This window comes from Streptomyces sp. NPDC101178 (assembly GCF_044767965.1).
GTDB lineage: Bacteria > Actinomycetota > Actinomycetes > Streptomycetales > Streptomycetaceae > Streptomyces.
In genome coordinates, this window is sequence record NZ_JBIWOZ010000008.1 from 279010 (window position 1) to 334965 (window position 55956).

Genomic DNA, 55956 nt, shown 5'->3' on the forward strand with positions numbered 1-55956 from the left:
TTGGGGGGGGGGGTGTCTGGGCGCCCCCCCCGGGGCGGGGGGCGGGGGGGCGCGCCGGGGGTGGGGGGGGGGGGTGCGGCCCCCCGCGGGGGGGGGCCCCGACACCCCGTCTCCCCCGGTTCGTCACGGTCGCCCGGGACCTACCGGGCGTTCACACTCGTGAACTACTGTCCACCCTTTTGAACGAATGACCTCACGAAGTCCTCGGCGTTCTCTTCGAGGACGTCGTCGATCTCGTCCAGCACCGAGTCGACATCGTCGCTCAGCTTCTCCTGGCGCTCCGCGAGGTCCTCGGACGCCTGCGCGTCCTGCGCCTGCTCCTCGGTCTCCTCGGTGGAACGCGTCGCCTTCTGCTGTCCGCCGCCGGTGTCCTTGGTCGCCATGTAGCTCACCCCGCTCGGTTCGAAGCAATCGAAGCTCTTGATCAGACCCTACCCACGAGGTCCGACATTTGGCCTGGTAGTTGTGCAACGTCCGGGCCTCGGGTGATTGATTCCCAGCCCGGACACCTTTCAGCCGCCCGAGAGCGTGCGGACCAGCTCGTCCGCCGTACGGCAGCGGTCGAGGAGGTCCTTGACGTGCTCCTTGGTGCCCCGCAGCGGCTCCAGCGTGGGCACCCGCTGGAGCGAGTCGCGGTCCGGCAGGTCGAAGATGACCGAGTCCCAGGAGGCGGCCGCCACGTCGTCGGCGTACTGCTCCAGGCAGCGGCCCCGGAAATAGGCCCGGGTGTCCTCCGGAGGCTTCGTACGGGCCCTGGTGACGTCGTCCTCGTCCAGCAGCCGCTTCATCCGCCCACGGGCCGCCAGACGGTTGTAGAGCCCCTTGTCGGGCCGTACGTCGGCGTACTGGAGGTCCACCAGGTGGAGCCGGGGGGCGTCCCAGTCCAGCGAGTCGCGGCGGCGGTAGCCCTCCATGAGCTCCCGCTTGGCGATCCAGTCCAGCTCACCGGCCAGACTCATCGGATCGGTCTCCAGCCGGTTGAGCGTGTCCTCCCAGCGGGTCAGGACGTCCTCGGTCTGCTCGTCGGCGTCGGTGCCGTACCGCTCGTCCACATATTTGCGGGCCAGCTCGAAGTACTCCATCTGGAGCTGGACCGCGGTGAGTGTCCGGCCGCTGCGGAGCGTGATCAGCTGCCGCAGCTCCGGATCGTGCGAGACCTGGTGCAGGGTGCGGACGGGCTGGTCGACGGCGAGGTCGACGGTGATGAACCCGTCCTCGATCATGGACAGCACCAGGGCGGTGGTGCCGAGCTTCAGATAGGTCGAGATCTCCGAGAGGTTGGCGTCGCCGATGATCACATGGAGCCGGCGGTACTTCTCCGCGTCGGAGTGGGGCTCGTCGCGGGTGTTGATGATGGGGCGCTTGAGCGTGGTCTCCAGGCCGACCTCGACCTCGAAGTAGTCGGCGCGCTGGCTGATCTGGAAGCCGTGCTCCTGGCCGTCCTGGCCGATACCGACGCGCCCCGCGCCGGTGACGACCTGGCGGGAGACGAAGAACGGCGTCAGATGGCGCACGATGTCCGAGAACGGGGTCTCCCGCTGCATCAGATAGTTCTCGTGCGTCCCGTAGGAGGCGCCCTTGTTGTCGGTGTTGTTCTTGTAGAGGTGGATCGGCTGGGCGCCGGGGATGGCGGCCGCACGCTCGGCGGCCTCGGCCATGATCCGTTCGCCGGCCTTGTCCCAGAGCACCGCGTCCAGTGGGTTGGTGATCTCCGGTGAGCTGTATTCGGGGTGCGCGTGGTCGACGTAGAGCCGGGCACCGTTGGTGAGGATCACATTGGCCAGGCCGATGTCCTCGTCGGTGAGCTGGCTGGAGTCGGCGGTCTCACGGGCGAGGTCGAAGCCTCGCGCGTCGCGCAGCGGATTCTCCTCCTCGAAGTCCCAGCGGGCGCGGCGCGCCCGGTGCATCGCTGCCGCGTAGGCATTGACGATCTGGGACGAGGTGAGCATGGCATTGGCGTTGGGGTGGCCGGGGACGGAGATCCCGTACTCCGTCTCGATGCCCATTACTCGCCGTACGGTCATGCGGCCCTCCTTGCCCGGCGTCGGTCCCGTCCGGGAGCGACGCTCAAGTACCGCTGCTTGTCCGGTGCGTATGCGGTGCCCGTCACCGCACTGCGCGACTCGGCGGTACCGCAGAGCCTAGAGCGCCTCTGTGCCGGTGGGGAGATCAAATACGACATTGCTCCGACGTGGCCGGAACAGGGGAAAACGAGCGGCTGCGGATGCCCCTCCAGGCATCCGCAGCCGGTCGGCGTATTACAGGTACTGGCCGGTATTGGCCACGGTGTCGATGGAGCGGCCGGTGTCCGCGCCCTGCTTTCCGGTGACGAGTGTGCGGATGAAGACGATCCGCTCACCCTTCTTACCGGAAATCCTGGCCCAGTCGTCCGGGTTGGTGGTGTTGGGCAGGTCCTCGTTCTCCTTGAACTCATCCACGCAGGCCTGGAGGAGATGGGAGACGCGCAGACCCTTCTGCTGTTGTTCGAGGAATGCCTTGATGGCCATTTTCTTTGCCCGGTCGACGATGTTCTGAATCATCGCGCCGGAGTTGAAGTCCTTGAAGTACAGGACTTCCTTGTCGCCGTTGGCGTACGTGACCTCGAGGAAGCGGTTCTCCTCGGATTCCGTGTACATCCGCTCCACGACCGACTGGATCATGGCGTGGGCGGCGGCCTCGCGCGAGCCGGTGTGCTCGGAGAGGTCGTCCGCGTGCAGCGGGAGCGACGGGGTCAGGTACTTCGCGAAGATGTCCTTCGCGGCCTCGGCGTCCGGACGCTCGATCTTGATCTTCACATCGAGTCGGCCGGGTCGCAGGATGGCGGGGTCGATCATGTCCTCGCGGTTGGAGGCGCCGATGACGATGACGTTCTCCAGGCCCTCCACACCGTCGATCTCGGCGAGCAGCTGCGGGACGATGGTGTTCTCCACGTCCGAGCTGACGCCGCTGCCGCGGGTGCGGAAGAGGGATTCCATCTCGTCGAAGAAGACGATGACGGGGGTGCCCTCGCTGGCCTTCTCGCGCGCACGCTGGAAGACCAGGCGGATGTGCCGCTCGGTCTCGCCGACGTACTTGTTGAGGAGCTCGGGGCCCTTGATATTGAGGAAGTAGCTCTTCCCCGCGGGCTGCCCGGTCACCTCGGCGACCTTCTTGGCGAGCGAATTGGCGACGGCCTTGGCGATGAGCGTCTTGCCGCAGCCGGGCGGACCGTAGAGCAGGATGCCCTTCGGCGGTCGCAGTTCGTGCTCCTTGAAGAGGTCGGGGTGGAGGTACGGAAGCTCGACCGCGTCGCGGATCAGCTCGATCTGGTCGCCCAGGCCGCCGATCTTGTCGTAGTCGATGTCCGGGACCTCTTCGAGGACGAGCTCCTCGACCTCGCTCTTGGGGACCACCTCGTACACGTAACCGGACCTGGAGTCCAGCAGCAGGGCGTCGCCGGGGCGGATGGTGATGTCCAGCAGCGGCTCGGCGAGCCGCACCACCCTCTCCTCGTCGGTGTGCCCGACCACCAGGGCGCGCTCGCCGTCCTCCAGGATCTCCTTGAGGGTGACGATGTCCCCGGCCCGCTCGAACTCCATGGCCTCGACCACGTTGAGCGCTTCGTTGAGCATGACCTCCTGGCCGCGCCGGAGGTCCTCCAGCTCGACGCTGGGAGACACGTTCACCCGGAGCTTGCGGCCCCCGGTGAAGATGTCGCAGGTGCCGTCCTCGTTGGCCTGAAGGAAGACTCCGAAGCCGGCCGGTGGCTGAGCGAGCCGGTCGACCTCCTCCTTGAGGGCCACGATCTGGTCGCGCGCCTCGCGGAGCGTGTTGGCGAGCCGCTCGTTCTGAGCGGACACGCCTGCCAGATTCGTCTGCAACTCGACGATCCGCTCTTCGAGAATCCTCGTATGACGCGGAGAGTCGGCGAGCTTACGTCGCAGGACGGCGATTTCCTGCTCGAGATAGGCAACCTGGCCGGCTGGGTCCTCGGACCCGCGCGCGGGCCGGGTGCCGCGGTTGATGTCGTCGTCGTGGGCTGCCACGGTCCTCACCTCCTCCATGGGGAGCTGGACGCTTCCTGACCCTACCTGGGCTGGTGGTGATTGAAACCCCTAGATCACAAAGACTGCGGGGTGTGTCCGATCTTCACCCTTGCGCTCTCCCTCACGTCAAGGGAATACCCACCCTTCGGCATCGGAAAGCCGCCGGTTGTATCGTCGAAGCGTTCAACACCCGTCAGGGCTGGCTCCCATGGTTTCGGATACGCAGGAACGGCAGGACACATGACCGTGCAGCAGGACGCGCCGGGCGACGGTGACACGCAGGACCTGGAGGTCTGGATCGACCAGGACCTCTGTACGGGCGACGGCATCTGCGTGCAGTACGCCCCCGATGTCTTCGAGCTGGACATCGACGGTCTGGCATACGTGAAGAGCGGCGACGACGAGCTGTTGCAGGACCCGGGGGCCACCACTCCGGTGCCGCTGCCGCTCCTCCAGGACGTGGTCGACTCGGCGAAGGAGTGTCCCGGGGACTGCATCCACGTGCGGCGCGTGAAGGACAGCGTCGAGGTGTACGGGCCGGACGCGGCCTGACCCGTACGGCCAGCCGACGCGGCCTGACCCGCACGGGCAGTCGCTCAGACGCTGCGCGCGAGGTCCCCGGAGGTGCGGACGAAGGCGCTGCCCTTCCATCGCCAGGAGGCCTGCTCCTCCTGGTCGGGGCAGCAGCGGGGCACCTCCAGGGAGGAGTAGCCGAGCAGGGTCGCCGATATGCGCCCCTCGCGCACGGCGAAGTCCCCGACGGTCTTCTTGTCCGCGGGGTCCACCAGGGTCGCCACGATCCTCGGTGCGGCCCCGCTTCCCTGTGTCAGGACGTAGATGCCGCTCGGCGGTGTCCCGGAGCCCGCGTCGCAGTGGACCACGGCGACGGTCTCCGGCCGCCCGTCGCCGTCGAGGTCTCCGGGCGCCTGCCTGGCCACGGTGGTGCCGGCTCCGCCGCATTCCAGCGGGAAGTCCGCCTTCTCGGCGTCCGGGGCGGCGACGGGCGTGGTGGTCCGCGGCTCGTGGGCCGTGGCGGTGGCGGTGGCGGTGGCCGTACGGGGTTGGAGCAGCCCGGCCAGGGCGACGACGGCTGCCATGGCCGCGGCCGTGGCGAGCCAGTGCACCGGCTTCGTGACGGTGTGCGCGAGGTCCGGGAGCGCGGAGGTCTGCACGCGGGATGTCTCCATGTGGTTCCTGGGAGCCCGGGGCGGGGAGGGGCCCGGCCCTGAGGGGTGGCCAGCATCGTGCCACACCTCACACGCCGGGGGAACGGCGGGGTGTGCGCCGGTTTCACCGCCGCGGCGCGGCCGGCGCGCGCCCGGCGGCAACAGGAAGGCGCCGCCGCGCGGTTCCACGGTCGGTCGGGGAACCGCGCGGCGGCGCCGGTTCGTTGGGCGGATCAGCCGCGGTCGGCGGCGGAGCCTCCACGGCTCTGGCTGCCCGGTCCCTCGTAGTCCTCGCCGTAGGCGCCCTTGGAGGGGCGGCGGCGGCGCAGCGGCGGTTCGACGCCGTCCGCGAGGCGGCGGGCGGTGACCAGGAAGCCGGTGTGGCCGATCATCCGGTGGTCGGGGCGGACGGCCAGGCCCTCGACGTGCCAGTTGCGGATCATCGACTCCCAGGGCTGCGGTTCGGCGAAGCAGCCGATCTCGCGGATGGACTCGACGGTGCGCGAGAGCTGGGTGGTGGTGGCGACGTAGGCGCAGAGGATGCCGCCGGGCACCAGGGCCTTGGAGACGGCCTCCAGGCACTCCCAGGGGGCGAGCATGTCCAGCACGACGCGGTCGACGTCGGTGTCGGAGAGGTTGTCCTGGAGGTCTCCGACGGTCAGCTGCCAGGCGGGGTGCGGCGAGCCGAAGTAGCGCTCGACGTTCTGCTGGGCGATCTCGGCGAAGTCCTCGCGGCGCTCGTAGGAGTGCAGCATGCCCTGCTCGCCGATGGCGCGCAGCAGGAAGGTGGAGAGCGATCCGGAGCCGACCCCGGCCTCCACGACGCGGGCGCCGGGGAAGATGTCGGCGAAGGCCAGGATCTGGCCCGCGTCCTTGGGGTAGACCACGGCGGCGCCGCGGGGCATGGAGAGGACGTAGTCGGGGAGCAGGGGGCGCAGCGCGAGATAGGCGACGTTTCCCGTGGTTCGGACAACACTGCCCTCAGGAGCACCGATCAGCTCGTCGTGCGGGAAAGAACCCTTGTGGGTGTGGAAGTTCTTTCCGGCTTCGAGCGTGAAGGTGTAGTGGCGTCCCTTGGGGTCGGTGAGCTGGACCTGGTCCCCGACCTTGAAGGGCCCACGTCGGCGGGCGGCACCGGTCGGTTCAGACATGTGACCAGCGTACCGGTGTTTCCGGGGCCCTTTTCCGGGGCCTTCAGGACTCGGGGCGGGCCATGGCCTTGACGAAGGCGCGCTCGACATCGGCGGTGGAGAGGACTCCGTAGATCTCGCCGGTCTCCTCGATCACCAGGTACTCGGTGGCCGGGTTGGCCTTGAGCCGGTCCAGGAGGGCTTCTCCGGCCAGCTCGGCGGGGACCTTCATGCCGTCGGTGAGGTCCTGGGCGAGGCCGCTGACGGCGACCCAGGGGCGGCGGTGTTCGGGGACGCCGACGATGGCGGCCTCGCGGACGACGCCCTTGGGGTGGCCCTGTCCGTCGACGACGACCAGGGCGCGGGCGCCAGCCTCGTTGGCCCGGCGCAGCGCCTCGGAGAGCGGGGTGGCGGACTCGACGGGGACGGCGCGGCGGGTGAGGGTGCGGGCCCGCAGGTCGGGCAGGTGCTCGCGGAGCCGGGCCATGCGCAGGCTGTTGCCGGCGCCGGTCCAGATGATGCCGGCGAGGATCGCGGCGAGCAGGGCGTCCATGACGGTCTCCACACCGCCGATCTCCTCGTTGGCGGAGCCGAGCGTCCCGGTGTGGGTGAGCAGTGGAAGCCCGATGAGGACGGTGACGGCGAGGCCCCGGCCGACCCAGGCGGCGGCGATGGTGCCGCTCATGGGCTTGCCGGTGATCTTCCAGACGATGGCGCGGAGCATCCGGCCGCCGTCGAGGGGCAGGCCGGGCAGCAGGTTGAAGGCGGCCACGATGAGGTTGGAGATCATCAGTCCGGCGATCAGGACGCCGGGGACGGTGCCGGGCTCGACGAACCGCATCGCGCCGTAGAAGACGCCGCCGAGGACGAGGGAGAGGAGGGGTCCGACGAAGGCGAGGATGAACTCGCGGCCGGGGGTCTCGGTCTCCTTCTCGATCTCGGAGACACCGCCGAAGAACTGGAGCTGGATGCGGCGGACCGGCAGCTTGTAGCGCAGCGCGGCGACCGTGTGGGCCAGTTCGTGGACGAGTACGGAGGCGTAGAAGGCGATCGCGAAGAAGAGGGCCACGAGGTAGCGGGCGCCGCCGAGTTCGGGCAGGACCCGGTCGAGCTGGCCGCCGAAGACCCAGGTGATCAGTGCGGCGACGACGAACCAGCTGGGCGCGACGTACACCGGCACACCGAAGGGACGGCCCATGAGCAGGCCGCCGCCCGGATCCGCGGGGCGCTTCGGCTTGCCGCTGCCGGGGGCGGCGGAGGGGTCGCTTCCCCCTGCGCCGGGCTGCGGCCGCCCGCTGTCGCCGCTCTCGTCCACGGGGTCCCTTCGGTTCGGTACGTGGCCTGCGCCACGATGATGCTGTCTGCGAGGGTCTGCCGTCGATGGTATGCCGCCGGTTGTCAGTGGCGGGCCGTAGGGTCGGGAGACATGAGCACCGTGCCCCGGCCGCCGCAGCCGCCTTCGTCCCTGTCACCGTCGCGGGCGAGCGATTTCATGCAGTGCCCTCTGCTCTACCGCTTCCGGGTCATCGACAAACTGCCGGAGAAGCCCAGCGAGGCCGCTACTCGCGGCACGTTGGTCCATGCGGTGCTGGAGCGGCTCTTCGACGCCCCGGCGGCGGACCGTACGGCACCGCGGGCGCGGGCACTGGTTCCCGGCCAGTGGGACCGGCTGCTGGAGGCGCGGCCGGAGCTGGGCGAGCTGTTCGCGCAGGATGCCGGGGGCGAGCGGCTGTCGCGGTGGCTCGGTGAGGCGGAGCGGCTGGTGGAGCGGTGGTTCTCGCTGGAGGACCCGACGCGTCTGGAGCCGGCCGAGCGTGAGCTGTTCGTCGAGACGGAGCTGGAGTCGGGGCTGCGGCTGCGCGGGGTGATCGACCGGATCGATGTGGCGCCGACCGGTGATGTGCGGATCGTCGACTACAAGACGGGGAAGGCACCGCGGCCGGAGTATGCCGACGGCCCGCTGTTCCAGATGAAGTTCTACGCGCTGGTGATCTGGCGGCTGAAGGGGATCGTGCCGCGCCGGCTCCAGCTGGTCTATCTCGGCAGCGGCGATGTGCTGACGTACGACCCGGTGGTGGCGGATCTGGAGCGGGTGGAGCGGAAGCTGCTCGCGCTCTGGGAGGCGATCACGCTGGCGACGGAGACCGGTGACTGGCGGCCGCGTCCGACGAAGCTGTGCGGCTGGTGCGACCACCAGGCGGTCTGTCCGGAATTCGGCGGGACTCCCCCGGTGTATCCGCTGTCGGTCCGCCCGGCGGAGTCGGGCGAGGATGATCAGGGCAGAATGGGACCGGTCCGGGCCGAGGCCGGCCGTGCCGTGGCCCTTGAGGGCCCTTAAGGAGTTCCTGTGGCGATCCGCGTCCTTCTGGTCGACGACCAGCCTCTGCTGCGCACCGGCTTCCGGATGATCCTGGAGGCCGAGGGCGATCTGGCGGTGGTCGGTGAGGCCGGTGACGGTCTGCAGGCCATCGACCAGGTGCGGGCCCTCCAGCCCGATGTGGTGCTGATGGACATCCGGATGCCGCGGATGGACGGTGTGGAGGCGACCCGCCAGATCACCGGTCCGGGCAAGGACGGTCCGGCGAAGGTGCTGGTGCTGACCACGTTCGATCTCGACGAGTACGTGGTAGAGGCGCTGCGCGCCGGCGCGAGCGGCTTCCTGCTGAAGGACGCTCCGGCCAATGAGCTGGTCCAGGCCATCCGGGTCGTGGCGGCGGGCGAGGCGATGCTCGCGCCGAGCATCACGCGCCGGCTCCTCGACAAGTACGCGGACCACCTGCCCTCCGGCGAGGACCCGGTGCCGGACGCGCTGCACACGCTGACGGACCGTGAGGTGGAGGTCCTGAAGCTGGTGGCGCGCGGCCTGTCCAACGCGGAGATCGCGGCGGACCTGTTCGTCAGCGAGACGACGGTCAAGACGCACGTGGGCCATGTGCTGACGAAGCTGGGCCTGCGCGACCGGGTGCAGGCCGCGGTGTACGCGTACGAGAGCGGGCTGGTGCGCCCCGGCGCGCAGTAGGCAGCCGACGCACGAAAGCTGACCGACGCACCGAAGCCGTCCGGCCCGCACCTCCTGTTGCCAGGAGGTGCGGGCCGGACGGCTTCGGCGGTGCTCAGGTGGTCTTGTTGAGCTCCCAGAGCTGGAGTTCGGAGGTGGCACTGACGGACCGCTCGACCCCGGCGACCCCGCTGCGCGAGGCCACGTACTGCTTGCCCTGCCAGATCGGCAGGACCGGGACGTCGGTGGCGACGATGTCCTGGAGCTTCTCGTACGTCGTGGCGGCGGCGCTGCGGTCAGCCTCGCGGCGCGACTTCGGGATGAGGACGTTCTGCGCTTCCCGGGACCGGTAGGGCGAGTTGAGGAAGTTGTTCTTGTCCAGGAACGGGGCGGTGTAGTTGTCCGGGTCCGGGAAGTCGGGGAACCAGCCCATGCCGTACGCCGCGTAGTCGCCGCGCTTCTGCTCCGGCCGGTACTTCGACCACTCCTTGCCCTGGACGTCGACGTCGAAGAGGCCGGAGCCGTTCAGCTGCGCCTGGAGCGCCTTGAACTCCTTGGCGGTGGCGGAGCCGTAGTGGTCGTTGGTGTAGTGCAGGGTGAACTTCACCGGCGTCTTGACGCCGGCCTTCTCCAGGGTCTGCGCGGCCCTGGCGGTGCTGGGCTCGCCGTACTTGTTGAAGAACGCGTTGGTGTGGCCGGTGATGCTGGAGGGGATCAGCGAGTAGAGCGGCTCGGCGGTGGTGCCGTAGACCTTGCCCGCGATCTCGCCCCGGTCGATGATCTGCGCGATGGCCTGGCGTACGGACTTGTTGACGACCGGGTCCTTGGTGTTGAAGCCGAGGTAGCTGATGGCGAGGCCGGGCATCTCGGTGAGCTCGATGCCCTCCTTCGGCTTCACCAGCATGTCGCGGGCCTGCTCGGGCGACATGGCCCGGGTCATCATGTGGATCTTCTCCTCCTCCAGCGCCTTGCCCATGGCGTCGGCGTCGGGGAAGAGGTCCATCTCGACCTTGTCGTTGAGGACCTTCAGCTCACCCTGGTACGAGGGGTTCTTGGTGAAGGCGATCCGCGTCACCCGGCCGTCCTCGACCTGCGGCTTCATGGTGTAGGGCCCCGAGCCGTCGACCTGGAAGCCGTCGCGCGCCTCCTTCGCCGGGTACTTCCCCTTGGGGACGATGCCGGCGGCGGGCGTGGCGAGCTTGTACGGGAAGGTCGCGTCCGGCGTGTTCAGGTGGAAGACCACCTGGTTCTCGCCCTTGGTCTCGATGGTGTCGATGTTGGCGAGGAGCCCGACCGGTCCGCTGTCGGCGTTGATGTCGATGACCCGCTGGATGGAGTACTTCACATCCTCGGCGGTGACGGGGGTGCCGTCGGCGAACTTCAGGCCCGCGCGCAGGGTGCAGCGGTAGCTCTCGTTCGCGTTGTCCGTGAAGGTGCAGCTCCGGGCGGCCTCGGGCACCGGCTCGCCGCCGCCGTGGGGGACGGTGGTCAGGGTCTGCACGGTCTGCCGCAGGACGTTCCAGACGCCTGCCTCGTACCCGATGGCCGGGTCGAGAGGAGCGGGGTTCTCCTCGGAGGCCACGAGCTGGTCCGTGGTGCCGACGACGATGGCGCCTTCGCCACCGGCGCCGCTGTCCGTGCTGCCGCAGGCGGCGAGCACGGGGGCGAGCAGGCCGACTATGGCCGGCAGCACCAGGGTCTTGCGGTTCATACGGACGGTCTCCCTCATCACGGTGGGTGAGGAATCCAAGTTAGTAGCCGCCGGTGGCCGCTCCGACCGCGCTCGGAGCGGCTTCGCCCCCTCCGCCGTGCGGGAGGGGCGATATTTGATCACCATTCCGGACAGATCATCCGATCATGGCAGGCGGCTGGAGAGGTTCAGGTGAGGAAGCTCACCCGTCCTACCTCTTCACACAGAGGGGATCTGGCTGATTCACGTCCACGGAAAGTTGCCGGAACGCACACGGTTCCTTCAGTTCGTGGCGGTGACGAGCTTCCGCAGGAAGGCGAGGTCGACCTCTTCGAGGGAGCCGACGACGACCCGGCCGGAGGCGGGTGCGATGGGGGCCACGGACGGGATGGCGACGACCCGGCAGCCGGCCGCCTCGGCCGCCGCCACGCCGGTCGCGGTGTCCTCGATGACCGCGCAGCGCCACGGGTCGGCGCGGAAGCCGGCGGCGGCGGTGAGATAGGGCTCGGGGTGCGGCTTGGTGCGGGTGACCTCGTCACCGGCGACCGTGAGCGCGAAGTGGTGGTGACCGACCGAGTCCAGCACCCGGTCGATGATCCGGCGGTGCGAGGCGGAGACGAGCGCGGTGGGGATCTGCGCCGCGTGCAGCTCGGCGAGCAGCCGTTCGGCGCCCGGCATGAGCGGCACGCCGTGCCGGATGCGCTTCTCGAAGCGGTCGTTCAGCAGCACGGTCAGCTCGTCCAGGGCGATGTCCGCACCGGTGACGTCGATGAGGTAGCCGGCGCTGCGGGTCATGGGTCCGCCGACGACCACATCGCGCCAGGACTCCTCCAGCCGGTGTCCGAGGTCGGCGAAGACCTCCTTCTCGACGTCCCACCAGAAGCCCTCGGTATCGACCAGGGTTCCGTCCATGTCGAGAAGGACCGCCTGCAGGGCGGCGCCTTCGGCCGTGCGGGTCAAGGACGCGGGGACCGTACTGGTCATCCGGCACACCTTCCGTAAGGGACGAGAAGGCCGGCCGCCATTCCCGAGGAGCGGGAGGGCGACCGGCCTGCACTGGACCGACCAGTGTACGACCTGTCCGGCCACGGTGCGCGAACGGCGCGGGACCGTGGTGCGGCGGGGTGGTTACCGTGCGTTGAAGTACTTCGCCTCGGGGTGGTGGATGACGAGGGCGTCGGTGGACTGCTCCGGGTGGAGCTGGAACTCCTCGGAGAGCTCGACGCCGATCCGGCCCGGCTGGAGGAGGTCGGCGATCTTCGCGCGGTCCTCCAGATCGGGGCATGCCCCGTAACCGAGCGAGAACCGGGCGCCCCGGTACTTCAGCGCGAACATGTCCTCGACGTCGGCGGGGTCCTCCCCGGCGAAGCCGAGCTCGCTGCGGACCCGGGCGTGCCAGTACTCGGCGAGGGCCTCGGCGAGCTGGACGGAGAGGCCGTGCAGCTCCAGGTAGTCGCGGTAGGAGTTGGCGGCGAACAGCTCGGCGGTGGCCTCGCCGATCCGGGAGCCGACGGTGACGACCTGGAGGCCGATGACATCCCTCTCGCCGGACTCCTCGGGGCGGAAGAAGTCGGCGAGGCAGAGGCGGCGGCCGCGGCGCTGGCGCGGGAAGGTGAAGCGGGTGCGCTCGGAGCCGTCCTCGTGGAGGAGGATCAGGTCCTCGCCCTTGGAGACGCAGGGGAAGTAGCCGTAGACCACGGCGGCTTCCAGGAGGTTGTTGGACTGGAGGTGGTCGAGCCAGCCGCGCAGGTGCGGGCGTCCCTCGGTCTCCACCAGCTCCTCGTACGTCGGTCCGTCGCCGGTCCTGGCCTGCTTGAGGCCCCACTGGCCCTTGAACAGCGCGCCCTCGTCCAGCCAGGAGGCGTACTCCTTCAGCGGGATGCCCTTGATCACCCGGGTGCCCCAGAACGGCGGCTCGGGGACGGGGTTGGTGGTGGAGACGTCCGAGCGCACCGAACCCTCGGGCTCCTCGACCTCCAGCACCGCCGCGGCCTCCTTCTTGGGGACCCGGCGCTGCTTCAGCTCGGGCAGGACCGCGCCCGGCACGCCGCGCTTGACGCCGATGAGCGCGTCCATCAGGCGCAGGCCCTCGAAGGCGTCGCGGGCGTAGCGGACCTCGCCCTCGTAGATCTCGTGCAGGTCCTGCTCGACGTAGGCCCTGGTCAGCGCGGCGCCGCCGAGGATGACCGGGAAGTCGGCGGCCATCTTGCGCTGGTTCAGCTCCTGGAGGTTCTCCTTCATGATCACGGTGGACTTCACCAGGAGGCCGGACATGCCGATGACGTCGGCCCGGTGCTCCTCGGCGGCTTCCAGGATCGCGGAGACGGGCTGCTTGATGCCGAGGTTGACGACGTTGTAGCCGTTGTTGGAGAGGATGATGTCGACGAGGTTCTTGCCGATGTCGTGGACGTCGCCGCGGACGGTGGCGAGCACGATCGTGCCCTTGCCGTCGTCGTCGGACTTCTCCATGTGCGGCTCCAGGTGGGCCACCGCGCTCTTCATGACCTCGGCGGACTGGAGGACGAACGGCAGCTGCATCTGGCCGGAGCCGAACAGCTCGCCGACCACCTTCATGCCTTCGAGCAGCGTGTTGTTGACGATGTCCAGGGCCGGGGTGTCCTGGAGGGCCTCGTCGAGGTCGGCCTCCAGGCCGTTCTTCTCGCCGTCGATGATGCGGCGCTGGAGCCGCTCGTCCAGCGGGAGGGCCATCAGCTCCTCGGCCTTGCCCGCCTTCATCGACTTCATGTTGACGCCCTCGAAGAGCTCCATGAGCTTCTGGAGGGGGTCGTAGCCCTCGGCGCGGCGGTCGTAGATCAGGTCGAGCGCGACCTTGACCTGCTCCTCCTCCAGCCGGGCGATCGGCAGGATCTTCGAGGCGTGCACGATCGCGGAGTCCAGGCCCGCCTTGACGCACTCGTCCAGGAAGACCGAGTTCAGCACCACGCGCGCGGCCGGGTTGAGGCCGAAGGAGATGTTGGAGAGGCCCAGGGTGGTCTGGACGTCCGGGTGGCGCTTCTTCAGCTCGCGGATGGCCCCGATGGTGGCGATGCCGTCGCCGCGGGACTCCTCCTGGCCGGTGCAGATGGTGAAGGTCAGGGTGTCGATGAGGATGTCGGACTCGCGGATACCCCAGTTGGTGGTGAGGTCCGCGATCAGGCGTTCGGCGATGGCGACCTTGTGCTCGATAGTCCGCGCCTGGCCCTCCTCGTCGATGGTCAGCGCGATCAGGGCGGCGCCGTGCTCGGAGGCCAGCGCGCTGACCTGCGCGAAGCGGGAGTCGGGGCCGTCGCCGTCCTCGTAGTTGACCGAGTTCAGCACGGCCCGGCCGCCGAGCTGCTCCAGGCCGGCGCGCAGGACGGGCAGCTCGGTGGAGTCCAGCACGATCGGGAGGGTGGAGGCGGTGGCGAAGCGGCCGGCCAGCTCGGTCATGTCGGCGACGCCGTCGCGGCCCACGTAGTCGACGCAGAGGTCGAGCATGTGCGCGCCCTCGCGGATCTGGTCGCGGGCCATCTCCACGCAGTCGTCCCAGCGGGCCTCCAGCATGGCCTCGCGGAACTTCTTGGAGCCGTTGGCGTTGGTGCGCTCCCCGATCGCCAGGTAGGCGGTGTCCTGGCGGAAGGGGATGTGCTGGTAGAGCGAGGCGGCGCCGGGCTCGGGGCTGGGGTCGCGCTCGGGCGGCGTGAGCCCGCGGACCCGGTCCACGACGGCCTTCATGTGGGCCGGGGTCGTACCGCAGCAGCCGCCGATGAGGGAGAGGCCGTAGTCCCGGACGAACGTCTCCTGGGAGTCGGCGAGGCCGTCGGGGCCGAGCGGGAAGTGCGCACCGTCCTTGGTGAGGACGGGCAGGCCGGCGTTGGGCATGCACATCAGGGGCGTACGCGAGTGGCGGGCGAGGTAGCGCAGGTGCTCGCTCATCTCGTCCGGGCCGGTGGAGCAGTTCAGACCGATGAAGTCGATGCCCAGCGGCTCCAGGGCGGTGAGGGCGGCGCCGATCTCGGAGCCGAGCAGCATGACGCCGGTCGTCTCGAAGGCGAGGGAGCAGACCAGCGGCACGTCGACGCCCAGGGCCTCCATGGCCCGGCGCGCGCCGATGATGCTGGACTTGGTCTGCAGCAGGTCCTGGGTGGTCTCGACGATCAGCGCGTCGGAGCCGCCCGCGAGGAGTCCCTCGGCGTTCTTCTGGTAGCCGTCGCGCAGGACGTCGTACGTGATGTGGCCGAGCGAGGGCAGCTTGGTGCCGGGGCCGATGGAGCCGAGGACCCAGCGCTGACGGCCGTCCCTGGCGCCGAACTCGTCGGCGACCTCGCGGGCGATCCGGGCGCCGGACTCGGAGAGCTCGAAGATCCGGTCGGCGATCTCGTACTCGTTGGCGGCGGAGTGGTTGGCGCCGAAGGTGTTGGTCTCGACGCAGTCGACGCCGACCGCGAAGTACTCCTCGTGGACGGAGCGCACGATGTCGGGGCGCGTGAGGTTGAGGATCTCGTTGCAGCCTTCGAGGTTCTCGAAGTCCTCAAGGGTCGGGTCCTGTGCCTGGAGCATGGTGCCCATCGCACCGTCGGCCACCACCACCCGGGTGGCGAGCGCCTCGCGCAGGGCTGCTGCGCGGGTCCGGCTGTCGGGGGCGGGTGTCGGCAACGAGGCCACGGATGATCTCCCAGGGATGCGACGGCTGTCGGCTTTGCGTCCTTCTCGGGGAAGGCGCACCCCGTCAGCGTAGCCGGACAGCTCGGCGCGTGGTCGGTCCGTCCAGGAGACGGACTGCATGCTGTGCGGGTGCGGGCGCCGAGTGCCGTCAGGAGGAGACTTTCTCCCGGAGTCCGGCACAGGTCGGCATCGACCGATAGTGTTCAGCATTGTCGAACCGAGGTGGAGGAGTACGGCGCGATGGCCAAGAACATCCAGTCGCTGGAGCGGGCGGCCGCGATGCTGCGCCTGCTGGCGGGCGGCGAGCGGCGGCTCGGGCTGTCCGACATCGCCTCCTCTCTGGGGCTGGCCAAGGGCACCGCCCACGGAATCCTCCGCACCCTCCAGCTGGAGGGGTTCGTCGAGCAGGACGCCGCGTCCGGGCGCTACCAGCTCGGCGCCGAGCTCCTGCGGCTCGGCAACAGCTATCTCGACGTCCACGAGCTGCGGGCCCGCGCCCTGGTCTGGACGGACGACCTGGCCCGCTCCAGCGGGGAGAGCGTCCACCTCGGCGTGCTCCACCAGCACGGCGTCCTCATCGTCCACCACGTCTTCAGGCCCGACGACAGCCGCCAGGTGCTGGAGGTCGGGGCGATGCAGCCGCTGCACTCCACGGCGCTCGGCAAGGTGCTGTCCGCGTACGACCCGGTGGCGCACAGCGAGGTCATGGAGGCGGAGCGCCGCTCCTTCACCGCGCGTACGGTGACGGCCGCCGACGAGTTCGAGGCGATGCTGGACCTGATCCGCGCCCAGGGGTGGGCCGCCGACGCCGAGGAGACGTGGGAGGGCGTGGCCGCCGTGTCCGCCCCGGTCCACGACCGGCGCAGGATGCCGGTGGGCGCGGTGGCGGTGACCGGGGCGGTGGAGCGGGTCGCACCGGGCGGCGTACTGCGGCCCGAGCTGATCGCGGCCGTACGGGACTGTGCCCGGGCGGTCTCGCGGGACCTGGGCGCCGGGCGCTTCTGAGGACCGGGGTTCCCGAGAGCCGGCCCCCGAAGGCCCAAGGCCCCTCAAGGCCGGGCAGCCATCCCCGTAACACCTGGCGCACCCGCACATCCGATGCGCCCGGGTGCGCCAGCGCGCATCCGGGCGCATCGTGGGGTAACGATCGCGTCGCGCACCGAGTCCTCGGCCACAGAACCCTTGACGCTTCCTTCACTCGGGAGAAACACTGCCGTTCAACGGTCGGCATTGTCGAACGCTTAACGGCAATACGCGTTAGGGTGTGACAGTGCCAAGGGCCGGTCAAGCCCTCACAGGTGGGATGCCCACGATTTGTGGATACCCCGCCTGGGGCGTGAAGCACCGAGGGACCGGTGTTCCGCTCCCCCTGGACGAAGGACAAAGGAGTCGCGGGTGTCCAGCTCCGACATTTTCATCGGCGAGACCATAGGTACCGCCATACTCATCCTGCTCGGTGGCGGCGTGGTCGCCGCCGTCACGCTGAAGCGCTCGAAGGCCCGGAACGCGGGCTGGCTGGCCATCACCTTCGGGTGGGGTTTCGCCGTGCTGACCGGTGCCTACCTGGCCGGCGGCGTCTCTGGCGCCCACCTCAACCCCGCCGTCACCCTCGGCCTCGCCATCCAGGGCGGCACGCCGTGGGGCGATGTGCCCCTCTACCTGGGCTCGCAGCTGCTCGGCGCGATGATCGGCGCCGTCCTGGTCTACGCGGTGTACTACGGGCAGTTCCACGCCCACCTGACCGACCCCGAGATCGTCGGCACCAAGTCCGCCGAGGAGGGAATGGTCGACCAGGTCTCCGCCCCCAAGGCCGGACCGGTGCTCGGCATCTTCTCCACCGGCCCGGAGATCCGCAACGGTGTGCAGAACGTCGTCACCGAGGTCATCGCCACCATGGTGCTGGTCCTGGCGATCCTGACCCAGGGCCTGAACAACGAGGGCAACGGCCTCGGCACGCTCGGTGCCCTGATCACCGCCCTGGTCGTCGTCGGCATCGGCCTCTCGCTCGGCGGGCCCACGGGGTACGCCATCAACCCGGTCCGCGACCTCGGACCGCGCATCGTGCACGCGGCGCTGCCGCTGCCGAACAAGGGTGGTTCCGACTGGGGCTACGCGTGGGTACCCATCGTGGGTCCGCTCATCGGCGGCGCCCTCGCCGGTGGGCTCTACAACCTGGCCTTCGCCTGACCCACGCGGGTATCAGCGCCGTAACCCCTTTCACCCACAGACTTCCGGGAGCACACCGTGACCGACGCACACACCACCGGCACCCACGGCACCGGCCCGTTCATCGCGGCCATCGACCAGGGCACCACCTCCAGCCGCTGCATCGTCTTCGACAAGGACGGCCGGATCGTCTCGGTCGACCAGAAGGAGCACGAGCAGATCTTCCCGAAGCCGGGCTGGGTCGAGCACGACGCGACCGAGATCTGGGAGAACGTGCAGGAGGTCGTCGCCGGCGCCATCGTCAAGGCCGGCATCACCTCCGCCGACGTCAAGGCGATCGGCATCACCAACCAGCGCGAGACCACCCTGCTGTGGGACAAGAACACCGGTGAGCCGGTGCACAACGCGCTGGTCTGGCAGGACACCCGTACCGACGCGCTCTGCAAGGAGCTCGGCCGCAACGTGGGCCAGGACCGCTTCCGCCGCGAGACCGGGCTGCCGCTCGCCTCGTACTTCGCCGGGCCCAAGGTCCGCTGGCTGCTCGACAACGTCGAGGGGCTGCGCGAGCGCGCAGAGGCCGGCGACATCCTCTTCGGCACCATGGACTCCTGGGTCATCTGGAACCTGACCGGCGGCACCGACGGCGGTGTGCACGTCACCGACGTCACCAACGCCTCGCGCACCCTCCTGATGAACCTGCACCGCATGGAGTGGGACGAGAAGATCCTCTCCTCCATCGGCATCCCGGCCGCGGTCCTCCCCGAGATCCGCTCCTCCGCCGAGGTGTACGGCCACGCCAAGGGCGGCATCCTCGACGGCGTGCCCGTCGCCTCCGCGCTCGGCGACCAGCAGGCGGCCCTGTTCGGCCAGACCTGTTTCGCCGAGGGCGAGGCCAAGTCCACGTACGGCACCGGCACCTTCATGCTGATGAACACCGGTGGCACGCCGGTGAACTCGTACAACGGGCTGCTCACCACCGTCGGCTACCAGATCGGCGACAAGCCCCCGGTGTACGCCCTGGAGGGCTCCATCGCGGTCACCGGTTCGCTGGTGCAGTGGATGCGCGACCAGATGGGCCTGATCAAGTCGGCCGCCGAGATCGAGACGCTGGCCTCCTCGGTGGAGGACAACGGCGGCGCCTACTTCGTGCCCGCCTTCTCCGGTCTGTTCGCCCCCTACTGGCGTCCCGACGCCCGGGGTGTGATCACCGGTCTCACCCGTTACGTCACCAAGGCGCACATCGCCCGTGCCGTCCTGGAGGCCACCGCCTGGCAGACCCGCGAGATCAGCGACGCCATGACGAAGGACTCCGGCGTCGAGCTGACCGCGCTCAAGGTCGACGGCGGCATGACGTCCAACAACCTGCTGATGCAGACGCTCGCCGACTTCCTGGACGCACCCGTGGTGCGCCCGATGGTCGCCGAGACCACCTGCCTCGGCGCCGCCTACGCCGCCGGCCTGGCCGTCGGCTTCTGGCCGGACACCGACGCGCTGCGCGCCAACTGGCGCCGGGCCGCCGAGTGGACCCCCCGCATGGACGCGGACACCCGTGCCCGCGAGTACAAGAGCTGGCTCAAGGCCGTCGAACGGACCATGGGCTGGGTCGAGGACGAAGAAAGCTGACGAGGAGCATTCGACATGACCACCCTGCAGAGCGTTCCCGCCCTCGGAACGCACCCGGCCTCCGGCTCCCTGCCGAGCCGCGCCGAAACCCGGGAGCAGCTGTCCCGGGCGACGTACGACCTCCTGGTCATCGGCGGCGGCATCCTGGGCATCTCCACCGCCTGGCATGCCGCGCAGTCCGGGCTGCGGGTGGCTCTGGTGGACGCCGGTGACTTCGCCGGCGCCACCTCCTCCGCCTCCTCCAAGCTGCTCCACGGCGGTCTGCGCTACCTCCAGACCGGTGCGGTCAAGCTGGTCGCGGAGAACCACTTCGAGCGCCGCGCGGTCTCCCGCGAGGTGGCCCCGCACCTGGCCAACCCGCTCACCTTCTACCTGCCCGTCTACAAGGGCGGCCCGCACGGCGCGGCCAAGCTCGGCGCGGGCGTCTTCGCCTACTCCGCGCTCTCCGCGTTCGGCGACGGCGTCGGCCACGTCATATCCCCGGCCAAGGCGTCGCGCGACGTGCCGGAACTGCGCACCGACAACCTGAAGGCCGTCGCGGTCTACGGCGACGACCAGATGAACGACGCCCGCATGGCGCTGATGACGGTCCGCGCGGCCGTGGACGCGGGCGCCGTCGTCCTCAACCACGCGGCCGTCACGGGTCTGCGCTTCACCCGGGGCCGGGTCACCGGCGCCGAGCTGAAGGACAGCGTCGACGGTACGGAGTTCGGCGTCACCGCCCGCCTCGTGCTCAACGCGACCGGCCCGTGGGTCGACCACCTGCGGAAGATGGAGGACCCGAACGCGGCCCCCTCCATCCGCCTCTCCAAGGGCGCCCACCTGGTCCTCAAGCGGACCCGGCCGTGGCGCGCCGCGCTGGCCACGCCGATCGACAAGTACCGCATCACGTTCGCGCTGCCGTGGGAGGACATGCTGCTCCTCGGCACGACGGACGAGGAGTACGAAGGTGACCCGGCGGACGTCTCGGTGACCGAGGCCGACACCGCGCAGATCCTCGACGAGGCGGCGTTCTCGATCAAGGACCAGCAGCTCTCGCGCGACCTGATCACGTACTCCTTCGCCGGTCTGCGCGTCCTGCCCGGCGGTCCGGGCGACACCTCCAAGGCCAAGCGCGAGACGGTCGTGACCGAAGGCCGCGGCGGGATGCTGTCGGTGGCCGGCGGCAAGTGGACGACCTTCCGCCACATCGGCCGTACGGTGATGAACAAGCTGGCCGCCCTGCCCGGCCACCCGCTGGCCGAGGACATGGAGCCGATGAACCGGCTGCCGAGGAAGCTGCCGCTGCCCGGGATCGCCAACCCCAACGCGGTCGCGCACCGGCTGCTCGTCGACGGCCCCGCCCCCGGCCCCCGGATGGCGCCGGACACCGCCCGCCACCTGGCCACGCACTACGGCTCGCTCGCCTTCGACATCGCGCGCCTGGCCAACGAGAGCCCGGAACTGGCCGAGCGCGTCCACCCGGACGCCCCGGAGATCTGGGCCCAGGTCGCCTACGCCCGCGACCACGAGTGGGCCGAGACGGCGGACGACGTCCTGCGCCGCCGGACCACGCTGACGATCCGCGGCCTGGCGACGGACGACGTCCGCGACGGCGTCGAGAAGCTGCTGGCCGACCGCGACTGACCCACCGAGGGCGGCCTCCCGCGCGGGGAGGCCGCCCTCTCCATGCGCCACACTCCCGCCATACGCGCGCAATGCGCGGCGAGGAGAGTGGAGGTCATGAGATTTTCGGTGCTTTCCCTGATCGGCCATGACCCGCACCCCCTCACCGGTGAACTCCCCTCCCCCGCCGACCGTTTCGAGGAAGTGATCGCCACCGCGACGGTGGCGGAGAAGCTCGGCTTCGACTCCTACTCGGTCGGCGAGCGGCACGCCGGAGCGTTCCTCTCCTCCAGCCCGGGCGTGGTGCTGGGCGCGATCGCGGCCCGGACGAGCACGATCCGGCTGCTCACCGGCGTGACCGTCGTCGCGATCCTGGACCCGGTCCGGGTCGCGGAGGACTTCGCGACGCTCGACCAGATATCCCGGGGCCGGATCGAACTGGTCGTCGGGAAGGGCGCAGAGGCGGGCCACTTCGACCTCTTCGGGCTCGACGAGGAACGGCAGTGGGACCTCCAGAAGGAGAGGTACGAGCTGCTGCGCCGGCTCTGGACCGAGGAGGGCGTCGACTGGACGGGCGAGTTCCGGCCGCCGCTGAAGAACGTGACGACGGTGCCACGTCCGTACGACGGTCTCCCCCGCATCTGGCACGGCTCGGCCACCAGTCTCAACTCCCCCGAGCTGGCGGCGAAACACGGCGACCCGCTCTTCACCGCCAACGCCATCCAGCCGCGCGAGGCGTACGCGAAGCTCATCGCGCACTACCGGGAGCGGTTCGAGGCGTACGGGCACGATCCGGCGGACGCCAAGGTGGCGGCGGGCTCCGGCGGGCTGCTCATCGCGGACAGCTCGCAGGCGGCCGTGGAGCGGTACAAGGAGCTGTACGAGGCGCGGGTGCGGCAGACGTTCAAGCCGCACCTGGCGGGGAAGGCCGGCTACAACACCCCGTTCCGGACCATCGAGGACGCGATCGCGGGCGGCCCGCAGCTGATCGGCTCCCCGCAGCAGATCATCGACAAGATCCTCGGCTGGCACACGGTCTACCGCCACGACCTCCAGTCGGTCACCGTGGACGGCTTCGGGCTGAGCCGGCCGGAGCAGCTGGAGACGCTCCGGCGGTTCGCGGAGGAGATCGCGCCGGTGGTGCGGCGGGAGGCGCCTTCCACGCTCTGGCAGTGAGCGCGGGGACGGACCGATGCACTGTTCGGCCCGCTGATCCACTCCTGCTGGCAAGGTTCACCCGGCCGTGCAAACGGGCTGCGGCCGAAGGGTCCCGAAGCCGTAAGGTTGCTCCGTACGTATGGAGACATCGGAAGGAGGCCCGGGTGATCGAGCTCGAGTCGGTGCCCGAGCTGGTCGACCCGGTCATGGTGGCCGCGTTCGAAGGCTGGAACGACGCCGGTGACGCCGCCTCCACAGCGGTCGCCCATCTCGACCGGGAGTGGAAGGGTGAGGTGTTCGCGGCGCTGGACGCCGAGGACTACTACGACTTCCAGGTCAACCGGCCCACGGTGTGGCTGGAGAACGGCGTGCGGAAGGTCACCTGGCCGACGACGCGCCTCTCGGTGGTGCGTGTCGGCGGCGAGAAGCCGCGTGACCTCGTCCTGGTGCGCGGGATCGAGCCGTCGATGCGCTGGCGCTCGTTCTGCAACGAGATCCTCGGCTTCGCCCACGAGCTGGGCGTCGAAATGGTCGTCATCCTGGGCGCGTTGCTCGGTGACACCCCGCACACCCGGCCGGTGCCGGTGAGCGGGGTCACCTCCGACGCGGATCTGGCGCGGACGATGGACCTGGAGGAGACCCGGTACGAGGGTCCGACGGGGATCGTCGGCATCCTCCAGGAGGCGTGCACGCATGCCGGGGTGCCGGCGGTGAGCCTGTGGGCCGCCGTGCCGCACTATGTGTCGCAGCCGCCGAACCCGAAGGCCACGCTGGCCCTGCTGAACCGCCTGGAGGACCTGATCGGGCTGCGCATCCCGCTGGGCGAGCTGCCCGAGGACGCGCGGGCCTGGCAGCTCGGCGTGGACCAGCTGGCGGCGGAGGACAGCGAGGTCGCGGAGTACGTCCAGACGCTGGAGGAGGCACGGGACACCGCCGAGCTGCCCGAGGCCTCCGGTGAGGCCATCGCCCGGGAGTTCGAGCGGTATCTGCGGCGCCGGGACGGCGGCCCGGGCCCTGGCGGTCATGCCACGGAGAGCGGGGACTCGGCGGCGTATCTGCGGGACCCGTCGAGCGGCCGCACCCGCCCGCCGAAGCCGCCGAGGCCGGAGGCGGGTCAGGGTCCGGGACAACCGGGTCAGGGTCCCGCGAAGAAGCCCGAGGACAAGGGGCCTGACGAGGCGTCCGGGGAGAGTCCCGAGGAGGAGTGACCGCGAGAGCCGGCCCCGGACTTCACGGAGAAGTCCGGGGCCGGCTCTCGCGGTGCGGTCCGCCGCTCTTCTAGAGCGCGACCCCCAGCAGCGCGTCGACGGTACGGGAGACGAGGCCGGGAGCCCCTTCGTCCGTACCGCCCTCCGCGCTCTGCAGCTCGGCCCACCGGTCCACGGCGGCCAGCGCCGTCGGCGTGTCCAGGTCGTCGGCGAGGGCCTCGCGGACCTCCTCCACCAGCGCGTCGGCCGACCGGCCGTCGGGGCGCGAGACGGCGGCGCGCCAGCGGGCGAGGCGCTCCACGGCGTCGGCGAGGACCTGGTCGGTCCACTCCCAGTCGGCGCGGTAGTGGCGGGAGAGCAGCGCCAGGCGGATGGCCGCCGGGTCGACGCCGTCACGGCGCAGGGTCGAGACGAAGACGAGGTTGCCCTTGGACTTGGACATCTTCTCGCCGTCGAGGCCGACCATGCCGGCATGGACGTACGCCTTGGCGAACGGGTGCTCGCCGGTCAGCGCCTGGGCGTGCGACGCACCCATCTCGTGGTGCGGGAAGACCAGGTCGGAGCCGCCGCCCTGGATGTCGAAGCCCATGCCGAGGTGGTCCAGCGCGATGGCGACGCACTCGATGTGCCAGCCCGGGCGGCCCTCGCCCAGGGTGGCCCCGTCCCAGCTCGGCTCGCCCGGGCGGGCGGCCATCCAGAGCATCGGGTCGAGGGGGTTCTTCTTGCCGGGGCGCTCGGGGTCGCCGCCGCGCTCGGCGGAGAGCAGGCGCATGGCCGCCGCGTCGAGCCCGGAGACCTCGCCGAAGTGCGGGTCGGCGTCGACGGAGAAGTAGATGTCGCCTTCGAGGTCGTAGGCGGCGCCGGCCTCCCGCAGCCGCTCCACGAGCGGCACGATGCCCGGTATGGCCTCGACCGCGCCGATGTAGTGCTGCGGGGGCAGCATCCGCAGGGCGGTCATGTCCTCGCGGAAGAGTGCCGTCTCGCGCTCCGCGAGCTCGGTCCAGTCCTGACCGTCGCGCACGGCCCGCTCCAGGAGCGGGTCGTCCACGTCGGTCACGTTCTGGACGTAGTGAACCTGCCGCTTGGTGTCGAGCCACACGCGCTGAACGAGGTCGAACGCGTTGTAGGTCGCCGCATGACCCAGGTGGGTCGCGTCGTACGGCGTGATGCCGCAGACGTAGATGCGGGCGACGGGACCGGGGTCAAGGGTGATCCGTCCGCCGGTCGCGGTGTCGTGGATCCGAAGGTCGCGGCCCTTGCCAGGCAGGGCGGGGACCTCAGAAGCGGGCCAGGCATGCATGTCATGAGCGTAACCGGACGATGCTTCCGGATACGAACCGGATCCGGATTCCTGTCCGAAGAGACACTCCTGCGGTAAACCTTCGAAAGGCTGTACGGCCAGGACGTTCACCGCGCGCCCGCCGGGGCCCGCTACACGGGCGGCCACGGGATCGGCGGCCACTGCCCGCTCGGCTTCGGGTGTACGCGGCTGTCGAGCAGACTCGCCACCCGAGCCCGCAAGGCCTCCAGTTCGGCCGCCGTGACGAGTTGCGCCATCCGGGTGGCGAGCGGTTCGCCGTCCGCCAGCTCCGCGGCGAGCAGCGCGAGGACCCGCAGCGCCTCCTCGGTGAGCGGCTCACCGGCCCAGCCCCACAGGAGGGTGCGCAGCTTGTCGTCGGCGTTGAAGGTGACCCCGTGGTCGATGCCGTACAGCAGGCCGCCGGGGGCCGGCAGCAGATGGCCGCCCTTGCGGTCACCGTTGTTGATCACCGCGTCCAGCACCGCGAGCCGCCGCAGCCGGGGGTCGTCCGCGTGCACCAGCAGCGCGGTCCTCCCGCCTCCGACATCCGCGTAGCCCACGGCCTTCCAGCCCTCGCCCGGCTCGTCGTCCTCGACCAGGGCCAGCAGCTCGGGCGGGTCCTCGCCAGGCCCGTCGATCCAGAGCTGGCACATGCCCTGCCCGTACGGCCCCTCCCGCAGCACGGTGGGCGGCACGAGGTCCCATCCGGTCGCCCGGGAGATCTCGTACGCAGCCACCTCCCGCTGCGCGAGGGTGCCGTCCGGGAAGTCCCAGAGCGGCTGCTCGCCCGCGACCGGCTTGTAGGCGCAGGTGCGCTCCTCGCCTTCGTACGCGATGGTGCAGTGCAGCACCGCGTTGGACGCCCCGCCGACCTGCCCGAGCACCGTGAGCGTGCCCTCGGTGAGCAGGGTGAGCAGCTCGGTGTCCGTCAGGCTCCGCGACGGTATCCGTTCTGGCGCGGGCATACGTGTCCTTCCGGATCGAGCGGCAGGCTGCACAGCGGGCACGGCGGGCGGCCGGCGTTGACGACGTCCAGGGCGCGCTTGGCGAACGCGCGGGCCTGGGCGCCGCTGAGCCGGACGCGGAGCATCGGCGGACCGTTCTCCTCGTCCTGGAGGAGCTTCTCCTCGGCCTCCGCGAGGTCGTCCTCGGAGTCCGCGTCGAGCTCGACGAGGGCCTGCGCCTCGACGATCATGCGCTGCTCGTCGCCGTCCCAGGCCAGGGCCATGGTGCCGACCCGGAACTCCTCCTCCACGGGCACGTCCAGCGGGGCGGTGTCGGCGACGTCGGTGGGAGCGACGGCGGGCACCGGCGAGTTGCCGCCGGTCCGCCGGACCACCTCGTCGAGCAGTTCGTCGATCCGCTCGGCCAGGGCGGCCACCTGGGTCTTCTCCAGGGCGACGCTGGTGACCCGGCCCTGGGAGGAGGCCTGGAGGAAAAACGTACGGCGGCCAGGCAGCCCGACCGTACCGGCCACGAATCGGTCCGGTGGGTCGTAGAGGAACACCTGACGGGACACGTCCTGTCTCCCTTGAGAATCGATGGGGTGGATAGCGGCGCTACGGCGCGTCCACCCTACTGCCCACGGAGATCACGGCGCGCCCCCGCCGCCCCCGACCGCCGCGTCCGACGTGCCGTCACCCCCGCCGGACGGCACGGCGTCCGCGCCGACGGGCTGTTCGCGGGGTGCCAGCGGGGTGAGGTCGCCGGTGTCGCCGACGCGCAGGAGGAAGGGGCGCAGCCGCGTGTAGCGGATCGCGGTGACCGAGCAGGGGTCGACGTGGATGCGCTGGAAGAGGTCCAGGTGCATGCCGAGCGCGTCGGCGACGAGGGACTTGATGATGTCGCCGTGCGAGCACATCACGTACGTGGCATCCTCGCCGTGCTCCGCCGCGACGCGGTCGTTCCAGTCGCGTACGGCGTCGACGGCGCGGGCCTGCATGGCGCGCATCGACTCGCCGCCGGGGAAGGCGGCGGCGGAGGGGTGCTGCTGGACGACGGACATCAGCGGTTCGTCGGAGAGTTCGGCGAGCTTGCGGCCCGACCAGTCGCCGTAGTCGCACTCGCTGATGCGGTCCTCGGTATGCACGGCCAGCCCGGGACGGGCCTCCAGCAGCGGCTGGAGCGTCTGGCGGCAGCGTTCCAGAGGACTGGTCACGGCGGCGGCGAAGGTGAGCGCGGAGAGCCGTCCGGGCAGGGCGGCGGCCTGTTCGGCGCCGCGCTCGTCGAGGTGGACCCCTGGAGTGCGGCCCGCGAGCACTCCGGCGGTGTTGGCGGTGGAGCGTCCGTGGCGTACGAGGATCAGCGTGGGCATACCGGCCAGGGTAGATGTCCGGCGACGCCGGGTGCGAGGGAGGAGCGACGGGGAAGGAGAGGGCGGTGAACGGCCCCCTGCCCACCTTGTACGTTATGGTCCCTGACCTCCCGAGGATGCCGAAATGATCGTGGACTGTGCCATCTACCAGGACGGCCGCCGGACCGACGGTCCGAGCGACTTCTCCGACGCTCTCGACCGGGCGCGGAAATCCGACGACGCCTTCCTCTGGATCGGGCTGCACGAGCCGACCGAGCAGGAATTCGACCTGGTGCACCACGAGTTCGGACTGCACCCGCTCGCCGTCGAGGACGCGCTGCGCGCGCACCAGCGTCCCAAGCTGGAGGTGTACGACGACTCCCTGTTCGCGGTGGTGAAGCCGGTCGTCTACGAGTCGAACAGCGACACGGTGAGCGCCGATGAGCTGATGATCTTCATCGGTGACTCGTTCGTGGTGACGGTCCGGCACGGCGAGAGCGCTCCGCTGGCGGATGTACGCAGCCGTCTGGAGGCGGACCCGCAGATACTGGCGCACGGGCCGACCGCGGTGCTGTACGCGATCAGCGACGCGGTGGTGGACCACTACATCGACGTGGCCGGTGAGCTCCAGGTGGACCTGGAGGAGCTGGAGACCGAGGTCTTCGCCCCGGCCGCGAGCGGCGACTCCTCGAACACGGCGGCGAGCATCTACACGTTCAAGCGGCAGGTCCTGGAGTTCCGCCGGGCCACCGGCCCGCTGACGGCGCCGATGACCCGGCTCGCCGGCGCCGGGGTGCCGTTCGTCCACCAGGAGGCGCAGCCGTTCTTCCGTGACGTCGCCGACCACCTGACGAGGGTCAACGAGCAGGTGGAGGGGTTGGACCGGCTGCTGTCGGACATCCTCTCGGCCCATCTCGCGCAGATGGGGGTGCGGCAGAACGACGACATGCGCAAGATCTCGGCGTGGGCGGCCATGGCGGCCGTCCCGACGATGGTGGCGGGCATCTACGGCATGAACTTCGACAACATGCCGGAGCTGCACTGGGGGTGGACGTATCCGGCCGTGATCCTGTTCATGACCGTGGCGGTGGTCGGCCTCCACCGCCAGTTCAAGCGGCGTGGATGGCTGTGAGGGTCACGCGCGACCCTTCAGGGTGACGCGTGCGCGGAAGAGGTCACGCGTACTCGGGTTCCGGTACCGGACGGCCGCCGAGGGCGTCGCGGTGCTCGGGCATCTCCAGGCTCACCATGCGCCGCCAGCCGACGAGGCGCTCGTACGCGTACACGGCGTGGATTCCGGCCGCCAGCGCCACGGCCTTGGGGCGCGGCCAGCCCAGCAGCCGGCCCATGTGGTCCATCACCGCGAGGCTGACGTCGCGGTAGACGGCGATCTCCGCCAGGGCGCACTCGCGCATGATCCGCTGGATGGTCCGGCCGTGGCCCTCGCGGGCGAGCCGCAGCAGTTCCTCGTGGCAGTAGGCGAGGTGGTTGTCCTCGTCGTCGGAGATCATCCGCACCGCGCGGCCGATGTCCGGGTGGTCGGCGAAGTACCGCCGCAGCAGCCTCATCTGCTCGGAGGCGCGCTGCTCGGTGATCCTGCTGTGGGCCAGATAGGTGATGATGTCGCGCTCGGTGAGCCGCTCCTCGCCGCGCAGCCGGGAGTGGGCGAGGCCTATGCCCTGCTGCTCCAGGAGCATCGTGTAGTCGGTCTCCGGCGGGATGTCGGCCGGCCGCAGCCCGCGCTTCTTCAGGAGGGCGTTGAAGATCCGGCCGTGCTTGTCCTCGTCGGCGCCGTGCCGGACGATCCTGGGCGCGAGGGAGCGGCGGCTCTCGGGGACCAGTGCGGCGATGCGGGCGTTCTCCCAGCCGCCCTGGGACTCCCCGCTGGCGGCGATGGAGCAGAAGAGCCGGTAGGCCTCGTCGTCGTCCAGGATCTCCTGGAACAGGCTTCGGGCTGAGAGCATGGGGCCACCTCCGTACCGGACCCCGCGGAACGGTCGCCGCGGGGCAGTAGTGCGCAGAGCAGCAGTCAAATGCGCCCGGGAGGAGTCGGCAACCGGAGCAACGGAGGCGGCGGCGAGGGCGCCCCGCGTAACCCTGGGGCGTGCGGCGCGTTGTTCCCTGTGACGGCCGTGGCGGGGAAGACCCCCGAGCCCCCACCACGGCCGTAGTGCTGCTCCCGAAGCCCCTTAAAGGGCGTTACGCGAGTCCGGAGCGCTCCAGGGCGTCCGTACCGGCGCGCAGGGCGGTGATCCGCTCCTCCAGGGTGAAGCCGGCGGGAGCGAGGTTGAGCGTGGTGACCCCGGCGGCGGCGTACGCCTGCATCCGGTCGGCGATCCGCTCGACGGGCCCGAGCAGCGTCGTCTGGTCGATCAGCTGGTGCGGTACGGCGGCGGCCGCGCCGGCCTTGTCGCCGTCCAGGTACTTGTCCTGGATCTCGGCGGCCTCCTTCTCGTACCCCATGCGCTGCGCGAGCTGGTTGTAGAAGTTCTGCTTCCGGCTGCCCATTCCGCCGACGTACAGGGCGGTGTACGGGCGGAACATGTCGGCGAGGCCCTTGACGTCGTCGCCGACGGCGAGCGGCAGCGTCGGGGAGACGTCGAAGCCGTCCATGGTCTCCCCCGCCTTCTCGCGGCCCGCGCGCAGATAGGTGAGCGCGGTCTCCTCCAGGTGCTCGGCGGAGGGGAAGATCAGCAGGGCGCCGTCGGCGATCTCGCCGGTCTGCTCCAGGTTCTTCGGGCCGATCGCGGCGATGTAGAGCGGGATGTGCTCGCGCTCCGGGTGGACGGTGAGCTTGATCGGCTTGCCGGGGCCGCCGGGCAGCGGCAGCGTCCAGTGCTGCCCCTCGTAGGAGAGCCGCTCGCGGGTCATCGCCTTGCGGACGATCTCGACGTACTCACGGGTGCGGGCCAGCGGCTTGTCGAACTTGACGCCGTACCAGCCCTCGGAGACCTGCGGGCCCGAGACGCCGAGGCCGAGCCGGAAGCGGCCGCCGGAGAGCGAGTCGAGGGTGGCGGCGGTCATCGCGGTCATCGCGGGCTGGCGGGCCGGGATCTGCATGATCGCCGAGCCGACGTCGATGGATTCGGTCTGCGCCGCGACCCAGGTCAGCACGGTCGGCGCGTCGGAGCCGTACGCCTCGGCCGCCCAGCAGACGTCGTAGCCGAGGCGATCGGCCTCCTGCGCGACGGCGAGGTTGTCGCCGTCCATGCCCGCGCCCCAGTAGCCGAGATTGATGCCGAGCCGCATAGCCGCTCCCCTTACTGATCAGTAACGTCCCTTCCTCGCGACTCTAGCGCGGGTGGCGGCGATCCGGCAGGCCCGCGCGACCTCACGTTGTCCACAGGCCTGCACCCCGTGGGGCCGTGGCCAGTAATCTCAGCGCCCATGGAGCAGAGGCATCTCGGCCGCACCGGCCTACGCGTGTCCCGGATCGGGCTCGGCACCCTCACCTGGGGCCGGGACACGGACGAGCACGACGCCGCCGACCAGCTCAAGGCCTTCTGGGACGCGGGCGGCACCCTGGTGGACACGGCCGATGTGTACGGGGGCGGCGAGGCCGAATTCCTGCTCGGGCGGCTCGTCGGCAGCCTGGTGCCGCGTGAGGATCTGGTCATCGCCACGAAGGCCGGAAACGTCCCCGACCCCTACCGCCGCTTCAACAGCTCGCGCGGGCACCTGCTGGCCGCGCTGGACGCCTCGCTGGAGCGGCTCGGCACGGATTACGTGGACCTCTGGCAGCTCCACGCCTTCGATTCGGCGACCCCGCTGGAGGAGACGCTCCAGGCGGTGGACCTGGCCGTCTCCTCCGGCCGGGTCCGGTACGCGGGCGTGTCGAACTTCTGCGGCTGGCAGCTGGCCAAGGCCGCCACCTGGCAGCTCGCCGCGCCCGGGGTGCGCACTCGGCTGGCCAGTACGCAGATGGAGTACTCGCTGCTCCAGCGGGGCATCGAGCGCGAGGTGCTGCCCGCAGCGCTGGACCTCGGGATCGGGCTGCTGCCCTCCTCGCCGCTGGGCCGTGGCGTGCTGACCGGCAAGTACCGCCAGGGCACGCCGTCCGACTCCCGGGGCGCCTCCGAGCGGCTCGCCCCGTTCGTCGAGCCGTATCTGGACGACGCGGCGGCCCGGATCACCGACGCGGTGGCGACGGCGGCCGACGGCCTGGCGACGAGCCCGCTGCACGTGGCGCTGGCGTGGGTGCGGGACCGACCCGGGGTCGCCGCGCCGATCGTCGGTGCGCGCAACGCCGGGCAGCTCGCGGAGGCTTTGTCAGTGGAGGCGCTTAGTCTTCCCTACGAGATCTGCCAGGCGCTCGACGATGTGTCGGCGCCCGTGCACCGCTATCCCGACCAGGACTGGAGCACGCTGTGACTGCGCTTCCCGGGGAGACCCCCGGCACGGACACACCGGGGGCCGCCGGGACCCCGGTGGCCACCGACGCCGAGGCCTCCGCGCACGCCGAAGTGCCTGAGGCTGCCGAGGCACCCGACGCTGTTGAGGCTGGGGGGACTGCCGGTGACGGGCCTGCGGAGGCCGGTGGACCCGCTGAGACGGCTGAGACGGCTGAGGAGACCGCTGAGGCCGGTGGGACCGGGCAGACCGACGAAGCGGCGGACGCCGGTGAGGCCGGGCAGGCCGGTGCGGCGGCTGACGCCGGGGCTTCCGGTGGCGGGCAGCAGGCCGGTGAAGCCACGGGTGACGAGGCTGCGGGCGAAGCGCCCGTGGCCGCCGCGCTCTCCGAGGCGCAGGCCGAGCTGGCCGCCCAGCGCGAACTGCGCGAGAAGATCGCGAAGCGCAAGGTGGAGAAGGAAGGCCCCGTCGCCGCGGGCACGAAGCTGAGCGGCACCGCCGCCGACCTGCTCGCGGCCGTACGGGCCGTGGAGAGCGGCGAGAAGGCGGGCGCGGAGTTCTTCGACTCCCCCGCACCGCCACCCGCGCCCCGCCGCGCGACCCCGGCCCCCGCCGGACAGCCGCCCCGCCCCGCGCCCGCCCCGGCCGCACCCGTCGACCGGGCCGCCTCGCCCGAGGCCACGGACGCGGTGCGCGCGGTCCTCGCCGAGGGCGGGGCGCCTGACGCCCTGGTCCGCCCGGCCACCGCGACCCTGGGCGAGCAGGCCGCCGAGCTGCTGCGCGCCGACCCCTGGCAGCTGCTGGCGGTCCCGGGCGTCCGGCCCGAGCAGGCGGACGGCTTCGCCCGTGCCCTGCTGGGCGCCGCGTGCGGCCCGGACGACGGGCGCCGCACGGCGGCCCTGGTCGGCTGGCTGCTGGAGCGCGCCGCCCTCCAGGGCCACACGGCGCTGGACGCCGAGGCGGTTCGGGCGGCGCTCGCCGAGCGTGCGGTGAGCGACCCTGAGGAGGCCGTGCGCGACGCCGTGGAGGAGGGTGTGGCCCTGGTCTTCCAGGAGGGCGCGGACCCCATGGAGTCGGAGGCCGCCGAGGAGCGGGAGCAGGAGGGCGAGGAGGCCGCCGAGGCCCCGGAGCCGGTCCAGGTGCTGCTGGGTCTCGACCGGTACGCGCTGGCCGAGGAGAGCCTCGCCGACGGCCTGGCCCGCCTCATGAACGCCTGCGAGAAGGGCGCCGACTGGACGGAGGCCGCTGCCGCCGCGCCCTCCCCCTCCGCCGCCGAGCTGATCCGTACGGCGGCCACCGCCGGGCTCGTCGCGCACAGCGGCGGCGAGGCGGCCCGGGCCGAGCCCGCCGCCCTGATCGCGGCGGCGCGGGGCATGGGACTGCGGGCCCTGGGCGCCGCCCACAGCGAGGACGGCCGCCGCCGCCTGGCCGAAGCGGTCGGCGCCCCGGACGCGGCGGTCACCCTGGCCGGGCTGCTCTCCGGCGCCGAGGGTTCGGGCCGCGACGAGGACGGGGCGCTCGCGCTCGACCTGCTCGTCGTGCTCGACGCCCCGCAGCTGGACGTGGAGGGCGCGGCCGTCCTCGTCGAGGCGCTGGCGGACGGGACCCGCCTGGTGCTGAGCGGTGACCCCGGTGTGCTGGGTTCGGCGGGTGCCGGGCGGGTCTTCGCGGATGTGCTGGCCGCACGCGCGTGCCCGCAGGTCGTCTCCCGTACGCCGGATCCCGGCCCGATCGGCGAGCTGGTCTCCGGTATCGGCATCGGCGAGCTGAACCAGGTGGAGGCCCCCGGCAAGGAGGTCGTGATCGTCCCGGTCCGCGATGCGGGCGAGGCGGTCCACCGTACGGTGCAGCTCGTCGCGGACTCGGTGCCCCGGGCCTTCTCGATCCCCGCCGCCGACACCCAGGTCATCACCGTGGGCCACGGGGGCGCGGCCGGGACCCGGGTGCTCAACGAGGCTCTGAAGCAGCGGCTCAACCCGGGGCCCGGCCGGTTCGGCGGGTTCGACCCGGGTGACCGCGTGATCCATGTCCCGGCGCCCGGCCGTGCGGTGCCGGGCGTGGTGCGCTCGGCGGACGCGGAAGGGCTGCACCTGGAGTGCGGCGGCGTCCCCGTCGTCGTACCGCAGGAGCGGGTGGAGTCGGCGGTGCGGCACGGCTGGGCGCTCAGTGCCCATCAGGCGGCCGGGATGCGCTGGCCCGCCGCGGTGGTGGTGCTGCCGGGCGACGCGGCGGCGGGGCTGAGCCGGCCGTGGGTCTACACCGCGTTCGGCCGGGGCGAGCGGCATCTGTCCGTGGTGCACGGGGTGGACCAGGCGCTGCCGCACGCGGTGGCGCAGATCCCGGCCCCGGAGCGGACGACCCGGCTCCGCCCGCTGCTGGAGGCCGTTCCGAGACCTGACGCGGCTTCCTGAGGGATGTACGACGGCGGGCCCCGGTGCACTGTGCACCGGGGCCCGCCGTCATGTCATGCGCGGCCGGCCGCCGGCTCGTCGAGCTCCTCGTCCAGCTCTTCCTCGTCGAAGACGGCGCTGACGTCGAAGCGGCACACCACCAGCTCGGGGTCGGCGTCCTCGAAGGGCGTGCCGAGCCACTCCCCCGGCTCCGGGAGGGCCTCCGCGGCCGAGACCCAGAGCGTGGAATCGCCCTCCTCCAGGCCGAACTCCTTGTGCCGGGAGGCGATCTCGTCCGGTTCGTACTCGCCGAAGAGCATGCCGAGCGCGGCATGGACGCTGGTGCCGACCACCGGGGCCGTGGTCCCGTCCGCGCCGGGTCCCGCGTCGATGTCGGCGAGGCGCTGGGCCTGGGCGAGCAGCCGCGGGGGCTCCGCGACCGCGTAGTCGCGCCGGATCAGCACGCTCAGCGCGCTGGGCTCGGCGGGTCCGGCATAGGGCGGCAGGGAGTCGTCCGCGCCGGGGATCTCGAAGGGGGTGACCTCGTCGTAGCGGTCGTAGAGCAGCTCGTCGTAGACCTCGGCCGCAGCGGCCAGTGCGTTGAACGCTTCGTAGACGGCGGGGTCGTCGTCCCCGGTACGGCGTTCGACCGCGTCGAGGTGACGGTCGATCGCGGCTTTGACCGCCTCGGCGGCGGCACGTACCTCGGCAGCGGTGGGCTGCGCAGCATCAGACATAGTGCAGACGCTATCCGTACCGGGCCTCTGCCCGCACAATAGATGCGATGCCGGAATACGAATTTGTCGACGTGTACGTGCCGCGCGGGGTCTCCCGCAAGGAAGCGGCCCGACTCCTGACCGACCACGCCGAGTACGGACACTGGGAGCTGGACCGCCTGACGCTGCGCCGTGACGGCAGCCGCAGGGTGCGGTTGCGCAGACGGATCATCCGTCAGCTCCGAGCCACCTGGTGACAGGGGTGAGCGCCGCCTGAGAACAGGGAACGGGCCCCGCGACCGCGGGGCCCGTCCATGACGCTTCCTGCTGTACTGCTGTACCGGCTGTGCGCGCCAGGGTCAGGCGGCGCTGCGGGAGCGGCGGTAGAGCACCGATCCCAGGCCGGCGAGCAGCAGCCCGGCGCTCGCCGGGATGAGCATCTCCATGCCGCCCGCGCCGGTCTGCGCGAGCTGCTCCTCCGGCTCCAGCTGGGGCTCGGGGACGTTCGGCTCGGGCGGCTGGTTGGCCGGGGGCTCGACCGGCGGGTCGACCGGCGTCTCCGGCGTGACCGGGGGCTTCACCGGCGGCGGCGGGGGCGGCGGCTCGGCGTCGTTGGAGCAGCTGTTGCCGAAGGTCGGGTTCAGCAGCCCGATCACGGAGACGCTGTTGCCGCAGACGTTCACGGGGATGCTGACCGGCGCCTGGATCGCGTTGCCGGAGAGGATGCCGGGCGAGCCCTGGGCGACTCCTTCCGCACTCGCGCCACCGGCCCGGTGACGGCCCGTGCCGGGCTCGCCGTGCCGGTCCGAGGCGGTGGTGTCGCCCGCCTGCGCGGTGTTGCCCGCCTGGGCCGTGTCGCCGGAGCCGCCGCCGATACGGTTCTGCGGTCCGGATCCCTGGCTCGACCCCGCCGACCCGTTCTCGCAGTCGTTGCCGAAGGTCGGGTTGATGAGACCGCCGACGGTGACCGAGTTTCCGCAGACGTTGACCGGGATGTCGATCGGGACCGAGACCGAGTTGCCGGACAGTACGCCCGGCGAGCCGGTGGCCGTGGAGGCCGCTCCGGCGTCGGCGTGGGCATAGCCGCCGCTGAGCGCGAGGACCCCGCCCGCCGCCGCCATGGTGATCAGGCCTTTACGAGTGACCTGTCGCATAGGTTTGTTTCCTGCCTTCTGCCTTCCGAAAAACCCCCGGACATGACCGTGCGGGAGCCGAATGCCGAACGGTCCCGGAGTGCATGGCACGCACTCCGGGACCGACCGAGCTCAAGCCCTTACGGGCTGACGCCCAACGTCACGCGTTGACGCAGGTGTTGCCGAAGGCGGGGTTCAGCAGCCCGATCACGGAGACCGTGTTGCCGCACAGGTTGATCGGCACGTGGACCGGGACCTGGACGACGTTGCCGGAGAGCACGCCGGGGCTGCCGATGGCCGCACCCTGGGCGCCCGCGTCGGCGGAAGCCATGCCCGCACCCGCGAGAACGAGGCCACCGGTGGCAGCCGCAACTGCGACGACCTTCTTGATCATGATTCCTCCTAGTTGGAAAGTGCGGTCCCAGCCGCGGACCGCAAACCTTGTAACGAGGAGGACGGGGCGGGGCTACGCGTGAACGGCGCGTTTCACCCTTTCGGTCACGTACGCACAGGCGGTCGAATTGCGCCCGGACCCGGTCGGCGGTTCGTACGGGCCCGGGTCACCGTCCGTCCGCAACCCGTCGGCGTTGCGTACGGGTACGGTCAGCTGTGGTCGATGAACCGGTCGAGCACCCGCACGCCGAACTGCAGACCGTCCACCGGGACGCGCTCGTCGACGCCGTGGAACATCCCGGCGAAGTCCAGCTCCGGCGGCAGCTTCAGCGGGGCGAAGCCGAAGCCGCGGATACCCAGGTCGTCGAAGGACTTGGCGTCGGTGCCGGCCGAGAGCATGTACGGCACGGCCCGGGCGATCGGGTCCTCGGCGACCAGCGCGGTCTGCATGGCGTCGACCAGCGCGCCGTCGAACGTGGTCTCCAGCGCCTTGTCCGCGTGCACGTCCTCGCGCCGCACGTTGGGGCCGAGGATCCGGTCCAGGTCGGCGAGGAACTCCTCCTCGTAACCCGGCAGGTACCGGCCGTCGACATGGGCGGTGGCCTGGCCCGGGATGACGTTGACCTTGTAGCCGGCGCCGAGCTGGGTCGGATTGGCGGTGTTCTGGAGGGAGGCGCCGATCAGCTTGGCGATGCCGCCGAGCTTGGCGAGCGTCTCGTCCATGTTCTCCGGGTCCAGCTCGGTGCCGAGCGCGTCCGAGAGCTCGTCCAGGAAGTGCCGCAGCGTCTTGGTGACCCGCACCGGGAATTTGTGCCGCCCCAGCCGCCCGACCGCCTCGGACAGCTCCGTGATGGCGTTGTCCTTGTGGATCATCGAGCCGTGCCCGGCGGTGCCGTCCACGGTGAGCTTCATCCAGTGCATGCCCTTCTGGGCCGTCTCCACCAGATACAGCCGCAGGTTCTCGTTGACGGTGAAGGAGAAGCCGCCGACCTCGCTGATCGCCTCGGTGACGCCCTCGAAGAGCCCCGGGTGGTTGTCGACCAGGTAGCGGGCCCCGTACGTACCGCCCGCCTCCTCGTCCGCGAGGAAGGCCAGCACGATGTCGCGCGGGGGCTTGCGGCCGGTACGCATCCGCTCCCGTACGACCGCGAGGGTCATCGCGTCCATGTCCTTCATGTCGACGGCGCCCCGGCCCCAGACGCAGCCGTCCGCGATCTCGCCGGAGAACGGGTCGTGCGTCCAGTCCGCCGCGTTGGCGGGGACCACGTCGGTGTGGCCGTGGATGAGCAGCGCGGGCCGGGAGGGGTCCTCGCCCTCGATCCGGGCGACGGTGGAGGCGCGCCCCTTGTGCGACTCGAAGATCTGCGGCTCCAGACCCACCTCGGCCAGCTTCTCCGCCACGTACTCGGCGGCCAGCCGCTCACCGGGGCCGGAGTGGTCGCCGTAGTTGCTGGTGTCGATCCGGATCAGGTCGCGACAGAGGTCCACGACCTCCTTCTCGGCGTTGCCGCCGCCGACGGCCTTGCCCGTGCTGCTCTCGCTCACGCTGCTTCCTTCCGCTGTCACTCTGGTGCTCCCCTCCCATCCTCCCGCGCCCAGGGCCCACACCCAAGGCCGTGCACCGCCCGTCACGCACCGTTCACAGCCATCGGGGCGTGATCGAGCACCCTCGAATGTTTGCTATGGTTTTCCACGTCGGAACGGGCACGGCCCGCGAGACAGACACCTTGTCCGGGTGGCGGAATGGCAGACGCGCTAGCTTGAGGTGCTAGTGCCCTTTATCGGGCGTGGGGGTTCAAGTCCCCCCTCGGACACCAGCAGGAGCCCCACTTCGGTGGGGCTCTTTTGCGTCACCGGGTCAGAGCGGGAAGGGGCGGGGATGAGGGGCCGCAGGAAGGCGTCGGCCGGGCCTCTCCCCCAGCGGGACGGGATCGATGCCGTACGGGTGCGGCTGCCGGAGGATCCGGACGGGCTCCGGACGAGCATCGGTGCGTATCTGGCGGGACGGTTCGGTGGGGCGATCGGGGCCGCGCGAGTGGCGGAGATGCTCGACGCGGGGCGGTTCGTGGGGGCCGACGGGACCGCCGTACGGAGTGACGAGCCGTACACCGCCGGGCGGAGCCTCTGGTTCCACCGGGACTTCGCGGCCGAGGAGCCGGTGCCCTTTCCCATCGGGGTCGTGTACCGGGACGCGCATCTCGTGGTCGCGGACAAGCCGCACTTCCTCGCCACCACGCCTCGGGGCCGGCACATCACGGAGACCGCGGTGGCGCGGCTGCGGCGGGAGCTGGGGATGCCGGCGCTCCAGCCCGCGCACCGGCTGGACCGGCTGACGGCGGGGCTCGTGCTCTTCGTGGTGCGGCCGGAGGAGCGGGGCGCGTACCAGACGCTGTTCCGGGACCGGCTGGTGGACAAGGAGTACGAGGCGGTGGCCCCGTACGACCCTTCGGTGGCCCTGCCCCGGACCGTACGCAGCCGGATCGTGAAGGAGCGCGGGGTGCTCGCCGCCCGGGAGGAGCCGGGTGAGGCGAACAGTGAGAGCCGGGTGGAGCTGGTGGAGGCGCGCGGTGGACTGGGCCTGTACCGGCTGGTGCCCGCCACCGGGCGGACGCATCAGCTGCGGGTCCACATGAACGCGCTGGGCGTGCCGATCGTCCATGATCCGCTGTATCCGGTGGTGGAGCCGGAGGGGGCCGTGGAGGACTTCTCGAAGCCGTTGCAGTTGCTGGCGCGGCGGCTGGAGTTCACCGATCCGGTCAGCGGGGAGCCGCGCCGCTTCGAGAGCGGACTGCGGCTCTCCGCATGGCCGGACCGGTGACGTACGCGGTCGTCAGTGGCCGCGCTTGATCCAGTCGTCGAGCTGCGGGGCCTCCGCGCCGATGGTGGTGGGGTCGCCGTGGCCGGTGCGGACCTTGGTGTCGCCGGGGAGGGTGAGCAGCCGGTCCCGGATCGAGTCGATGATCGTCGGGAAGTCCGAGAAGGAGCGGCCCGTGGCGCCGGGGCCGCCCTGGAAGAGCGTGTCGCCCGTGAAGACCGTCCCCAGCTCGGGGGCGTAGAGGCAGACGCATCCGGGTGCGTGGCCGGGGGTGTGCAGGACCGTGAGGGTGGTCCCGGCGACGGTGAGTTCCTGGCCGTCGGCCAGGGGGCCGTCCGGGGTCCGTTCCGGGTGGGTCCGGAGCCAGAGCGGGAGGTCGTGCGGGTGCAGCAGGATCGGGGCGCCGGTGGCCTCTGCGAGGGCCGGGGCGGCGTCGATGTGGTCGTTGTGCGCGTGGGTGCAGACGATGGCGCGCAGCGTACGGCCGCCGAGCGCGGCCTCGATGGCGGCGGCGTCGTGGGCGGCGTCGATGACGATCGCCTCGGTGTCGTCGCCGACGATCCAGACGTTGTTGTCGACGTCCCACTCGCCGCCGTCGAGGGCGAAGGTGCCGGAGGTGACCAGGTGGTCGATGCGGGCGGTCATCAGAAGACCACCACCGAGCGGAGGACGTCGCCGTCGTGCATCCGGGCGAAGGCCTGCTCGACGTCGCCGATGCCGATGGTCTCGGTGACGAAGGCGGCGAGGTCCAGGCGGCCCTGCTGGTGGAGGTCGACGAGCATCGGGAAGTCGCGGGAGGGCAGGCAGTCGCCGTACCAGGAGGACCTGAGCGAGCCGCCGCGGCCGAAGACGTCCAGGAGCGGGAGTTCGAGCTTCATGTCCGGGGTGGGGACGCCGACGAGGACGACCGTTCCGGCGAGGTCGCGGGCGTAGAAGGCCTGTTCGTAGGTCTCCGGGCGGCCGACGGCCTCGATGACGACGTCGGCGCCGTTGCCGTCGGTGAGCGCGCGGATGGCCTCGACCGGGTCGGTGGAGCGGGAGTTGACGGTGTGGGTGGCGCCCATCTTCTTCGCCGTCTCCAGCTTGCGGTCGTCGACGTCGACCGCGATGATCTTCGCCGCTCCGGCCAGCCGGGATCCGGCGATCGCCGCGTCGCCGACGCCGCCGCAGCCGATGACGGCGACCGAGTCGCCGCGGCCGACCTGGCCGGTGTTGATGGCGGCGCCGATGCCCGCCATGACGCCGCAGCCGAGGAGTCCGGCGACCTCGGGTGCCACCTCGGGGTCGACCTTGGTGCACTGGCCGGAGGCGACGAGGGTCTTCTCTGCGAAGGCGCCGATGCCCAGGGCCGGTGACAGCTCGGTGCCATCCAGCAGCGTCATCTTCTGCTTCGCGTTGTGGGTGTCGAAGCAGTACCAGGGGCGGCCGCGCAGACAGGCACGGCACTGACCGCACACCGCACGCCAGTTGAGGATGACGAAGTCACCGGGAGCGACGTCGGTGACGCCTTCGCCGACCGAATCCACGACGCCCGCCGCCTCGTGGCCGAGGAGGAAGGGGAACTCGTCGTTGATCCCGCCCTGCTTGTAGTGCAGGTCGGTGTGGCAGACGCCGCACGCCTGGATCTTGACGACGGCCTCTCCAGGGCCGGGGTCGGGGATGACGATCGTCTCGACCCGCACCGGCTCGTTCTTCCCGGGTGCGATGACCGCTTGCACCTGCTGTGGCATAACCCTGCTCTCCCTGCTCCCGCGCTTCGCGAAGATCGCTCGCGGACCACCGTACGCCCCGGAGCACCCTCTACGGAGCGAGCACGTCCAACTCGTGCAGGGCGCCGACCGCGATCTCCTTGGTGATGCGCTCGGCCGCTTCCGGGTCGCCCTCGCGGACCGCTTCGGCGAGGCGTACGTGGAGGGTGACGGCGGCCGGGTCGGGGTCCTCGAACATCACCTGGTGGTGGGTGCGGCCCGCGAGGACCTCGGCGACCACGTCCCCGAGGCGGGCGAACATCTCGTTGCCGGAGGCGTTGAGGACGATGCGGTGGAAGGCGATGTCGTGTTCGAGGTAGCCCTCCAGCTGCTGGCCGCGCGAGGTGGCGACCATGCCGAGTGCGCGTTCGGTGAGCTCGGCGCACTGCTCCGCGGTGGCGTGGCGGGCGGCGAGGGAGGCGGCGACGGGTTCGATCGCGGAGCGCAGGACCGTGAGGGAGCGCAGCTGGCGCGGGCGGTCGGAGCCGGCCAGCCGCCAGCGGATGACCTGGGGGTCGTAGACGTTCCAGGCCTCGGTCGGGCGGACGGTCACGCCGACCCGGCGGCGGGACTCGACCAGGTGCATGGACTCCAGGACCCGGACGACTTCGCGGATCACCGTACGGGAGACGTCGAAGCGCTGGGCCAGCTCGTCGGTGCGTAGGACGCTGCCCGGCGGGCACTGGCCGGAGGAGATCTCCAGACCCAGGGTGTCCAGCACATGTGTATGCAGCCCCTGGCTCTGTGTGGTCATGGGTCAAGCCTACGGGGCGGCCCCCGGGAGTAAAAAGTACGACGTATGTGTCACAGACTCTTGAATAAGTCGTACCTAATGGGTTTCAGTAGCGCGACGGACCGATGTCGAAGAAGACAGCGAGGCACCCCATGAGCACCCCCCACGTCGTCGTGGTGATGGGCGTAGCAGGAACCGGCAAGACCACGATCGGTCCCCTGCTCGCCGCCGAACTCGGCGTTCCGTACGCCGAGGGCGACGACTTCCATCCGCCGGCGAACATCGCGAAGATGTCGGCCGGCACCCCCCTGGACGACGACGACCGGTGGCCCTGGCTCGATGCCATCGGTGAGTGGGCGCACGGGCGGGCGGGGCTCGGCGGGGTGGTCTCCAGCTCGGCGCTCAAGCGGTCCTACCGGGACCGGCTGCGGGCCGGGGCGCCCGACGCGCTGTTTCTGCATCTGACCGGCGACCGGACGCTGATCGAGGAGCGGATGGCGGACCGCAAGGGCCACTTCATGCCCACCGCGCTGCTCGACTCCCAGTTCGCGACGTTGCAGCCGCTCCAGGCCGATGAGGCCGGGGTGGACGTCGACGTGTCCGGCACCCCTACGGAAATCACCCAGCGAGCCGTCGCCGCACTGCGCCGGCTCGACAGTTAAGGACCATCACCGTGACCAGTCTCAGCGTCGAGATGCTGGCAGCGGACGCCGCCGAACCGATCACCTCGGCAGGCAACGCGCAGTTGGGCATCGCCGTCCTGGCGGGCATCGCCGTCATCGTTCTCCTGATCACCAAGCTCAAGATGCACGCGTTCCTGGCGCTGACCATCGGTTCGCTGGCGCTCGGCTCCTTCGCCGGAGCGGCCCCGGCCGACACGATCGCCAGCTTCACCGCGGGCCTCGGCTCCACCGTCGCGAGCGTGGGCGTGCTCATCGCGCTCGGCGCCATCCTGGGCAAGCTGCTCGCCGACTCCGGCGGGGCGGACCAGATCGTCGACACCATCCTGGCGAAGGCGAGCCGGGGGGCCATGCCGTGGGCGATGGTCCTCATCGCCTCCATCATCGGTCTGCCGCTCTTCTTCGAGGTCGGGATCGTGCTGATGATCCCGGTGGTGCTGCTCGTCGCCAAGCGTGGCAACTTCTCCCTGATGCGGATCGGGATCCCGGCGCTGGCCGGGCTCTCCGTGATGCACGGCCTCATCCCGCCGCACCCCGGCCCGCTGGTCGCGATCGACGCGCTGGACGCCAATCTCGGTGTGACGCTGGCGCTCGGTGTGCTGGTCGCCATCCCGACCGTGATCATCGCCGGACCGGTCTTCGCCCGGTACGCCGCGCGCTGGGTGGACATCGAGCCGCCGGAGAAGATGATCCCGCAGCGCCCGTCCGAGGACCTGGACCGCCGCCCCAGCTTCGCCGCCACCCTGGTGACGATCCTGCTGCCGGTGGTGCTGATGCTGCTCAAGGCGCTCGTCGAGATCGTCGTGGACGATCCGGAGAACAGCGTCCAGCGGGTGACGGACGTGATCGGCTCGCCGCTGATCGCGCTGCTCGCCGCCGTCCTGCTCGGGATGTTCACCCTCGGCCGGGCCGCCGGTTTCACCAAGGGCAAGCTCGCCGGGACGGTCGAGAAGTCGCTCGCCCCGATCGCCGGGATCCTGCTGATCGTCGGCGCCGGCGGTGGCTTCAAGCAGACGCTGATCGACGCCGGGGTCGGCCAGATGATCCTGGACTTCTCCGAGAACTGGTCGATCCCCGCGCTGCTGCTCGGCTGGCTGATCGCCGTCGCGATCCGCCTCGCCACCGGCTCGGCCACGGTCGCCACGATCTCCGCCGCCGGTCTGGTCGCCCCGCTCGCGGCCGACATGTCGACCTCGCACGCGGCCCTGCTGGTGCTGGCGATCGGTGCCGGTTCGCTCTTCTTCAGCCATGTGAACGACGCCGGGTTCTGGCTGGTGAAGGAGTACTTCGGGATGGACGTCGGCCAGACCGTGAAGACCTGGTCGGTGATGGAGACGATCATCTCCGTGGTGGCCATCGCCTTCATCCTGCCGCTGTCGCTGCTGCTGTAGCGGCTTCCGTACGGCAAGAGAAGAGCGCCCGCCCCGGTGCCGTCACCGGGGCGGGCGCTCTTACGTAAGTACGAAGAGGTCAGCGGCGGGTGGCCTCGCTCTCGGCCGCCTTCTCCAGCTGGAACGCCTCGTTGCCGAGGCCGATGCGGGCGTGCACCTCGGGCTTGACCTTGCGCAGGACCGCTCCGTAGACGAGGCCGCCGATCAGCGCGAGGACGATCACGCCGGGCAGCAGCCAGTTGAGGACCGAACCGTCGCCGGAGCCGACCAGGACGTCGAAGTCGCGGACGGTGAAGACGGCGATCGACAGCAGCGCGATCCCGGCGAGCCCGGAGGCGACCAGGCGCGGTGCCTGGACCCGGCCCGCGCCGCGTTTGACGAAGAAGGCGATGACGGCGAAGGAGGCGGCGGCCATCAGCAGGATCACGCCGAGCGCGCCGACGTTGCCCATCCAGGTGAACAGGCGCAGGACCGGGACGGTCGGGTCGCCGATGTGGTTGCCGTCGCTGACGGCGAAGGCCAGCACGATGACGACGGAGATGGCGGACTGGAGCAGCGAGCCGATGCCCGGTGCGCCGCTCGCGCGGTTGGTACGGCCGAAGCGGGCGGGCAGCAGGCCCTCACGGCCCATGGCGAACGCGTAGCGGGCGACCACGTTGTGGAAGCTGAGGAGGGCGGCGAACATGCCGGTGACGAAGAGGATGTGCAGCACGTCGGTGAAGGTCGAGCCGAGCCGCTCCTCGGTCAGGCCGAACAGCATGCCCGGCCCCTCCTTCAGCGAGGTGTCGGCGATGAAGCCCGGACCGGCGGCGACGGTGAGGGCCCAGGAGCTGATGGCCAGGAAGAGCGCGGCGTATCCCACCGCCAGGAACATGACACGGGAGACCACGATCTGCGGGCGGCTGGTCTCCTCCGCGTAGACCGGGGCCTGTTCGAAGCCGACGAACGCGGCGATGCAGAAGCAGAGCGCGGTGGAGAGCCCAGCGCCGGTGAGGGTCTCCGGGTTGAACGCCGCGAACGAGAGCCCCTGGGGACCCGGCTCGGAGACGGCGGCGATGTCGAAGATCACGACGAGCAGGCACTCGATGACCAGCAGGACGCCGAGCACCTTGGCGTTGAGGTCGATCTTCAGCCAGCCGAGGATGCCGACCACGACCACCGAGATCAGTGCGGGGATCCACCACTGCACGTCGATGCCGGCGTACGTGGAGAGGATGACGGACACCTCGAAGCCGAGGATCCCGTAGATGCCGACCTGCATCGCGCTGTACGCCACCAGCGCCACCAGCGAGGCGCCGGCACCGGCCGTCGGGCCGAGACCGCGGGCGATGTACGCGTAGAAGGCGCCGGCGTTGTGGACATGCCGGCTCATCTCCGCGTAGCCGACGCTGAACAGCATCAGGACGGCGCCGAGGATCACGTAGAGGAGAGGCTGTCCGACGATGCCCATCACGCCGAAGACCGTGGGCATCACCCCGGCGACCACCATCAGCGGGGCGCTGGCGGCGAGCACGGAGAGAAGCAGGCCGGGGGTGCCGAGGCGGTCGGCGCGCAGAGCGCGCTCCTCACCCTTGTAGGTGTTGATCCCGCCGGTGTCACCGGTCTGCCGGGTGGTGCCGGTCTGCCGGGTCCTGCCTGGAGATGAACTGCCCGTCGACATGGCGGGGGTGGTCCCTTCTTCGGTCTTCGGTTCTCGGTGTCCGTCTTCGGTTCTCGGTGAGGCGCTGGTCAGGGCGTGCCGAGTGCGTGGTCGCGGGCGGCGGTGAACGCGGCGTACGGGTCGCGGCCGGAGTACGACCAGGGCGCGGCCGTGGCGTGCGGGCCGATGCGGTGGAAGAGGGCGGCGGCCTCGGCGATCCGGCCCTCGCAGACCTTGGCATGGGCCAGGAAGTTGAGGTCGACGCGGTGGCGCGGGTGGTCCTCGTGCTCCCACTCCAGCCACCAGTCGAAGGCCGCCTTCATCACCTGCCGGGCCCGCCTGCCCGACCAGTGCCCGGACGCCACCGGGTCGTCCGGTTCGCTGCCCGCCGCCACCAGTACGCGGTAACGCTCGGCGTGCGCGATGACCGGGAGGACGGCGAGCGGCGAGTCGGCCGGGGCCTGTTCGGCGGCCCAGGCGGCGAAGTCGTACACCTCGTGGAGCGGATCCTGGCCGCTGTCGGGTCGGCTCTCGGCCAGTTGCGCGGTCATCACGTGGTGGGCGTGGTGGTGCTCGGGGTGGCGGGAGCGGACCTCCTCGAAGAGCCGGCCGGTCTCGTCGCCGCCGTCCTCGCGGCCCCGGTCCAGGAGGAGCAGGGCCAGCCACGGGGTGGGGTCGTCGGGCGTGATGCGGGCGGCGGCGAGACAGGCCTGCCGGGCGCGGGCGGCGTCGTCGGGCCTGGCCTTGGGCCGCAGGGCCCGTACGACACAGGCGCAGCCGAGGAGGGTGGTGGCGTCGGCGCTCTCGGGTTCGGCGAGCAGCCAGTCGCCGGCCCAGTCCGCGGCGGAGGGGATCTCGGCGAGGGCCAGGAGGCGGTGTCCCCGGCGGTCCCAGTCCTTGCCGGTGGCCACCAGCAGGGCCCGGGCGGCGCCCCAGCGGCCCTGGGTGAACTGGCTGCGCGCGTCGATGAGTTCGCGGTCGTCCAGAGCCGGGTCGAAGGCGTGGTCCGAGCGGCCGCCCCGGCGGCGGGAGCGGCCCAGGGGCGGCGGAGGCGGGGACATGCCGCAGACTTCTTTCGACGCGGTGTGCGAGCAGATGATCGCGCACAGCCAAGCGGTAGGGAATGCTCCGAGTCAAGAGGAGGTCTCTACCAACTCCACTCCGTTTTCGGATAGTTGGCTGGAAGTCATCGGACCGCGAGAGGTGTTTGCGCAGCGTGCGGGTGGGGTGGGCGGGCAGGGAGTGAGGCCTGACACACTGAGGGGATGGAGCCTCGCGAACCTCTCGCCCCCTTCCTTCTCGCCTTTCCCGGCCCGTTGCGCGACCGGCTGGTGGCGGCGGTCCTCTCCGGTGAAAAGGTGTCCACGTCCGGGCTGTTGGCCGAGTACGAGCTGGAGGGCGAGGAGCTTCCGCCGGTGGGCGAACGGTCCGCGCTGATCGACTCGGAGGGGCGGGAGGTGGCGGTGCTGGAGATGACCGAGGTACGGGTGCTGCCGCTCGGGGAGGTCGATCTGCAGCATGCGCTGGATGAGGGCGAGGGATATCGGTCGGTGGCCGAATGGCGTGCGGGGCACGAGGCGTTCTGGCACGGGCAGGAGATGCGGGAGGCGATGGGGGACCCGGCGTTCACGGTGGACGACGGGACGATGATCGTGGCTGAGCGGTTTCGGGTGGTGGAGGTGTTGGACGGGGGCGAGGTCTCCGGCTGAGCGCTTCCGCCGGGTGCGCGGGTGAGCCTCCGGCCGGGCGCCCCGCTCCTCGATCGCCGGAGGGGCTTGAATTGCGGGCCCGGGCCGCTCCGTGAGGGAGCGGCTTGAATTGCGGGCGCGCTCCTCGATCGCCGGAGCGGCCCGTCAGGAGACCGCCTTCGCCGCCGCCCTTCCCGCCGCTCGGCCCGAGAAGATGCAGCCGCCCAGGAACGTGCCCTCCAGCGAGCGGTAGCCGTGGACTCCGCCGCCGCCGAAGCCGGCCGCCTCGCCCGCCGCGTACAGGCCCGGGAGCGAGGTGCCGTCCGCGGTGAGGACCTGGGAGGAGAGGTCGGTCTCCAGGCCGCCGAGGGACTTGCGGGTCAGGATGTTGAGGCGTACGGCGATGAGCGGGCCCGCCGCCGGGTCCAGGATGCGGTGCGGTTTCGCCGTGCGGATGAGGCGGTCGCCGAGGTAGGCGCGGGCGCCGTGGATCGCGGTGACCTGGAGGTCCTTGGTGAAGGGGTTGGCGATCTCGCGGTCGCGGGCGGTGATCTCGCGGCGCAGGTCCTCCGCGTCGATCAGACCGTCGCCGCTCACCGCGTTCATGCCCCGGACCAGCGCGTCGAGGTCCTTCTCCACCACGAAGTCGGCGCCGTGGTCCATGAACGCCTTGACCGGTGCGGGCACGTCCGCGCGGGCCCGGCCGATGACGTCGCGGACCGACTTGCCGGTCAGGTCCGGGTTCTGCTCGGAACCGGAGAGCGCGAACTCCTTGCCGATGATGCGCTGGTTGAGCACGAACCAGGTGTAGCCGTGGCCCGACCTCATGATGTGTTCGAGGGTGCCGAGCGTGTCGAAGCCGGGGAAGAGCGGGACCGGCAGGCGCCGGCCCCGGGCGTCGAGCCAGAGGGAGGAGGGGCCGGGCAGGATGCGGATGGCGTGCTTCGCCCAGATCGGGTTCCAGTTCTCGATGCCCTCGGTGTAGTGCCACATCCGGTCCCGGTTGATGTGGTGCGCGCCCGCCTCCTCCGCGATGCCCAGCATCAGGCCGTCGACGTGGGCGGGGACGCCGGAGAGCAGCTTCTCGGGCGGGGTGCCGAGCCGCTCGGGCCACTGCGAACGGACCAGGTCGTGGTTGCCGCCGATGCCTCCGGAGGTGACGATCACCGCTTGGGCCTTCAGCTCGAAGGTGCCGGTCGCCTCACGGCTGCTGGCGGTGCCTCGCCCGGCCGCGCTCGGCTCCAGGATCTCGCCGGTGACCGTGTCCAGCGCACCGGCCGTGCGCGCGAGGCCGGTGACGCGGTGGCGGAACCTCAGTTGGACGAGCCCCTTGGCGACGCCCGCGCGGACCCGGCGCTCGAAGGGGGCGACGACGCCGGGGCCGGTGCCCCAGGTGATGTGGAAGCGCGGTACCGAGTTGCCGTGGCCGGTCGCGTCGTAGCCGCCGCGCTCCGCCCAGCCGACGACGGGGAAGATCCGCAGCCCCTGCTGGTGCAGCCAGGAGCGCTTCTCGCCGGCCGCGAAGTCGACGTACGCCTCGGCCCACTTCTTCGGCCAGTGGTCCTCCTCGCGGTCGAACCCGGCGGTGCCGTACCAGTCCTGGAGGGCGAGCTCGCGGCTGTCCTTGATGCGCAGCCTGCGCTGCTCGGGCGAGTCGACGAGGAAGAGGCCGCCGAAGGACCAGTGGGCCTGTCCGCCGATGGACTGCTCGGGCTCCTGGTCGAGGAGGATCACGGAACGGCCGGCGTCGACCAGTTCGGCGGTGGCCACGAGTCCGGCGAGCCCTGCCCCGATCACGATCACATCAGCGTCGTACGCCATGGGTTCCATCCTGTCGGGAGGGGCGGGGAAGGGCTGCGGGAAGACAAGTTACCCGTGCGTCAGATCTTGGGTACCGGCCGCTGCCACGTCAACCACCCGGGTGCTGTTGGATGAAACGCATGACGCCATCTGACGAGATCCTGGACATCGTCGACGAGAACGACGAGGTCATCGGCCAGGCGCCGCGCGGTGAGGCGACCGCCCGGGGTCTGCGCCACCGCTGCGTGTTCATCGAGGCGCGGGACGCCGAGGGCCGGGTCTTCGTCCACCGGCGCACGGCCACCAAGCTGGTCTTCCCTTCGTACTACGACATGTTCGTCGGCGGAGTGGTCGGCGCGGGCGAGTCCTACGACGTGGCGGCGCTGCGCGAGGCGGAGGAGGAGCTCGGCGTGTCCGGGCTGCCCGAGCCGGAGCCGCTGTTCCGGTTCCTCTACACCGATGAGAAGCACTCGTGGTGGTCGGCGGTCTACCAGGTGCGGTGCGAGCTTCCGGTCTCGCCGCAGGCCGAGGAGGTCGCCTGGCACACCTTCCTGGACGCCGCGGAGCTGGAAGCGCGGCTCGGCGAGTGGCTGTGGGTGCCGGACGGCGTGGAGGCGTACCGGCGGCTCCAGCGGTTCCGGGCACTCTGACCTCGTAAGGTGCCCTGTGTGAACAAGATCGCGCAGAGCGTACGCCTGTGGTTCGCGCCGCAGCGGATCCGGGACGAGGGGGCCACCCCGGACTACCGGTTCTCGCTGGCCAACGAGCGGACGTTCCTCGCCTGGATCAGGACCGCGCTGGCGCTGATCGGCGGCGGCTTCGCCGTGGACCAGTTCCTGCCGGAGCTGGCCTGGGGCGTGCGGGCGGGGCTCGCGCTCGGGCTGCTCGTCGCGGGTGTGCTGTGCGCGCTGCGGGCGGTCAACCACTGGGTACGGTGCGAGCGGGCGATGCGGCGCGGCGAGGACCTGCCGGCCTCCCGGTTCCCGGCGGTGCTCGGCATCGTGGTCGCCGTCGTGGCCGTGGCGATGGTGGTGGTGGTCCTCTTCGGCTGGGAGGGGCGGTGACGGCGGCTGTACGGGGCGAGGGCGGGGGTCGGGACCGTGATCCGGGGCTCCAGCCGGAGCGAACCCGGCTCGCGTGGCGGCGTACGACACTCTCCGCCACGGTGGTGGCGCTGCTCGCCGGGCGGCAGGCGCTGCACAGCGGTGCGTCCCCGGTCGCGCTGGTGGCGGTGGCGCTGACCGCGGTGGCCTGGCTGGGGCTTCTGGCGGTGGCGCATCTGAGGGTGCGGCGGCTGGATGTGGCGCGGCCGGATCCGCTGGCTCCGCGCGGGGCGCTGACGGCGGCGCTGTGCACGGTGGCGTTCGCGGTGTTCGCGGTGGCGATGCTGTTCTGAGTGCGCCCGGGGTCGTGGCGCCGGTCTGAACCGCGCCTGGGGCCGTGGCGCTGGTCCGAGTACGCCTGGGGCCGTGACGCTGCTCTGATCGCACCTCGGATCGTTCAGCCGTCCCAGTCCACGGTGACGACGATCTTGCCGCGCGTCCGTCCCTCCTGGTTGAGGCGGTACGCCTCGGCCGCCTGCTCCAGCGGGAAGACCCGGTCCACATGGACGGTGACGATGCCCTGTTCGGCCAGCTCCGCGAGTTGCGCCAGGTCGGCGGCGTCGGGCCGGACGAAGGCGTAGCGGCCGCCGTACGAGAAGACCTCGCTGTCCGCGATCGAGGCGAGCCGCCCGCCCTCGGCCAGCGTCTCGGCCGAGACCCGCAGCGCCTCGCCGCCCACCGTGTCGAAGGCGGCGTCGAAGCCGTCGGGGGCCAGTTCCCGCAGCCGGTCGGCGAGGCCGTCGCCGTACTCCACGGGTTCGGCCCCGAGGCTCCGCACATGCTCGTGGTTGCGCTCGCTCGCGGTGCCGACGACCCGGCAGCCCTCGTGGCGGGCGATCTGCACGGCGAGCGAGCCCACCCCGCCGGCCGCCGCGTGAACGAGGACGGTGTCGCCGTCGCGGATCTTCAGTGTGCGGTGCAGCACCTGGTACGCGGTGAGCCCGGCCAGCGGCAGCCCCGCGGCCTCCTCGAAGCTGAGGCTGAGCGGCTTGCGGGCGAGGGTGCGGACGGGTGCGGCGACGTACTCGGCGAACGTACCGCGCGAAAGGAAGTCCTCGCGGACGTAGCCGATCACCTCATCCCCGACCGCGAACTCGTCGACGGCGACGCCCGGTTGCACGACGACCCCGGACACGTCCCAGCCGGGGATCACCGGGAAGACCGCTTCGAGGCCACCCTGGAGGTAACCCTCCCGGGCCTTCCAGTCGACCGGGTTGACGGCGGCGGCCCGCACCTTCACCAGGACCGCGTCGGGGCCGACCTTGGGGTCGGGCCGCTCGCCGTACCGCAGGACGTCCGCCGAGCCGTACGCGTCGTAGCTGATCGCCTTCATCCCTCGACCTTCCGGGCAGAGCAAGGTCACCGCAACTCGGAGCGCACGACTTCCGGTGTCGGATCATGGGCACCCACTGGACGACATACCGACTGGTCGGCATCATGGTCGGCGACCGTGGTCACGGTCGCCGCTCGTCCCATCGCACCGGAGGTAGGCCCCATGAGTCCCGTCCCCCCACCAGGTCTCGACCCCGAGCTGCTGCGCGGACACCTCGACCGCGAGCGCCCCGGGCTGGTGCGCGGGCCTCTTGAGGCGCGGCTGATCGAGGGCGGCCGCTCGAACCTGACGTACACGGTCACCGACGGGGCCGGCCGCTGGGTGGTGCGCAGGCCGCCGCTGGGCCATGTGCTGGCCACCGCGCACGACATGAAGCGCGAGCACCGCGTGATCAGCGCGCTGCACCCGACCGCCGTCCCGGTGCCGGAGCCGGTGCTGTTCTGCGAGGACGAGTCGGTGCTCGGTGCGCCGTTCTACGTCATGGAGCACGTCGAGGGCATCCCGTTCCGGACCGCCGAGCAGCTCGCGCCGCTCGGTCCCGAGCGCACCCGGGCCGCCGTCCTCGCGCTCGTCGACACGCTGGTCGACCTGCACGCGGTGGACCCGGAGACGGTGGGGCTCGGGGACTTCGGGCGGCCGGAGGGGTTCCTGGACCGGCAGCTGCGGCGCTGGGGCAAGCAGCTGGACGGCTCGCGCAACCGTGAGCTGGCCGGCATCGACGAGCTGCACGCCGCCCTCGGCCGCGAGCTGCCCGCCTCGCCCGCGCCCACCGTCGTCCACGGCGACTACCGCCTGGACAACGTGCTGCTCGGCCCCGACGAGCGGATCAACGCCGTCCTGGACTGGGAGATGTCGACGCTCGGCGACCCGCTGACCGACCTCGGGCTGCTCGTCATGTACAGCTCCGATCTCGACCTGCCGCACTCACCCGTCTCCACCACCAGCGGTGCCGCCGGCCACCCCTCCCCCGCCGAGCTGATCGAGCGGTACGCCGCCGGGTCGGGCCGGGACACCTCCGCCATCTCCTGGTACACCGCGTTCGCCTGGTTCAAGCTCGCCGTGATCCTGGAGGGCATCCACTACCGCTACACCCTCGGCCAGACCGTCGGCGCGGGCTTCGATCAGATCGGCGATCTGGTCCCGGTCTTCATCGAGCACGGCCTCACCACCCTCCAGGAAGGCTGATCACCCATGGACTTCGCATTCGACGCCCGTACCGAGGAGCTGCGGTCCCGGCTGCTCGCCTTCATGGACGAGTACGTGTATCCGGCCGAGCCGGTCGCCGAGGAGCAGCGGGCGCGGCTCGCCTCGCCGTGGGACACGCCCGCGATCGTCGGGGAGCTGAAGGCCGAGGCGCGGCGGCAGGGGCTGTGGAACCTCTTCCTGCCGGACGCGGAGTACGGGGCCGGTCTGACGAACCTCCAGTACGCCCCGCTCGCGGAGATCACCGGCCGCTCCCCGCACCTCGCGCCGACCGCGCTGAACTGCGCGGCGCCGGACACCGGGAACATGGAGGTGCTCCTCCAGTTCGCCACCGACGAGCAGAAGAAGCAGTGGCTGGAGCCGCTGCTGGCCGGGGAGATCCGTTCCGCGTTCGCGATGACGGAGCCGGAGGTGGCGTCATCGGACGCGACGAACATCGAGACGCGGATGATCCGGGACGGTGACAACTACGTCATCAACGGGCGCAAGTGGTACATCTCCGGGGCGATGAACCCCGACTGCGCGGTCTTCATCGTGATGGGCAAGACCGACCCGGACGGCGCCGACCTCCGCCGCCAGCAGTCGATGATCCTGGTGCCGCGTGACACACCGGGTGTCGAGGTGCGGCGGGCGATGCAGGTGTACGGGTACGAGGACCACTCCCACGGGGGCCACGCCGAGGTGGTCTTCCACGACGTACGGGTGCCGGCCGCCAACCTGATCGGTGAGGAGGGCGGCGGTTTCGCCATCGCGCAGGCGCGGCTGGGTCCGGGGCGCATCCACCACTGCATGCGGCTGATCGGGATGGCGGAGCGGGCGATCGAGCTGATGTGCCGTCGCGCGGTGTCCCGTACGGCGTTCGGCAAGCCGCTCGCCTCGCAGGGCGTCGTACAGAACTGGATCGCGGACGCCCGGGTGACGGTGGAGCAGCTGCGGCTGCTGGTGCTGAAGACCGCCTGGCTGATGGACACGGTGGGCAACAAGGGCGCGCACACCGAGATCCAGGCCATCAAGATCGCCACTCCGCGCGCGGTGGTGGACATCCTGGACGCGGCGGTGCAGCTGCACGGCGCGGGCGGGGTGAGCCAGGACTTCCCGCTGGCGGAGCTGTGGGCCTCGGCGCGGACCCTGAAGCTGGCGGACGGGCCGGACGAGGTGCATCAGCGGTCGCTGGCCCGCCGGGAGATCAAGCGGTACGTGTGAGAACCGGGTGCGGCCCCCTCCCGTAGAACCGTGGGAGGGGGCCGCACCAGGGTCACGTCACCGTCAGAAGGTGAGCTTCCAGCTGTCGATGTAGCCGGTGTCCTGGCGGGCGACGTCCTGCACCCGGAGCCTCCAGACGCCGTTGGCGGCCTTGGCGGAGGCGTTGACGGTGTACGTCGTGATGACGTTGTCCGCCGAGTCGCCGCTGCTGGAGTTCTTCAGCCGGAAGGCGGCGCCGTCCGGTGCCAGCAGGTCGATGACGAGGTCGCCGCGGTAGGTGTGCTTGATGTCCACGCCGACCTGGAGTGCGGCGGGGGCGTTGCCGGTCCGGCCGGAGACGGTGACCGGGGAGGTCACGGCCGCGCCGGCGTCCGGGATGGCGACATCGGCGTCGTTGGAGAAGACGGTGCCGGTGGGCGGCTCGCCCGTGGAGCCCGCGGAGAGGGTCCAGACGGCGTGGGCGACGGCGTCGCTGTTGCGGTCCAGGGCGGTGTCGTTGATGTTCGCCGTGGTGTCGCAGGAGGTGTGGTAGCAGCGGTCGAAGGCCTGGCCCTGCATCCCTCCCCACTTCTGCACCTGGGCCGCGGTCTTGGTGCGGCTGGCGCCGGTGAAGAGGCCGCCGACGGGGACGCCCGCCGACTTGAACGGGGCGTGGTCGGAGCGGCCGTCGCCCTCGGTCTCGATCTCGGTGGGCACACCGAGGCCCGCGAAGTAGTCCTTGAAGGTCTTCTCGATGACCGGGTCGTCGTCGTAGACGAAGTAGCCGGCGTTCGGCGAACCGATCATGTCGAAGTTGAGGTAGCCGGAGATCTTCGAACGCTCGGCGGCCGGCAGGTTGTTGACGTAGTACTTCGAGCCGATCAGCCCCAGCTCCTCCGCTCCCCACCAGGCGAACCGCAGGTGCTTGTCGGGCTTGTAGCCGGCGCGCGAGACGGCGAGCGCGGTCTCCAGGACGGCGGCCGAGCCGGAGGCGTTGTCGTTGATGCCGGCGCCGGAGGAGACGGAGTCCAGGTGGGCTCCGGCGAACAGGACCTTGTTGGGGTCGCCGCCGGGCCAGTCGGCTATGAGGTTGTAGCCGGTGGCGCCGCTGGAGGTGAACTGCTGGAGCGTGGTGGTGTATCCGGCCGCGTCGAGCTTGGCCTTCACGTAGTCGACGGACGCCTTGTAGCCGGGGCGGCCGTGGGCGCGGTTGCCGCCGTTGTTCGCGGCGATCGTCGAGAACTGCGTGAGGTGGGCCTTGACGTTGGCCAGCGGGATGTCGGGCGCCGCGACGGCGGCGGCCGGGGCCGGGGCCGCCTGCGCGGTGGGCGCGGCGGACCCGAGGAGGGCTGCGAGGGCGACGGCGGCGACGGCCGCCGGGGATCTGCGCAGGGTGAGGCGGTTCGGTCTCATGGTGGGGCTCCGGATTCCGTTCGGGGACTGACGGAACGTGCGGGGGGCACCCGGCCGCGTGGAACGTACGGCCGGGTCCTGGAGCTGGTGGTGCGCACCGCGAGGCCGACGGCCGGTGCGATGCGTGACCGATGGTCAATGAGGTGACAGTGTCCCGTCAAGAGCGGAAAGCGGACATGCCAGTTCCATTAACGAACACATATCGGCGTTTGGATGTGTTCAACCGGCCCTGAACAGGCCGGTGTCACTCGCTCTCCTGGACTCGGCGCGCTACGGGCGCAGAGCGCGCAGCAGCAGGTCCGCGAGGTGGTCGGCGACCTGCTGGCGGGTGAGCGGGCCGTCCGGGCGGTACCAGGTGGAGAGGTGGTGGACCGATCCGAAGTGGTAGTCGACCACCAGGTCGGCCGGGGTCGCGGTGGAGAACACGCCGCTGCGCTGGCCCTCCTCGATCAGCGCCCGGAACCGCTCGTGGTAGCGGCGGCGCTCCACCCGCACCTGCTTGTTCTTCTCCGGGCTCAGGTGGTGCATGGAGCGGAAGAAGATCGCCGCGTCGTCCAGGTTGTCGATGGTCGTGACGACCACGTCGGCGGCGGCGTCGCGCAGCCGCTGCTCGACCGGCGCGTCGGCGTCCGCGAAGGCGTCGAGCCGCTCCTGCTGGAGCCGCAGCACCCGGGCGTACACCTCCTGGAGGAGGTCCTCCTTGGAGCCGAAGTAGTGGTAGAGCGCCCCCTTGGTGACGCCCGCCGCCTCGACGATCTCCTGGACCGAGGTGCGGTCGTACCCGCGCTCGGCGAAGAGCCGGGTGGCGGCGGCCAGCAGCCTCTGGGGGACGGGAGTGCCGTTCTGCTCCGTCGCCTTGGCCATGAGCCGCCACCTGCCTTTCATACCGTGCGTTCGCTGTTTCTACGTGGTTCTAACGGGAGGAACGCAGTTCCCGCCTGAGGATCTTCCCACTCGCCGTCTTCGGCAGCTCGGCCAGGATCTCCACCTCGCGCGGATACTTGTAGGCGGCGAGCCTTTCCTCGCAGTACGTCCCCAGCTCGCCCGGTTCGACGGATGTGCCCGGACGCAGACTGACATAGGCCCGTACGGTCTCCCCCCGGTAGGCGTCGGGCACGCCCACGACGGCCGCCTCGCGCACCGCCGGGTGGGTGTACAGGACGTCCTCCACCTCACGCGGCCAGACCTTGAAGCCGGAGGCGTTGATCATGTCCTTCTTGCGGTCGACGACGTAGAGCCA

At 70.9% G+C, this 55956-nt stretch carries 51 protein-coding genes and 1 tRNA gene (1 of these 52 only partly in view); 23 read left to right on the forward strand and 29 right to left on the reverse strand.

What is annotated here, in order from left to right; all coding sequences use genetic code 11:
- Positions 1 to 164: 164 nt before the first annotated feature.
- The 3 genes from ACIRR8_RS23750 to arc all read right to left on the reverse strand — a co-directional run bounded on the left by ACIRR8_RS23750 (position 165) and on the right by arc (position 4025).
- Complete coding sequence (locus ACIRR8_RS23750) at positions 165 to 383, reverse strand: ubiquitin-like protein Pup (RefSeq protein ID WP_018515354.1); 219 nt, start codon at positions 381 to 383, stop codon at positions 165 to 167.
- A gap of 129 nt (positions 384 to 512) precedes the next feature.
- Entirely contained in the window at positions 513 to 2024 is a 1512-nt protein-coding gene (gene dop / locus ACIRR8_RS23755) for a depupylase/deamidase Dop (RefSeq protein WP_404068174.1), read from the reverse strand.
- 234 nt (positions 2025 to 2258) lie between these two features.
- The gene (gene arc / locus ACIRR8_RS23760; RefSeq protein ID WP_355865702.1) at positions 2259 to 4025 is read right to left on the reverse strand and encodes a proteasome ATPase; all 1767 of its coding nucleotides are present in this window, start codon (positions 4023 to 4025) and stop codon (positions 2259 to 2261) included.
- A gap of 240 nt (positions 4026 to 4265) precedes the next feature.
- Here arc and ACIRR8_RS23765 point away from each other — a divergent pair, with 240 nt between their 5' ends.
- Positions 4266 to 4577 carry a ferredoxin gene (locus tag ACIRR8_RS23765; protein ID WP_404068179.1) on the forward strand — a complete coding sequence of 104 codons (312 nt, stop codon included), beginning with the start codon at positions 4266 to 4268 and terminating at the stop codon, positions 4575 to 4577.
- 44 nt (positions 4578 to 4621) lie between these two features.
- On the opposite strand, the gene ACIRR8_RS23770 is transcribed toward ACIRR8_RS23765, so the two are convergent.
- From ACIRR8_RS23770 to ACIRR8_RS23780, 3 genes are all read right to left on the reverse strand, one after another.
- Positions 4622 to 5197, reverse strand: a complete 576-nt coding sequence (locus tag ACIRR8_RS23770) for a hypothetical protein (protein ID WP_404068576.1) — start codon at positions 5195 to 5197, stop codon at positions 4622 to 4624.
- Positions 5198 to 5424: 227 nt separating this feature from the next.
- The gene (locus tag ACIRR8_RS23775; RefSeq protein WP_003970161.1) at positions 5425 to 6342 is read right to left on the reverse strand and encodes a tRNA (adenine-N1)-methyltransferase; all 918 of its coding nucleotides are present in this window, start codon (positions 6340 to 6342) and stop codon (positions 5425 to 5427) included.
- 43 nt (positions 6343 to 6385) lie between these two features.
- Positions 6386 to 7636 (reverse strand): site-2 protease family protein, encoded by a 1251-nt coding sequence (locus tag ACIRR8_RS23780; RefSeq protein WP_404068182.1) that lies wholly within the window; start codon positions 7634 to 7636, stop codon positions 6386 to 6388.
- Positions 7637 to 7813: 177 nt separating this feature from the next.
- Here ACIRR8_RS23780 and ACIRR8_RS23785 point away from each other — a divergent pair, with 177 nt between their 5' ends.
- Both ACIRR8_RS23785 and ACIRR8_RS23790 read left to right on the forward strand, forming a co-directional pair.
- The gene (locus ACIRR8_RS23785; RefSeq protein ID WP_404068579.1) at positions 7814 to 8659 is read left to right on the forward strand and encodes a RecB family exonuclease; all 846 of its coding nucleotides are present in this window, start codon (positions 7814 to 7816) and stop codon (positions 8657 to 8659) included.
- A gap of 9 nt (positions 8660 to 8668) precedes the next feature.
- Entirely contained in the window at positions 8669 to 9340 is a 672-nt protein-coding gene (locus tag ACIRR8_RS23790; RefSeq protein WP_030570198.1) for a response regulator transcription factor, read from the forward strand.
- Positions 9341 to 9434: 94 nt separating this feature from the next.
- On the opposite strand, the gene ACIRR8_RS23795 is transcribed toward ACIRR8_RS23790, so the two are convergent.
- From ACIRR8_RS23795 to metH, 3 genes are all read right to left on the reverse strand, one after another.
- Complete coding sequence (locus ACIRR8_RS23795; RefSeq protein ID WP_404068184.1) at positions 9435 to 11030, reverse strand: ABC transporter substrate-binding protein; 1596 nt, start codon at positions 11028 to 11030, stop codon at positions 9435 to 9437.
- A gap of 261 nt (positions 11031 to 11291) precedes the next feature.
- Entirely contained in the window at positions 11292 to 11993 is a 702-nt protein-coding gene (locus ACIRR8_RS23800; protein ID WP_404068187.1) for an HAD family hydrolase, read from the reverse strand.
- A gap of 144 nt (positions 11994 to 12137) precedes the next feature.
- Positions 12138 to 15653: a methionine synthase gene (gene metH / locus ACIRR8_RS23805; RefSeq protein WP_404068189.1), complete on the reverse strand. Its 3516-nt coding sequence runs from the start codon at positions 15651 to 15653 to the stop codon at positions 12138 to 12140.
- A 240-nt stretch (positions 15654 to 15893) separates the two neighbouring features.
- Here metH and ACIRR8_RS23810 point away from each other — a divergent pair, with 240 nt between their 5' ends.
- From ACIRR8_RS23810 to ACIRR8_RS23835, 6 genes are all read left to right on the forward strand, one after another.
- On the forward strand, positions 15894 to 16658 hold the full coding sequence (locus ACIRR8_RS23810) for an IclR family transcriptional regulator (RefSeq protein WP_043186377.1): 765 nt from the start codon (positions 15894 to 15896) through the stop codon (positions 16656 to 16658).
- Between the two features lie 390 nt (positions 16659 to 17048).
- The gene (locus ACIRR8_RS23815) at positions 17049 to 17840 is read left to right on the forward strand and encodes an MIP/aquaporin family protein (protein WP_404068192.1); all 792 of its coding nucleotides are present in this window, start codon (positions 17049 to 17051) and stop codon (positions 17838 to 17840) included.
- Between the two features lie 57 nt (positions 17841 to 17897).
- A complete protein-coding gene (glpK, locus tag ACIRR8_RS23820) occupies positions 17898 to 19442 on the forward strand; it encodes a glycerol kinase GlpK (RefSeq protein ID WP_109166490.1) in 1545 nt (514 codons plus the stop codon).
- Positions 19443 to 19457: 15 nt separating this feature from the next.
- A complete protein-coding gene (locus tag ACIRR8_RS23825; RefSeq protein WP_109977067.1) occupies positions 19458 to 21068 on the forward strand; it encodes a glycerol-3-phosphate dehydrogenase/oxidase in 1611 nt (536 codons plus the stop codon).
- A 96-nt stretch (positions 21069 to 21164) separates the two neighbouring features.
- Positions 21165 to 22223: an LLM class flavin-dependent oxidoreductase gene (locus ACIRR8_RS23830; protein ID WP_404068195.1), complete on the forward strand. Its 1059-nt coding sequence runs from the start codon at positions 21165 to 21167 to the stop codon at positions 22221 to 22223.
- 146 nt (positions 22224 to 22369) lie between these two features.
- Complete coding sequence (locus ACIRR8_RS23835) at positions 22370 to 23413, forward strand: PAC2 family protein (protein WP_404068198.1); 1044 nt, start codon at positions 22370 to 22372, stop codon at positions 23411 to 23413.
- 70 nt (positions 23414 to 23483) lie between these two features.
- Here ACIRR8_RS23835 and mshC read toward each other — a convergent pair whose 3' ends face one another.
- From mshC to ACIRR8_RS23855, 4 genes are all read right to left on the reverse strand, one after another.
- A complete protein-coding gene (gene mshC / locus ACIRR8_RS23840; RefSeq protein WP_404068201.1) occupies positions 23484 to 24713 on the reverse strand; it encodes a cysteine--1-D-myo-inosityl 2-amino-2-deoxy-alpha-D-glucopyranoside ligase in 1230 nt (409 codons plus the stop codon).
- A gap of 131 nt (positions 24714 to 24844) precedes the next feature.
- Positions 24845 to 25678, reverse strand: a complete 834-nt coding sequence (locus ACIRR8_RS23845) for an SCO1664 family protein (protein WP_404068203.1) — start codon at positions 25676 to 25678, stop codon at positions 24845 to 24847.
- On the reverse strand, positions 25642 to 26232 hold the full coding sequence (locus tag ACIRR8_RS23850; RefSeq protein ID WP_355608755.1) for a DUF3090 domain-containing protein: 591 nt from the start codon (positions 26230 to 26232) through the stop codon (positions 25642 to 25644). The genes ACIRR8_RS23845 and ACIRR8_RS23850 overlap by 37 nt, the downstream gene beginning before the upstream one ends.
- Positions 26233 to 26304: 72 nt before the next feature.
- Positions 26305 to 27027, reverse strand: coding sequence for a histidine phosphatase family protein (locus ACIRR8_RS23855; protein ID WP_404068206.1), 723 nt, complete (start codon positions 27025 to 27027; stop codon positions 26305 to 26307).
- Positions 27028 to 27151: 124 nt separating this feature from the next.
- Between ACIRR8_RS23855 and corA the strand changes: the two genes are divergently transcribed.
- A complete protein-coding gene (corA, locus tag ACIRR8_RS23860) occupies positions 27152 to 28138 on the forward strand; it encodes a magnesium/cobalt transporter CorA (RefSeq protein WP_404068209.1) in 987 nt (328 codons plus the stop codon).
- Positions 28139 to 28181: 43 nt separating this feature from the next.
- On the opposite strand, the gene ACIRR8_RS23865 is transcribed toward corA, so the two are convergent.
- Positions 28182 to 28970, reverse strand: a complete 789-nt coding sequence (locus tag ACIRR8_RS23865) for a ferritin-like domain-containing protein (RefSeq protein ID WP_404068212.1) — start codon at positions 28968 to 28970, stop codon at positions 28182 to 28184.
- A 235-nt stretch (positions 28971 to 29205) separates the two neighbouring features.
- Positions 29206 to 30255: an LLM class F420-dependent oxidoreductase gene (locus ACIRR8_RS23870; RefSeq protein ID WP_404068214.1), complete on the reverse strand. Its 1050-nt coding sequence runs from the start codon at positions 30253 to 30255 to the stop codon at positions 29206 to 29208.
- A gap of 138 nt (positions 30256 to 30393) precedes the next feature.
- Here ACIRR8_RS23870 and ACIRR8_RS23875 point away from each other — a divergent pair, with 138 nt between their 5' ends.
- Positions 30394 to 31377 (forward strand): aldo/keto reductase, encoded by a 984-nt coding sequence (locus ACIRR8_RS23875; RefSeq protein WP_404068217.1) that lies wholly within the window; start codon positions 30394 to 30396, stop codon positions 31375 to 31377.
- Positions 31374 to 33767, forward strand: coding sequence for a helix-hairpin-helix domain-containing protein (locus tag ACIRR8_RS23880; protein ID WP_404068220.1), 2394 nt, complete (start codon positions 31374 to 31376; stop codon positions 33765 to 33767). The genes ACIRR8_RS23875 and ACIRR8_RS23880 overlap by 4 nt, the downstream gene beginning before the upstream one ends.
- 53 nt (positions 33768 to 33820) lie before the next feature.
- Here the strand turns inward: ACIRR8_RS23880 and ACIRR8_RS23885 are convergent, their stop codons facing one another.
- On the reverse strand, positions 33821 to 34483 hold the full coding sequence (locus tag ACIRR8_RS23885; RefSeq protein WP_404068222.1) for a hypothetical protein: 663 nt from the start codon (positions 34481 to 34483) through the stop codon (positions 33821 to 33823).
- 47 nt (positions 34484 to 34530) lie between these two features.
- On the opposite strand from ACIRR8_RS23885, the gene ACIRR8_RS23890 reads away from it, so the two are divergent.
- Complete coding sequence (locus ACIRR8_RS23890; protein WP_003970138.1) at positions 34531 to 34719, forward strand: DUF5703 family protein; 189 nt, start codon at positions 34531 to 34533, stop codon at positions 34717 to 34719.
- A gap of 102 nt (positions 34720 to 34821) precedes the next feature.
- On the opposite strand, the gene ACIRR8_RS23895 is transcribed toward ACIRR8_RS23890, so the two are convergent.
- The 3 genes from ACIRR8_RS23895 to ACIRR8_RS23905 form a co-directional block, all read right to left on the reverse strand.
- Positions 34822 to 35616 (reverse strand): chaplin, encoded by a 795-nt coding sequence (locus ACIRR8_RS23895; RefSeq protein ID WP_404068225.1) that lies wholly within the window; start codon positions 35614 to 35616, stop codon positions 34822 to 34824.
- A 139-nt stretch (positions 35617 to 35755) separates the two neighbouring features.
- A complete protein-coding gene (chpH, locus tag ACIRR8_RS23900) occupies positions 35756 to 35989 on the reverse strand; it encodes a chaplin ChpH (protein ID WP_015607544.1) in 234 nt (77 codons plus the stop codon).
- A gap of 209 nt (positions 35990 to 36198) precedes the next feature.
- Positions 36199 to 37533 (reverse strand): M20/M25/M40 family metallo-hydrolase, encoded by a 1335-nt coding sequence (locus ACIRR8_RS23905; protein ID WP_404068228.1) that lies wholly within the window; start codon positions 37531 to 37533, stop codon positions 36199 to 36201.
- Between the two features lie 184 nt (positions 37534 to 37717).
- Here ACIRR8_RS23905 and ACIRR8_RS23910 point away from each other — a divergent pair.
- Positions 37718 to 37805, forward strand: a tRNA-Leu gene (locus ACIRR8_RS23910).
- Between the two features lie 62 nt (positions 37806 to 37867).
- A complete protein-coding gene (locus ACIRR8_RS23915) occupies positions 37868 to 38806 on the forward strand; it encodes an RluA family pseudouridine synthase (protein WP_404068230.1) in 939 nt (312 codons plus the stop codon).
- Positions 38807 to 38818: 12 nt separating this feature from the next.
- Here the strand turns inward: ACIRR8_RS23915 and ACIRR8_RS23920 are convergent, their stop codons facing one another.
- The 3 genes from ACIRR8_RS23920 to ACIRR8_RS23930 form a co-directional block, all read right to left on the reverse strand.
- Positions 38819 to 39448 (reverse strand): MBL fold metallo-hydrolase, encoded by a 630-nt coding sequence (locus tag ACIRR8_RS23920; protein WP_404068233.1) that lies wholly within the window; start codon positions 39446 to 39448, stop codon positions 38819 to 38821.
- Complete coding sequence (locus ACIRR8_RS23925; RefSeq protein WP_404068235.1) at positions 39448 to 40533, reverse strand: S-(hydroxymethyl)mycothiol dehydrogenase; 1086 nt, start codon at positions 40531 to 40533, stop codon at positions 39448 to 39450. Before ACIRR8_RS23925 ends, ACIRR8_RS23920 begins: the two co-directional genes overlap by 1 nt.
- Positions 40534 to 40603: 70 nt before the next feature.
- Positions 40604 to 41305: a FadR/GntR family transcriptional regulator gene (locus tag ACIRR8_RS23930; RefSeq protein WP_404068238.1), complete on the reverse strand. Its 702-nt coding sequence runs from the start codon at positions 41303 to 41305 to the stop codon at positions 40604 to 40606.
- Between the two features lie 131 nt (positions 41306 to 41436).
- Between ACIRR8_RS23930 and ACIRR8_RS23935 the strand changes: the two genes are divergently transcribed.
- On the forward strand, positions 41437 to 41946 hold the full coding sequence (locus ACIRR8_RS23935; RefSeq protein WP_404068241.1) for a gluconokinase: 510 nt from the start codon (positions 41437 to 41439) through the stop codon (positions 41944 to 41946).
- Positions 41947 to 41957: 11 nt separating this feature from the next.
- Positions 41958 to 43355: a GntP family permease gene (locus ACIRR8_RS23940; RefSeq protein WP_404068244.1), complete on the forward strand. Its 1398-nt coding sequence runs from the start codon at positions 41958 to 41960 to the stop codon at positions 43353 to 43355.
- A gap of 79 nt (positions 43356 to 43434) precedes the next feature.
- Here the strand turns inward: ACIRR8_RS23940 and ACIRR8_RS23945 are convergent, their stop codons facing one another.
- Complete coding sequence (locus ACIRR8_RS23945) at positions 43435 to 45015, reverse strand: APC family permease (protein ID WP_404068246.1); 1581 nt, start codon at positions 45013 to 45015, stop codon at positions 43435 to 43437.
- Between the two features lie 68 nt (positions 45016 to 45083).
- Positions 45084 to 46055 (reverse strand): hypothetical protein, encoded by a 972-nt coding sequence (locus ACIRR8_RS23950; RefSeq protein ID WP_404068249.1) that lies wholly within the window; start codon positions 46053 to 46055, stop codon positions 45084 to 45086.
- A gap of 204 nt (positions 46056 to 46259) precedes the next feature.
- On the opposite strand from ACIRR8_RS23950, the gene ACIRR8_RS23955 reads away from it, so the two are divergent.
- On the forward strand, positions 46260 to 46703 hold the full coding sequence (locus ACIRR8_RS23955; RefSeq protein WP_404068252.1) for an ASCH domain-containing protein: 444 nt from the start codon (positions 46260 to 46262) through the stop codon (positions 46701 to 46703).
- A gap of 144 nt (positions 46704 to 46847) precedes the next feature.
- Here the strand turns inward: ACIRR8_RS23955 and ACIRR8_RS23960 are convergent, their stop codons facing one another.
- Positions 46848 to 48503: an FAD-binding dehydrogenase gene (locus ACIRR8_RS23960; RefSeq protein ID WP_404068255.1), complete on the reverse strand. Its 1656-nt coding sequence runs from the start codon at positions 48501 to 48503 to the stop codon at positions 46848 to 46850.
- Positions 48504 to 48622: 119 nt separating this feature from the next.
- Between ACIRR8_RS23960 and ACIRR8_RS23965 the strand changes: the two genes are divergently transcribed.
- Genes ACIRR8_RS23965 through ACIRR8_RS23975 form a run of 3 tightly spaced genes read left to right on the forward strand, consistent with a single transcriptional unit; the run spans position 48623 to position 49878 of the window.
- Positions 48623 to 49132 (forward strand): NUDIX hydrolase, encoded by a 510-nt coding sequence (locus tag ACIRR8_RS23965; RefSeq protein ID WP_404068257.1) that lies wholly within the window; start codon positions 48623 to 48625, stop codon positions 49130 to 49132.
- Between the two features lie 18 nt (positions 49133 to 49150).
- Positions 49151 to 49546, forward strand: coding sequence for a YidH family protein (locus ACIRR8_RS23970; RefSeq protein WP_404068260.1), 396 nt, complete (start codon positions 49151 to 49153; stop codon positions 49544 to 49546).
- A complete protein-coding gene (locus ACIRR8_RS23975) occupies positions 49543 to 49878 on the forward strand; it encodes a DUF202 domain-containing protein (RefSeq protein ID WP_404068263.1) in 336 nt (111 codons plus the stop codon). Before ACIRR8_RS23970 ends, ACIRR8_RS23975 begins: the two co-directional genes overlap by 4 nt.
- Before the next feature lie 104 nt (positions 49879 to 49982).
- Here the strand turns inward: ACIRR8_RS23975 and ACIRR8_RS23980 are convergent, their stop codons facing one another.
- Entirely contained in the window at positions 49983 to 50918 is a 936-nt protein-coding gene (locus ACIRR8_RS23980) for an NADP-dependent oxidoreductase (RefSeq protein WP_404068265.1), read from the reverse strand.
- Between the two features lie 162 nt (positions 50919 to 51080).
- On the opposite strand from ACIRR8_RS23980, the gene ACIRR8_RS23985 reads away from it, so the two are divergent.
- Both ACIRR8_RS23985 and ACIRR8_RS23990 read left to right on the forward strand, forming a co-directional pair.
- Positions 51081 to 52103 carry a phosphotransferase family protein gene (locus ACIRR8_RS23985; RefSeq protein WP_404068267.1) on the forward strand — a complete coding sequence of 341 codons (1023 nt, stop codon included), beginning with the start codon at positions 51081 to 51083 and terminating at the stop codon, positions 52101 to 52103.
- A gap of 6 nt (positions 52104 to 52109) precedes the next feature.
- Positions 52110 to 53324 carry an acyl-CoA dehydrogenase family protein gene (locus ACIRR8_RS23990; protein WP_404068270.1) on the forward strand — a complete coding sequence of 405 codons (1215 nt, stop codon included), beginning with the start codon at positions 52110 to 52112 and terminating at the stop codon, positions 53322 to 53324.
- Positions 53325 to 53387: 63 nt separating this feature from the next.
- Here ACIRR8_RS23990 and ACIRR8_RS23995 read toward each other — a convergent pair whose 3' ends face one another.
- The 3 genes from ACIRR8_RS23995 to ACIRR8_RS24005 form a co-directional block, all read right to left on the reverse strand.
- Positions 53388 to 54716 (reverse strand): M28 family metallopeptidase, encoded by a 1329-nt coding sequence (locus ACIRR8_RS23995; RefSeq protein ID WP_404068273.1) that lies wholly within the window; start codon positions 54714 to 54716, stop codon positions 53388 to 53390.
- 270 nt (positions 54717 to 54986) lie between these two features.
- A complete protein-coding gene (locus tag ACIRR8_RS24000) occupies positions 54987 to 55580 on the reverse strand; it encodes a TetR/AcrR family transcriptional regulator (RefSeq protein WP_404068276.1) in 594 nt (197 codons plus the stop codon).
- 49 nt (positions 55581 to 55629) lie between these two features.
- A protein-coding gene (locus ACIRR8_RS24005) for an AMP-binding protein (protein WP_404068279.1) crosses the window boundary here: on the reverse strand, positions 55630 to 55956 show its final stretch. 1359 nt of this gene lie beyond the right edge of the window; the window shows 327 of its 1686 coding nt (coding positions 1360-1686); its start codon lies beyond the right edge, outside the window — the gene reads right to left on this strand; the stop codon is at positions 55630 to 55632.

Coding starts and splice junctions, on each gene's coding strand:
- ACIRR8_RS23750 (WP_018515354.1), bottom strand. CDS start 383: ATGGCGACCAAGGACACCGGCGGCGGACAGCAGAAGGCGACGCGTTCC.
- dop (WP_404068174.1), bottom strand. CDS start 2,024: ATGACCGTACGGCGAGTAATGGGCATCGAGACGGAGTACGGGATCTCC.
- ACIRR8_RS23765 (WP_404068179.1), top strand. CDS start 4,266: ATGACCGTGCAGCAGGACGCGCCGGGCGACGGTGACACGCAGGACCTG.
- ACIRR8_RS23775 (WP_003970161.1), bottom strand. CDS start 6,342: ATGTCTGAACCGACCGGTGCCGCCCGCCGACGTGGGCCCTTCAAGGTC.
- ACIRR8_RS23785 (WP_404068579.1), top strand. CDS start 7,814: ATGCAGTGCCCTCTGCTCTACCGCTTCCGGGTCATCGACAAACTGCCG.
- ACIRR8_RS23795 (WP_404068184.1), bottom strand. CDS start 11,030: ATGAACCGCAAGACCCTGGTGCTGCCGGCCATAGTCGGCCTGCTCGCC.
- ACIRR8_RS23800 (WP_404068187.1), bottom strand. CDS start 11,993: ATGACCAGTACGGTCCCCGCGTCCTTGACCCGCACGGCCGAAGGCGCC.
- ACIRR8_RS23810 (WP_043186377.1), top strand. CDS start 15,894: ATGGCCAAGAACATCCAGTCGCTGGAGCGGGCGGCCGCGATGCTGCGC.
- ACIRR8_RS23825 (WP_109977067.1), top strand. CDS start 19,458: ATGACCACCCTGCAGAGCGTTCCCGCCCTCGGAACGCACCCGGCCTCC.
- ACIRR8_RS23830 (WP_404068195.1), top strand. CDS start 21,165: ATGAGATTTTCGGTGCTTTCCCTGATCGGCCATGACCCGCACCCCCTC.
- mshC (WP_404068201.1), bottom strand. CDS start 24,713: ATGCATGCCTGGCCCGCTTCTGAGGTCCCCGCCCTGCCTGGCAAGGGC.
- ACIRR8_RS23845 (WP_404068203.1), bottom strand. CDS start 25,678: ATGCCCGCGCCAGAACGGATACCGTCGCGGAGCCTGACGGACACCGAG.
- ACIRR8_RS23855 (WP_404068206.1), bottom strand. CDS start 27,027: ATGCCCACGCTGATCCTCGTACGCCACGGACGCTCCACCGCCAACACC.
- corA (WP_404068209.1), top strand. CDS start 27,152: ATGATCGTGGACTGTGCCATCTACCAGGACGGCCGCCGGACCGACGGT.
- ACIRR8_RS23865 (WP_404068212.1), bottom strand. CDS start 28,970: ATGCTCTCAGCCCGAAGCCTGTTCCAGGAGATCCTGGACGACGACGAG.
- ACIRR8_RS23870 (WP_404068214.1), bottom strand. CDS start 30,255: ATGCGGCTCGGCATCAATCTCGGCTACTGGGGCGCGGGCATGGACGGC.
- ACIRR8_RS23875 (WP_404068217.1), top strand. CDS start 30,394: ATGGAGCAGAGGCATCTCGGCCGCACCGGCCTACGCGTGTCCCGGATC.
- ACIRR8_RS23885 (WP_404068222.1), bottom strand. CDS start 34,483: ATGTCTGATGCTGCGCAGCCCACCGCTGCCGAGGTACGTGCCGCCGCC.
- ACIRR8_RS23890 (WP_003970138.1), top strand. CDS start 34,531: ATGCCGGAATACGAATTTGTCGACGTGTACGTGCCGCGCGGGGTCTCC.
- ACIRR8_RS23895 (WP_404068225.1), bottom strand. CDS start 35,616: ATGCGACAGGTCACTCGTAAAGGCCTGATCACCATGGCGGCGGCGGGC.
- chpH (WP_015607544.1), bottom strand. CDS start 35,989: ATGATCAAGAAGGTCGTCGCAGTTGCGGCTGCCACCGGTGGCCTCGTT.
- ACIRR8_RS23915 (WP_404068230.1), top strand. CDS start 37,868: ATGAGGGGCCGCAGGAAGGCGTCGGCCGGGCCTCTCCCCCAGCGGGAC.
- ACIRR8_RS23920 (WP_404068233.1), bottom strand. CDS start 39,448: ATGACCGCCCGCATCGACCACCTGGTCACCTCCGGCACCTTCGCCCTC.
- ACIRR8_RS23925 (WP_404068235.1), bottom strand. CDS start 40,533: ATGCCACAGCAGGTGCAAGCGGTCATCGCACCCGGGAAGAACGAGCCG.
- ACIRR8_RS23930 (WP_404068238.1), bottom strand. CDS start 41,305: ATGACCACACAGAGCCAGGGGCTGCATACACATGTGCTGGACACCCTG.
- ACIRR8_RS23935 (WP_404068241.1), top strand. CDS start 41,437: ATGAGCACCCCCCACGTCGTCGTGGTGATGGGCGTAGCAGGAACCGGC.
- ACIRR8_RS23945 (WP_404068246.1), bottom strand. CDS start 45,015: ATGTCGACGGGCAGTTCATCTCCAGGCAGGACCCGGCAGACCGGCACC.
- ACIRR8_RS23950 (WP_404068249.1), bottom strand. CDS start 46,055: ATGTCCCCGCCTCCGCCGCCCCTGGGCCGCTCCCGCCGCCGGGGCGGC.
- ACIRR8_RS23955 (WP_404068252.1), top strand. CDS start 46,260: ATGGAGCCTCGCGAACCTCTCGCCCCCTTCCTTCTCGCCTTTCCCGGC.
- ACIRR8_RS23960 (WP_404068255.1), bottom strand. CDS start 48,503: ATGGCGTACGACGCTGATGTGATCGTGATCGGGGCAGGGCTCGCCGGA.
- ACIRR8_RS23965 (WP_404068257.1), top strand. CDS start 48,623: ATGACGCCATCTGACGAGATCCTGGACATCGTCGACGAGAACGACGAG.
- ACIRR8_RS23980 (WP_404068265.1), bottom strand. CDS start 50,918: ATGAAGGCGATCAGCTACGACGCGTACGGCTCGGCGGACGTCCTGCGG.
- ACIRR8_RS23985 (WP_404068267.1), top strand. CDS start 51,081: ATGAGTCCCGTCCCCCCACCAGGTCTCGACCCCGAGCTGCTGCGCGGA.
- ACIRR8_RS23990 (WP_404068270.1), top strand. CDS start 52,110: ATGGACTTCGCATTCGACGCCCGTACCGAGGAGCTGCGGTCCCGGCTG.
- ACIRR8_RS23995 (WP_404068273.1), bottom strand. CDS start 54,716: ATGAGACCGAACCGCCTCACCCTGCGCAGATCCCCGGCGGCCGTCGCC.
- ACIRR8_RS24000 (WP_404068276.1), bottom strand. CDS start 55,580: ATGGCCAAGGCGACGGAGCAGAACGGCACTCCCGTCCCCCAGAGGCTG.